Below are 55,078 nucleotides of genomic sequence, written 5' to 3'. Positions count from 1 at the left end.
CCGTCGAGGCCCCGAGCGCGGAGCTGGCCCACGGCATCGTCGCGAAGGTGACGGACCTGGCCAAGCAGGAGCTGCGCATCAGGCAGGCCCAGGTGTACGCGCCGCCGACCACGTACGTGACCGCCACCGTCGTGGTGCCGCCGACCTCGCCCGACGAGAAGAAGGGCAGCCGGATGCGTACCGCGGTGGTCATGGCGGCGCTGGGGTTCTTCATGAGCCTGATCGCCGCCTTCGCCGCGGAGAGCTTCGTCCGGCATCGCCGCGCCCGCCGCGCGCAGCGTGACGCACCGGCCAATCCAGGCCTCAGCGCGAGCAACGGGACGCCGTTGCTGACCGGACGACAAGGGTGAGCGCGACCGTCGCGCGCGGGCTGGACGCGACCGTCACCCAGCCGCGCCGCGCCGACGGCGCCACCATGGTCTGCCTGTTCGTGCTGACCCTGCTGGTCCTGCCGGCCCGCCTGGCGGTGGCCGGGCTCCCGCTGTCGCTCACCCCCGCCGAGATCGTGGCGCTGACGCTCGCCCTGGTGTGGCTCTGCGCCCAGATGATCAGCTCGTCGGGCGTGGCCAAGGGCAGCAACCCGGTCCGTACGTCGATCTTCGTGTACGGCATGGTGCTGCTCGCCGTCTACGGCTACACGACCCACGTCTACCTGCCCTCCGACGAGCTCAACCTGACCGATCACGCGCTCGTGCTCTACGTGGGCTACATCGGCCTGCTGCTGATGACGTGCGACGGCATCACCGATCGCGCCCGGCTGGACTTCGTGCTCAAGGCGGTCGTGATCGGCGGCGCGTTCGCGGCGGTCGTGGCCCTGATGCAGTTCAGGCTCGACTTCGACCTGACCGCGTACATGAAGGTCCCCGGGCTGCGGCACTCCTCCGTCGAGGAGGTGCCGACCGTGATCGCCCGCTCCGACCTGCGCAGGGTCGCGGGCACGCTCGGGCACCCGATCGAGTTCGGCGCGCTGTCGGCGATGCTGCTGCCCATCGCGGCCCATCTCGGCTTCCAGGCCCGCTCGCGTGGGCAGGCGGCGGGCCGGTGGTGGATCTGCGCCGCCCTCATCGCCGCCGGCCTGATGTTCTCGGTGTCGAGGACCGCCGTGCTCGGCCTGGCGGGCGCCGGGCTGATCCTGCTGATCGGCTGGTCCAACCGGCGCAGGGTCGTCACCATCGCCGCGTTCGCGGTGTTCCTCGGCTTCATGAAGGTGCTCGCGCCCGGCCTGATCGGCACGTTCTACAACCTGTTCGCCGGGGCGAGCGACGACAGCAGCATCAGGTTCCGCACGCACGACTGGCCCTTCGCGATGCGGGAGTTCGACAGGAGCCCGTTCTTCGGGCACGGGCTCGGCACCTGGTATCCCTTCAAGCACCAGGTGTTCGACAACCAATACCTGCTGTCGCTGGTCGAGACCGGGCTGCTGGGCACGCTGGCGTTCGTCGGCCTGCTCGTCTGCGCGATCGTCGTCGCGCTCAGGGTCCGCTACCTGAGCACCGACGCGAACGTCCGCAACCTGGCCCTGACCATCGCCGCCTGCCTGGTGATCCCGCTGCTCGGCGCGGCCACCTTCGACATGCTGTCCTTCCCCGGCATCACCAGCGTGATGTTCCTGCTGGTCGGCGCGGCCGGGGCGCTGCTGCGGTTCGAGCGGCGGGATCAGGCGGCCAGGCGGCTCCTGAGCTCCTTCCAGGATCCCGCCGACAGGTCACGCTCGCTGATGGCGCTGACCGGCAACGGCCAGGGCAGCGCGAGGTCCGGGTCGTCGTAGCGCACGGCCAGGTCCTCGGCCGGGTCGTGCTCCCTGTCGATGCGGTAGCAGACGTCGGCGTGCTCGGTCAGCGCCTGGTAACCGTGCAGGATCCCGGGCGGCACGTACAGGTGCGCGAACGACACGTCGTCCAGCCGGACCGCGACATGGGAGCCGAACGTCGGCGAGCCCGGCCGCGCGTCGACCAGGAAGTCCAGCACGGCGCCGTGCGCTGCGCGCACGAGCTTCGCCTCGCCGCGCCCGGCGCGGCCGTGCATGCCCCTGATCGTGCCCTGGCGCGAGCGCGACTGGCTGTCCTGGACGAACGCCGCGTGGTCCAGCCCGTGATCGGCCGCGATCGCGGCGTCGAAGGTCCTGGTGAAGAAGCCCCGGTCGTCGTGGTGCAGAGCCGGCACGAACAGCAGCGCGCCCTCGATCTCCAGCCGGTCGACCCTCATGTCCGTTCCTCTCATCCGGGTAGCGCCCGCAGCCGCCGCGAGGGCCTGAGCAGGGCCACGACCGACGCCCTTGCCGTACGGCGGCCCGCTGCCGCCCGTATCGACTCGCCGAGCAGCACGGCCAGGTAGAAGGCCGCGCTCGCCAGCCGTCCCCGCCGGCGGCGGAACAGCCGCACCCGGTTGACGGTGAGCAGCGCGGCCAGCATCGGGTTGACCTTCGCCTCGCCGCCGATGTGCTCGACGACCGCGGCGGATTCGTACCAGAGTGTCCAGCCGAGGTCGCCGGCCCGCAGCGCGTACTCGGTCTCCTCGCTGTACAGCAGGAAGGACTCGTCCCACGGGCCGACGTCGCGGACGGCCGCCGCCGAGATGAGCATGGCCGCGCCGGTGGCCCAGACGGCGGGTCCCGGGCGCTCGTAGCGGCCCGGGTCGGTGACCATCTCGCCCAGCGTGCCGAGCCGCGCGGTCAGCCGCCCGCCGATGAGCGCCTCGGCCAGCGCGCCGCGCACGGTGGGCGTGCGGCGCAGCGAGTGGTGCAGCACCCCTTCGGTGCTCACCAGCATGGGGACGGCGATGCCGGTACGCTCCCGGCCGAGCGCGTCCGCCAGGGCGGCGAGTGAGCCGGCACGGAGGCGGCAGTCGGGGTTCATCACGAAGACGGCGTCGAGCTCGTGGAGGTCGAGCGCGGCGATCCCGGCGTTGACCGCCGCGGCGTAACCGGCGTTCCTGCCCACCTGCACGGTCCTGACCGGCAGCCCAGTGGTTTGCCCAGTGGTTTGCCCAGTGATCTGCTCTGCGGCCTTCTCAGCGAGGCCGATCGAGTCGTCCTTCGAGGCGTTGTCCGCCACCACGACGGTGGTGAGCCGCACGCCCTGCGCGCCGACCGGCAACGAGGCCAGACAGCCGCCGAGGATCCGAGCGCTGTTGTAGGTCACGATCACGACCGCGATGCGGGAAGCGCCAGGCGTCACATGTTCGCCATCGCGAACCGAGGTTGGAGCGTTACACGTAACGAACGGCACGTATGGGTCGATAGGAGATCAGGGGCCGGGACGTCGCTGAGACGGAGACACACTTCATGCAGGATCTGCAGACCTTCGCTTTTCGCCGGGACGAGCTCTTCCCGCTGGCGGACAAATACGCCGAGCAGTTCCGTACGGCTTCGCCGTTCCGTCATGTGGTCATCGACGACTTCCTGCCGCCGGAGGCACTGGAGCCCATCCTTGAGGAGTTCCCCGAGCCCCGTGACGCCACCTGGCAGCGCTTCGACTCCGCGCGCGAGGTGAAGCTGGCGCTGGCCGACCCTGAGCGGATGGGGCCGACGACCAGGCACCTGCTGGCGGAGTTCAACGGCGGTGTGTTCGTCGAGTTCCTGGAGCGGCTGACCGGCATCACCCAGCTCGTCTCCGACCCGCACTTCGAGGGCGGCGGGCTGCACCAGATCAAGCCGGGCGGCTTCCTCAAGGTGCACGCCGACTTCAACAAGAGCCGCAGGCTCAACCTCGACCGCCGCCTCAACGGCCTGCTCTACCTGAACAAGGACTGGGAAGAGAGCTACGGCGGGCACCTGCAGCTCTGGAACAAGGACATGACCGAGTGCGAGGGCAAGATCCTCCCGCTCTTCAACCGTTTCGTGCTGTTCGCCACGACCGATGACGCCAACCACGGCCACCCTGACCCGCTCACCTGCCCCGAGGACAGAGCGCGGCGCTCGATGGCGCTCTACTACTACTCCAACGGCAGGCCGGACGACGAGGTCACCGACGACCACACCACCCTGTTCAAGCAGCGGCCGGGCGAGGAGTGGAAGAGCAACCTCCGCCAGGTCGCCAAGCGCTGGACCCCGCCCGCGCTGGCCGACCTCCTCGGCGGCCGGGGGTCCAAGGGCGAGTGAAGCGGCTTTCCCTGGGGTTGTGCGGCGGTGTGAGCCTGCTCGTGGTGCTGGGCGGCTGCGCGAGCGACGCCGGGCGGGAGCCGGTCGCCACCAAGGCGCAGGCGTCCGTCTCCGCTCCGCCGTCGAAGCCGGCCGAGAAGGCGTGGCCAGGACCGGACAACACCGGCGTTCCGGCAGGCACGAAGCTGCGCCCGTCGGGGTCCATGGTGGTGACCAAGAGCGGCACGGTCATCGACGGGCTCGAGGTCACCGGCGCGATCACGGTCGAGGCCGACGACGTGACCATCCGCAACACGCGGGTGCGCGGCACCAAGGGCTGGTGGGGGGTCCTCCAGCGCGAGGGCTTCACCGGGCTCAAGGTCGAGGACACCGAGATCTTCGGCAACGGCAAGCAGCGCACCCAGTTCGGCATCCTGAACCAGGGCAAGCTGATCACCGTGTCCCGGGTGGACATCCACACCATCTCCAACGGGATCCTGACCCAGCAGGGCCTGGTCGAGGACTCGTACGTGCACGATCCGAAGTACTACTCCGAAGACCACACCGACATGATCATGTCCACTGGGCCGCCGGCCGAGGGGACGGAGCTGGTCATCCGGCACAACACGGTGGTCAACACGCTGGACCAGACGGGCGCGATCGCGTTGTTCCAGGACTTCGGCGTGGTGAAGAACGTGACGGTCGAGGGCAATTTCCTGGCCGGCGGCGGCTGGGCGCTGTACGCGGGCGCCGGGGTCAAGGGCAAGTCGTCGAATATCAAGGTGATCGACAATGTCTTCAGCCGCAAGGTGTGGCCCAAAGGCGGTCATGCCGGACCGGTCTCGTATTGGGATCATGACGGGAAGGGAAATCTCTGGAGAGGCAATACCTGGGAAGATGGCGGCCCAGTATCGCCGGGATGACGATCATTATCCACTTTCTTGGTGATAATTGAGCAAGCTGGGTTTCCTGATGTTTTTGGGGAATGCGAGCCTTTTTTAGTAGAAAAAGCCCGCAGGCGGCCTTCGCGTGACTACTCTCCCTCAAGGGGGCTCGACGTGGTCACGTACGGAAGGAGTCGCCTGTGTCGCGGCATCGAAGGCGTAATAGGCGGACCGGCTGGTTATCGCTCGCCGGTGTGACGGCGGCTGCCGTGCTGGCGGGCGGATACTTCGTCGTCGTCACGGACGGGGCCGACGGGCGGGAGTCGCCGGTCGCGCTGACCGAGGTCGCCGCCTCCGCCACTCCGTCGGCGGCCGCAGGACGCGGATCCCGGGCGCGACCGACCCGCGAGGCGCATCCGTGGTGGTGGTTCTGGGACCGCAAGCCGACGAAGCGGCCGACGCCCAGGCCGACGCGGCGCCCGACCCACAAGCCGACGAAGAAGCCGACCGCCACGCCGACTGCGACCCCCACTCCGACCGCGACACCCACTCCGACAGCGACACCCACGGTGACGCCGACCGTCACCGTCACCCCGACGCCGACGCCGACGCCATCCGTGACACCGACCCGGACTGCGACGCCGACGCCCACCGTGACTCCTACGGGGACGCCGACGGTGACTCCTACGGGGACCCCGACGGTGACTCCTACGAGGACCCCGACCGCGACTCCCACGGGGACCCCGACGGTGACTCCTACGAGAACGCAGACCCCGACGCCGACCGTGACGCCCACGAAGACGCCTACCCCGACCCCTACGCCGTCCAAGACCGTCACGGTGCCACCGCCCTCAGGCGACTGGCCGGGTCCCGGCAACACGGGCGTTCCGGACGGCACCGAGCTGACGAAGAAGACCGGCTCGATCGTCATCAAGGAAGACGGCAAGGTCATCGACGGCTGGGACCTCACGGGCGACATCACGGTCGAGGCCAACAACGTGACCATCCGCAACACCCGGGTACGCGGCCAGTCCGACTACTGGGGCATCCTCCAGCGCGAGGGCTTCACCGGCCTCAAGGTCGAGGACAGCGAGATCTTCGGCAACGGCAAGGTGCGCACCCAGTTCGGCATCCTCAACCAGGGCAAGCTGATCACCGTGTCCCGCGTGGACATCCACACCATCTCCAACGGCATCCTCACCGAACAGGGTCTGGTCGAGGACTCCTACGTGCACGATCCGAAGTACTACTCCGGCGACCACACCGACATGATCATGTCCACGGACACCGCGGCGGCCGGCACCCAGCTCGTCATCAGGCACAACACCGTGATCAACACGCTCGACCAGACGGGTGCGATCGCGTTGTTCCAGGACTTCGGCGTGACCCGCAACGTCCTCGTGGAGGGCAACCTGCTGGCCGGCGGCGGCTGGACGATCTACGCGGGCGCGGGGAAGAAGGGCCTGTCCTCCAACATCAAGGTGATCGACAACGTCTTCAGCCGCCGCGTGTGGCCCAAGGGCGGAAGTGCCGGGCCGGTGTCCTACTGGGACGCCGACGGGCCGGGCAACGTCTGGAAGGGCAACACCTGGGAGGACGGCAGAAGCGCGGTCACCGCGGACTAGGCTCCGCGATCGGAGGTCACGTGCGTACCGCGATGACCGACTTCACCAGGCCGGCCAGCCGCTCGAAGCGGATCTGCGACTTGGGGAAGTAGTGCCGCATCTCGGTCACGCTGAGCAGCTCGACCTCCATGGCGATCATCCGGGCGGCGTCGCGGTCGGAGGTCGGCGTGTGGACGAGCGGCCAGCGGCGCAGGATCGACGTACGGGCGGCCAGCGGCAGGAACTGGAAGGCCGGGAACAGGAAGTGCGGCTCGACCGGGAAATAGCGGTAGGGCGTCTGCACCCAGTGCCGGTCGGCCAGCTCGTGCACGGTGTCGGCGAACTGGCCGCGCCGCAGGTGCCCGCCCACATGCTCGATGACCGCGTTCGAGAACACCAGGTCGTAGCGGCTGCTGCGGATCGAGGCCGGCAGGTCGCAGGCGTCGGCCACGTCGGCGCGCAGCCAGGACGGCAGGTCGGCCGGCGGCTGTTCGAGGTTGACGATGTGCACGTGCGCGGGCTGGACGGGGGCGCGCATCCAGGCGCCCGCCGTACCGCCCAGGTCGATAACGCTCATCTGGTCGAGGCCGGGGAACTGCCCGGCGAACCACTGCCACCTCCGCGCTCGTGCCTTGGCTCCCAGTGAATTGGGCGCGTCCACGAAACGACTGCGCAGGGCGTTAAGGCGGCTCATAAAGGGGCTCCTTCGGCCAGATAAGTAGCCCCATCGTCTCAGAATTCCGCCTAAGCGGCTAAGGCTGTGACTTTTCGTGACTTTCTTGCGACGCATACCAATTGACAGTTCGGCGCAACCCTTCGTCCAAACTCGTGGCAGGTTGCCAGCCCAGCTTGGCGGCGGCCGGTTCGATGTCGCCGACCTGCGGAATATCGTGGGTGCGATCCGGTACGGTGCCGAATTCGGGCGCTTCGCCGGCGCCGATGATGTGGTGGAGTTTCTCGACGACGTGCCGAGCCGAGGTCGAGACGCCGGTCCCGATATCGACGGCGTGACCTATCGCCTCGTCCGATTCGCCGGCGGAGACGAACGCGTCGACGACGTCGTCCACGTAGATCCAGTCCGCCAGCTTGCTGCCCTTCGTCAGGCTGGGGCGCTGGCCGCGTAACAGGCAGAGGGTCACGTACGGCACGAGCTTGCTGGTGTCGGGCTGGTCGGGCCCGTAGACCATGGAGGGGCGCAGCACGGTGACGGGCAGGCCCCAGAGCCGGTGGTAGAGGTCGGCGTAGCCGGTGGCGGCCCACTTGGCCATCGCGTAGGCGGACGATGGCGGCGCCTGGCCGTTTCCGGGGCGCGGCTCCTCGATGGAGCCGGTGAGCACGGTCTTGACGGCGAATTCCTTGGCGGCGGCCAGGACGTTGACCGTGCCGATGAGGTTGCTCTCCAGCGTGGGGCGGACGACTTCGTCACCACGCGAGCCGGTCACCTCACTGGCGAGGTGGAACAGCAGGCTCGGGCGTACGGACCGGAAAAGCCGGGTGGTGGCCTCGGCGTCGCTCAGGTCGGCCACGTGCCAGGTCTCGCCTGCGCGGGCCCGCTGCGGGCGGCGGCTGACGGCGTGCACCTGGGTCCCCAGCGTGGGTAAGCGCCTGATCAGGTGGGAGCCGATGAATCCGGCCGCACCTGTCACCAACGCCACGGTATCCGGCCAGAACGACATCGTGGGGTGACCTCCGCGGTAGATGGAGCCGTTCGAGCGAACGGCTCCATCTAATCATCCGCTAGCTGATCCGCCAGGTGTCGCCGCCCAGCAGCAGCTCGCTCAGGTCGGCGGGGCCCTTCTTCGCGACGGCCTCCTCCAGCTGCTCGGCCATCAGCACGTCGTAAGCCGGCCGGCTCACCTGACGGAAGATGCCGATCGGCACGTGCTCGAAGGCCGGCTCGTCCAGCCTGCTGAGCGCGAACGCCACCGACGGGTCGGGGTTGTGCGCGTCGTGCACGAGGATCTGCTCCTCGCTGACCGTGCCGGGGGCCACGACCTCGATGCTGCCGTTGGCGGCCCGCACAGCGACCTTCGAGGCGTTCGCGATCGGCTGCCCGTGCTCCAGGCGCAGCGTGATGTCGTCGCGGACCGCAGGGTCCTTGAGCTGCTCGAAGGCGTTGTCGTTGAAGATGTTGCAGTTTTGGTAGATCTCCACCAGCGAGGTGCCGCTGTGCGCGGTCGCCTCGCGCAGCACCGACTGCAGGTGCTTGCGGTCGGAGTCGATGGTCCTGGCCACGAACGACGCCTCGGCGCCGAGGGCCAGCGAGATCGGGTTGAACGGCTTGTCCAGCGAGCCCATCGGCGTCGACTTGGTGATCTTGCCGACCTCGGAGGTCGGCGAGTACTGGCCCTTGGTCAGACCGTAGATCCTGTTGTTGAACAGCAGGATGTTCAGGTTGACGTTGCGGCGCAGCGCGTGGATCAGGTGGTTGCCGCCGATCGACAGCGCGTCGCCGTCACCAGTGATCACCCACACCGACAGGTCGGGGCGGGAGGCGGCCAGCCCCGTCGCGATCGCGGGCGCGCGACCGTGGATGGAGTGGAAGCCGTAGGTGTTCAGGTAGTAGGGGAAGCGCGAGGAGCACCCGATGCCCGACACGAACACGATGTTCTCGCGCTTGAGCCCCAGCTCGGGCAGGAAGCTCTGCACCGCGGCCAGGATCGCGTAGTCACCGCAACCCGGGCACCAGCGCACCTCCTGGTCGGACTTGAAGTCCTTGAGGCTCTGCTTCACGTCCGTCTTGGGAACGAGCGACAGGCCTTTCCCGTTCACCAGCTCAGTCATTGTCGATCACGTCCTGGATGACTCCGGCCAGCTCCTCGGCCTTGAACGGGAGCCCGCGCACGCGGTTGTAGCTGATCACGTCGACGAGGTAGCGGGCCCGCAGCAGCAGGGCGAGCTGACCGAGGTTGATCTCGGGCAGCAGCACTCTGTCATAGCGCTTGAGCACCTCGCCGGTGTTGGCGGGCAGGGGGTTGAGGTGGCGCAGATGGGTCTGCGCGACCTTGCCGCCGCTCTTCCTGATGCGCCGGATGGCCGCGGCGATCGGGCCGTACGTCGATCCCCAGCCGATGACCAGCACCTTCGCGTCGCCGTCAGGATCGTCGACCTCGAGGTCCGGGACGTCGATGCCGTCGATCTTGGCGGCCCGGGTGCGCACCATGAAGTCATGGTTGTTCGGGTCGTAGGAGATGTTGCCGGTGCCGTCGGCCTTCTCGATGCCGCCGATGCGGTGCTCCAGCCCGGCGGTGCCCGGGATGGCCCACGGGCGGGCCAGCGTCTCGGTGTCACGCTTGTAGGGCAGGAACTCGTCGTCGTCGCCGTTGGGCGTCGTCGTGAACTCCTGTGAAATGTCCGGCAAGTCGGAAATCTCCGGCAGGCGCCACGGCTCCGAGCCGTTGGCCAGGTAGCCGTCCGAGAGCAGCATGACCGGGGTGCGGTATTTGACCGCGATCCTGGCCGCCTCGATGGCCGCGGCGAAACAGTCGCTCGGCGACATCGGGGCCACGATGGGCACCGGGGACTCGCCGTTGCGGCCGTACATGGCCATGAGCAGGTCGGTCTGCTCGGTCTTGGTCGGCATGCCGGTGCTCGGGCCGGCGCGCTGGACGTCCACGATGATCAAAGGCAGCTCGGTGGTGACCGCGAGGCCGACCGTCTCGGCCTTCAGTGCCACGCCGGGACCCGAGGTGGTGGTCACGCCGAGCGCTCCGCCGAACGCGGCCCCCAGCGCCGCGCCGACGCCCGCGATCTCGTCCTCCGCCTGGAAGGTGCGGATGCCGAACCGCTTGTGCTTCGACAGCTCGTGCAGGATGTCGCTGGCCGGGGTGATCGGATAGGACCCAAGGAACAGCGGCAGCTTCGACTGCACGCTGGCGGCGATCAGGCCGTAGGCGAGCGCCTGGTTCCCGGAGATGTTGCGATAGACGCCGGGAGTCAGCCGCGCGGGCTTGACCTCGTAGGAGACGGAGAAGGACTCGGTGGTCTCGCCGAAGTTCCAGCCCGCCTGGAAGGCCGCGATGTTGGCCTTGGCGATGTCGGGCTTCTTGGCGAACTTCTGCTCGAGGAACCGGATGGTGTGCTCGGTCGGCCGGTGGTAGAGCCACGACAGCAGGCCGAGAGCGAACATGTTCTTGGAGCGCTCGGCGTCCTTCTTGGACAGGTCGAAGCCTTCGAGCGCCTTGACGGTGAGCGACGTCAGCGGGACCGCGTGCACCCGCCACTCGCTCAGCGTGTCGTCCTCCAGCGGGTTGGCGGTGAAGCCGACCTTCTGCAGGTTGCGCTTGGTGAACTCGTCGATGTTCGCGATGATGTCCGCGCCCCTGGGCAGGTCGCCCAGGTTGGCCTTGAGCGCGGCCGGGTTCATGGCCACCAGCACGTTCGGCGCGTCGCCGGGCGTGAGAATGTCGTGGTCGGCGAAATGGAGCTGGAAGCTCGACACGCCGGGCAGGGTGCCTGCGGGTGCGCGGATCTCGGCTGGGAAGTTAGGGAGCGTCGACAGGTCGTTGCCGAACTCCGCCGTGCCCGCGGTGAAGCGGTCGCCGGTGAGCTGCATGCCATCGCCGGAGTCGCCGGCGAATCTGATGATCACGCGGTCGAGTTGCTGGACCTGCTTTGTCACAGCTCAGTCCTCCTCGACGCGCCAATGCGCGGTTGCTTCGGCGCGTTCTCTGTTTCCATGCTAGATCCTCGGAAGGTCACGCGTTTGCGTGCCGCAACATGCGGGTAAACAAGCGCGGTCGGAGTCAGGGTGAGGTGGAGGAACGACGACACAGCCCGGACGCGAGCCTGCAGAGGTCTACATGCAGGCGGGCGAACAGGACGGTTCGGGTCACGAGCGCCAACTATACGTCCCCCTAGTGCGTGCGCTACGTCAGGGGCTGCTTACCCCGCAGCTCGTTCCCTGACCTGTACAAGCGTCCGGCCTGCATCCCTGCCGAACCGTACAACTCAGGAACGGTGACGAAGCTGTAACCCTTCCCGCGCAACCTTTTGAGGATGTCCGGAACCGCCTCAACGGTCTCCCGATGGATGTCGTGCATGAGAATGATCGCACCTGGATGCGTCCCGTGTACCGCACGGTCCGCGATGTCCGCCGCCTTGCCGCCGTCCTGGTCCCTAGTGTCCACGTCCCAGTTGACCAAGGACAACCCCAGTTCACCCGCTACGTCGCGCAGGTCCTGGCTGACGGCTCCGTACGGAGGGCGTACCAGCTTGGGGGCCTGCCCGATGGCCGCGGCGATCACGTCCTCGGTCCGGCCGAGCGAGTCGGAGATCCTGCTGGTCGGCTGCTCCGACAGGCACCTGTGCGTCCAGCTGTGGTTCCCGATCAGGTGGCCCTCCGCGCTCATCCTGCGCAGCAGGGCGGGCTGCGCGGCGGCGCTGGTCCCGACCGCGAAGAAGGTGGCGCGGGCGCGCTCCTCGCGCAGGGCGTCCAGCAACTCGCCGGTGTAGGGCCCAGGGCCGTCGTCGAACGTCAGCGCCACGCACTTGGTCGCCGCGCAGTCCACCGTCCCGGCCCGGCTGCTGACGGCGTCGGGACCGGTTGTGGGCGCTGTCCTGGGCGTGGCGGGGACCGCGCGCCTGGCCGCCTCCTTCGCGCTCTCCTGCGCCCGCCGGCCCAGCCCGGACAGCAGCGGCGCGGCCCTTCCGGCCGGTACGGCCACCGCGACCCGGCCCAGCGAGCACGGCCCGAGCTGGCAGTCGTCGAACTCGACCACCAGGTCCCCGCCGCTGTTGAAGGCCATCGAGTCGAACTGGGCGCCGTCGGACGTCACGCTCTCGCGCTGCGGGCCGCGCTCCTTGAGCTGCTCCTTGACCAGCGTGGCGAGCCGGCGGACCGCGCCCTGCCCGGACAGCAATCCGGTGGAGTCGGCCACTTTGCCGTTGCGCGGGTCGAACCAGTACGTACGGGTGGAGTTGCCCCAGCTCGCGCCGAAGGACTCGCCGGTGCGCAGCCGTACCGCGATCGCCTGGGCGGAGGCGGCGGCGAGCTGCCAGTCCACGTTCAGCTCGGGGCGGGAGCCGGGCGCGCCGACGCCCGAGGTTTTGCGGAACTCCTTGAGCTGGCGCCGGGCCTGCGCGCTCAGCGCCTGGGTGAGCGCGGGGGCGGTGGGGAGCTCGGGGTAGTTGATGTGCACGTAGCGGCTGGCCGTGGAGTCTGTGGAGTCGCCTTCGGTCAGCGTCCTGGTGGACAGGCCGACGACGGTCGCCGGGTCGACGAAGTCGATCAGCGTCGGCTCTGCCGGGACCACGACGTCCCGCGCGGGGGAGGCGGCGGCCAGACCGCATCCTCCCGTCGAGAGGGCCAGCAGAGCGATTCCGGAGTAGAACCGCTTTTTATGCATGGATGTCAGAGTATGGGGGAGATCTTGCTATTTACCCCGATTTGGGGTGATAGGTCCAGAGGCTTTGACCGCGCTGGGTACGCCCGTCACGTCCACGACAGGACGCGTTTGCGCCAGGCGTACACGATGCCCAGGGCGATGAAGCCGAGGAAGACGAACATCTCGACCAGCGTCGTCAGGCCGTAGCCCGGCGCGTCGAAGACCGTGGCCCAGGGGAACAGGAAGACGGCGTCCACCGCGAACACCACGTACAGGTAGGTGAAGACGTAGTAGCGGACCTGCGACTGCGCCCAGCCGTCGCCGACCGGGTCGACCCCGCACTCGTACGTGGTCAGCTTCTCGGCGGTGGGCCTGCTCGGGCGGAGGAGGCGATTGGCGAACAGGGCTCCGGCCACGATGGCGACACCGATGGCGAGCAGCGCGGCGACGAGCACGTACGACCCGAAATAGCCGTCCATGACGGGATGGTAACCCAGGACGACCCGGCCGGGGGCTGTGCCTGGCCAGTGATCCTGATCCGCGCAAGAATGGGCGGCATGGCAGCAACGGATCTCCCGATGCCCACGGTGGGCCCTATCTCCAGGCTGGCGCCCAAGCCGATGCGCTTCGTCCTCAACTGGGGCAGGCGCTATTCCCTGTGGGTGTTCAACTTCGGGCTGGCCTGCTGCGCCATCGAGTTCATCGCGACCTCGACGAGCAGGCACGACTTCATCCGGTTCGGCGTGATCCCGTTCGCGAACGGCCCGCGGCAGGCCGACCTGATGATCGTGTCGGGGACGGTCACCGACAAGATGGCCCCCGCCGTGAAGCGCCTCTACGAGCAGATGCCCGACCCGAAATACGTGATCTCGTTCGGCGCCTGCTCCAACAGCGGCGGCCCCTACTGGGACTCCTACTGCGTGACCAACGGCGTGGACCAGATCGTCCCCGTCGACGTCTACGTGCCCGGCTGCCCGCCCAGGCCCGAGGCGCTGCTCTACGGGATCATGAAGCTGCAGGAGAAGATCGCGGGGGAGAATCTCGGCGACCGCTACCTCGGCTCCCGGCCGGGGGACGCGTGAACGGGCTCGCGGAGCGGTTCGGCGATCGCGCCCAGGTCTCGGAGTCCTACGGCGACACCACGATCGACGTGGGTGCCGCGGACTGGATCGAGCTGCTGACGTTCGTCAGAGACTCACTCGGCTACGTCTACTTCGACTGGCTGACCGGCGTGGAGGACCCGCCGGACGGCTTCCACGTCGTCGCTCACGTCTACAACCCGCCCGCCGGGCGGCGCCTGCTCCTCCGCACGCGTGTGCTCCGCGAGGACCCGCGCCTGGCCAGCGCCGTGGGCGTCTACCGGGGCGCGAACTGGCACGAGCGCGAGACGTACGAGATGTTCGGCGTGATCTTCGACGGTCACCCCTACCTGGTGCCGCTGCTCCTGCCGGACGGTTTCGAGGGTCATCCGCTGCGCAAGGACTTCATCCTGGCCGCGCGCGTGGCCAAGGTGTGGCCGGGCGCGAAGGAGCCCGGCGAGTCCGGGCACGGCGCGCCGAGCCGCCGCAAGACGCTTCCACCTGGAGTGCCAGCCGACTGGGGGCCGCCTGATGCTTGACGTGGTGCTGAGCTTCGCCGTCATCCTCATCGTGTTCCTGGTGCTGCCGCTGATCGTGGGCCAGACCGAGCACAAGGTCATGGCCCACATGCAGTCGCGGCTCGGCCCCATGTACGCCGGCGGCTTCCACGGCTGGGCGCAGCTCATCGCCGACGGGGTGAAGTTCGCGCAGAAGGAGGACATCATCCCGGCCGCGGCGGACCGCCGCATCTTCATGATCGCGCCGGGCGTGGCGCTCGTCCCGTACCTGGTCGTGCTCATCGCCATCCCGCTCGACCGCGGCCTGGTGGCCGTGGATCTCAGCCTCGGCCTGTTCTTCGTCCTCGCCGTCATGGGCATCGGGGTGCTCGGCTCGATCATGGCCGGCTGGGCGTCGGCCAACAAATACTCCGTGCTCGGCGGCATGCGCTCGGCCGCTCAGCTCATGTCGTACGAGCTGCCGCTGGTGCTGGCGGCCGCGTCGGTCGCGATGGCCGCGGGCACGCTGTCGCTTCCCGGGATCGTCGAGGCGTGGCAGTGGTGGTGGCTGCCCTGGCAGGCGATCGGCGGCGTGGTCTTCTTCCTGGCGGGGCTGGCCGAGCTGCGCCGTCCGCCCTTCGACATGCCGATCGCCGAGTCCGAGATCATCATGGGCCCGATGACCGAATACACCGGCATGCGTTTCGCCCTGTTCATGCTCGCCGAGTACGCCGGGATCGTGGTCCTGTCCTTCCTGACCACCGTGCTGTTCCTGGGCGGCTGGCACGGCCCGTTCCTGCCCGGCTGGCTGTGGACGCTGGTCAAGGTGTTCCTGCTGGCGTTCGTGGTGATCTGGCTGCGGGTGACCTATCCCCGGCTGCGCGAGGACCAGCTCCAGAAGCTCGCCTGGGCCGTTCTCGTCCCGCTGGCCCTCGTTCAGCTCGCGCTCACCGGAGTGGTCAGAGTCCTCACCTGAGTGCATGCTCGGTGAAGGGCGGCGCGGAAACTTTACGCCGCCCTTATTCGTCATAACCGGGCAGGGGCCCATTGGGGGATATGACGCATGAAAGAACTCCTTCCCGTCGCGGGTGCGGCGAAAGGCAGCCGGTGTCCCAAAACCCTGCTGACCTCCGCCGGTGACGGAATGCTCACCGCGACCGACCAGGTTTCCGGCCATTCCGTACATGTACGGCCTATGTGCCTTTATCAGTACAACCATGACGTCGTCGCGGACCAGGAACGCAAGTCGCACTCCGTCAAGGGCGTCGCGGCGCTGGACGCCGACGGCCTGGTCCTCCTCGACCTGCCCGGCGACTGGCACACGCCCCACCTGCAAGACTTCAGCCGGCGGGCCGGTCTCCCGCTGGTGGACGCTCGCGAAAAGCCCTCGGCGAAGGTCCGCACGGTGCTCGCCGGCCGCGCTCCCGGCTGGCAGCGGCTGCGCGGTCTGCCGCTGCCGTCCCTGTCCAAATGGCGCAAAACGATGGCCGTGTGCGCGGGAGTCGCCGGCCTGGGCCTCATGGTGTATATGGGCACATGGGGAATGTGGGGCGCGTGGCGCGGCCTGTCGACTTTAGGCCGCTTTCTCGTGGACATATTCGAGGCCAAATGGCTGATGGTGGCCTTCAGCCCGGCCTTGCTGGTCATCCGGCCGGCGCTCACCCGGATGCATCGCCGGCGGGTGCGGCGCGGCACGGTCCTCGGCCCGCCCGGCGGCCCCTACCTGAACCCGCGATCGTACAACAAGCTTTACGTGACCGCGGGGAACGCGGACATAGCCAAGCTCTGGATGGGCGAGAGGCCGGGGCAGGCCTTCAGCCTCCTCATCTACCGGTACGAGGACCTGACCGGGCTCTTCGTGCTCGACCGGTTCGGCAAGGCGCTCCATCACCTGCCGGGCCGCTGGTCGGCGGAGGACGCACACCGGTTCGCCGAACGGCACGGGCTGATGCTGGCGGCGCACAGGGTGGGGCGCGAGGAGTACCTCGACCTCGCCAAGGCGGCCAGAGAAGCCACGCCCTGACGGGCTGTCGTCGGCGGCGTGCGGTCCCTGGGGGCCGCCATTCGATGACGTGCGCCGAAGTGCATCGTCAGCGGCGTTCACCGAAGTGCGTCCTGATGGGTGGCGTGCGCCGAAGTGCGTCCTGATGGGTGGCGTCAGGGGTGCGCGCCCAGCTGGGCGTGTCGGCCTAATGGATGATGGCCAGCATCGTGTCCGAGGCCGAGGGCCGTTCGTCCGGGCTCTTGTTGAGGCACGACCCCACGATCGCCCGCAATCCGGGCGGCAGCGGCGACAGGTCCGGGTGGACCGTCAGCACCCGGTTGAAGACCGCAGGCACCGTGTCCTCCCCGAAGGCGGGCCGCCCGGTGGCCGCGAACATGATCGTGACCGCCCAGCTGAACACGTCGGAGGCCGGCCCCACCGCTTCCCCCGTCAACTGCTCGGGCGACATGTACGGCGGTGTCCCCACCATCTTCCCGGACGTCACGGTCACCTGATCGAGCGCCCTGGCGATCCCGAAGTCGATCACGCGCGGCCCGTCGTTCCCGATCAGCACGTTGCTCGGCTTGAAGTCGCGATGAACGACCCCCGCCTTGTGGATGGCCGCCAGCGCACCGGCTGTGGACAACGCCAGCCGCGTCAGGCCGTCCTCGTCGCGCGGCCCGTGCTTGCGTACGAGCTGCTCCAGCGACGGCCCCTCCACGTATTCGCTCACGATGTACGCGTGCTGCCCGCTGATGTTGACGTCGAGGACCCGGGCTGTGGAAAACGTCGCGACTCGCCGAGCCGCCTCCACCTCCCGCGCGAACCTGGCCCGCGCCACGTCATCGACCAGATCGTGCAGCACCTTCACGGCGACCCGCACCCCGTTGGGCGCCATCGCCAGGTAGACCGCCCCCTGCCCGCCGCGCCCGAGCGGCTGGAGCACCCGGTAATGCCCGATCCACTCCGGCTCCCCGGGCCGCCGCGCCTGATCGCTCTCCCCGGGCCGCCGATGAGCCGGCTCCGCGGGCCGCCGATGGGGCGTGGGCGACGTGGTGCGCTGGTGCAGGTCCACCACAGGCTGCCGGATGGGCGCCGGCCGGTAGACAGGCGCTCTGAGACGCGCGCGCACCATGAAGGGCACCAGGATCCCCGAGTGGATGACCCCGCCGATCCAGCTGATCAGGAGGCCCAGGGACACCACTGCGGACAGGGGACCAGGAATGTCCTCGAAGTCGTCGTAGGCGAGGGCCGCGATCACGAAGGACCCGATGGCGACCAGGTAGCAGGAGGCGGCGAAGACGTGCCAGATGCTGCGCAGCCAGAAAGCCGCGAACCCGATCGTGAACGGGGTCGCCAGGCCGCACGTGAACAGGGGCAGGCAGGCCCACACGACGGCGGCCGCCCACGCCCCGCCACTGGGACGGACCGGATGGCTGTGCTGCATGGCGAGAGACTATCGCCATGCAGTCGTTCATATCGGGCATGCGCACAGCTTGTGGATAACCTCCCGCCAACCTGTGGATGACTGTGGAAAAACTGGGGACAACGCTCTGGCTCATTCACGTGCGGGGCCAAGTGCGTCATGATGTTGAACCATGGCGCGGATACCGGGAGTCGGACTGGCAAAAGGGCTGTCCATCACTCTTCGTCACATGCTGCGCAAATCGGTGACGCAGCAGTATCCCGAGGTCAAGCCCGCCCTCCCGCCGCGGAGCCGCGGCGTTATCGCCCTAGTTGAGGAAAACTGCACCTCTTGCATGCTCTGTGCCCGAGAGTGTCCCGACTGGTGTATTTACATCGACTCCCACAAGGAGACGCTCCCCGCGCCCGAGGGCGGCCGTCCGCGTCAGCGCAACGTCCTCGACCGCTTCGCGATCGACTTCGCCCTGTGCATGTACTGCGGGATCTGCATCGAGGTGTGCCCGTTCGACGCGCTCTTCTGGTCTCCGGAGTTCGAGTACGCGGAAGGCGACATCCGTAACCTCCTTCACGAGAAGGACAAGCTGGCCGCCTGGACCCAGACGGTGCCGCCCCCTCCGGCCCACGACCCCGGCGCCGAGCCCCCGAAGGAGCTCACCGCCGCCCCGCGCCGCCCCGCCGCCGCCCGTACGGGGGACGCAGCCCGTACGGCTAGAGCGGGCAAACCCACGCCGGCCGCGCGCCCCGACACCAAGCCCAGCACCCCCACCCCGGAGACGCCGTCGGCCGGCACCCCCACGACGGGATCGCCTTCGGCCGGTACCCCCTCCACCCCGGAACCGCCTCCGGCCGGTACCACCTCCGCCCCGGAACTGCCTTCGACCGGCACTTCCACCCCGGAACTGCCTTCGACCGGTACCTCCACCCCGGAACCGCCTTCGGCCGGTACCTCCACCACCGATACTCCCGCGGCCGGTATGCCCGCGACGGACGCTCGCCCAGGGGAGACGCCCGCCGACGGCATTCCCTCCGGCGAGACACCCGCCGTGGCGGAGTCTCCTGCGGGGGAGCCGCCCGCAGCGCAGGCCGACCCCAGCGCGCCGTCGAAGCGCCGCACGATGTCGAACGTACGCGGCATCCGCCCCCCGGGCGTCCTCCCCTCCCGCCCCCAGCCCGCTGCTTCACCAGAGGGCCAGGGGGAAACCGGCTCCCCAACAGGCGATGACACCGGCTCGGGGACGGAATCCGGCCCCTCGACAGCCGACGAGACGGGCACCGGCCCTGCGGCCGACGGCAGCGGAAGCACCGGCTCCTCAACAGGAACCGGAACGGATGCCGGCCCTGCGATCGAGGCCGGAAGGGACGCCGACTCCTCAGCAGAGGGCAGGACGGACACCTCGGCTCCCGATGCGACGGACACCTCGGCTCCGGATGCGACGGGCGCCGGATCCCCCTCAGAAGCCGACAGCGACGCCGGACCTTCCACAGGGGCGGAGCAACCCGGGGGACCGGCTTCATCCACAGGGCAGCCGCCCGAACAAAACTTGTCCACAGCCACGGGCGAACCGCAACCGGAGCCCGGGCCGGAGGAGCAGACTTCTTCCGCGAGCCCTCGCCGGCGCAAGATGGCCGATCCACGGTCCATCAGGCCACCGGGGCGGCTCGATCCTGACGAGCCGAGGGAGTCCGAGGAGGAGTCGTGATCGAAGCGGTGCCCTCCTACCTGTCACCCACCGGGCAAGAGATCGTCTTCTTGCTGCTGGGCGCGGTAGCGGTTGGCTCGGCGCTGCTCGTCGTCACGACCAGGCAACTGGTCCACGCCGCCCTCTGGCTCGTGGTGAGCTTCGGCGCGCTGGCCGGCGGCTATCTCGTGCTGACCGCCGAGTTCGTGGCCTGGGTCCAGGTCCTGATCTACGTGGGTGCGGTCGTGGTGCTGATGCTGTTCGGCATCATGCTGACCCGTGCGCCCATCGGCCGCTCCGCCGACCTCGACAGCGGCAACAGGCTGGTCGCCGCGGTGGTGGCGGTGGCGACGGCGGCCGTCCTGGTCACGGTGGTGATCGACGGCTTCCGTACGGCCTACACCCCGCTCAAACCAGGCCAAGGAAGCGCCGAAGCGCTGGGCGCCAGCGTGTTCGCCACGTGGGTGCTGCCGTTCGAGGCGCTGTCGGTGCTGCTGCTCGCCGCCCTGATCGGCGCCATCGTGCTGTCCCGTACGGACATCCCCGGCGGCCCGCCCCCCGACCCGAGCTCCCAGCCCAACGGCGCCCCATCACCCGACCAGGCCGGATCCAGCTCGCCACCCGACCACACCGGGGGTAGGTAGTGCACATCGTCTACCCGGCGGTCGTCTCCGCGCTCCTCTTCTCCGTCGGCGTCTACGGCGTGCTCGCCCGGCGCAACACGATCCTCGTGCTGATGTCGGTCGAGTTGATGCTCAACGCCGTCAATCTCAACCTGGTGGCGTTCGACGTGTGGCTGGGCGATCGGCTGCACAGCGGCCAGGTGCTCACCCTCTTCGTCATCGTCATCGCGGCCGCCGAAGTGGGGCTGGGCCTGGCGATCGTGCTGGCCCTCTACCGCAACCGCCGCACGGTCGACCTCGACCACCTACGCGACCTCGCCGAGCCCGGGGAGCCCGGCGACGAACAGGCCGCTGAGGCAGCGGCAGAAGCGCCCGGCGACCAGGACCCCGGCGACCTCGCGCTGATCCCAGCGGCCCCGCCACGCAGCCAAGCCGCCCACACCCCCGCCGACCCCGCCGATCACCCACCGAACGCAAGCCAAGCAGGCCAGCCGGGCGAAAAGGGCCAGGCTGAGACCGAGGATGGCCGCGCGGGCGAGCAGCCCGTCAAGCGAGGTGGCCCACGATGACGACGTTCCCCCTGCTGGCCGTGCTCCTCCCGGTCCTCGCCGCCTTCGCGGGCCTCCTGCTCTCACGCTGGCCCCACCGTCGGCGCCCCGCCCCGCGCACCACGGCGAACGAGCGCGCCAACACGCAGGCCAACACGCAGGCCAAGAAGCAGGCCAACACCCGAGCCGCCTGGCTCGCGATCATCCCCACCGCCGCCGCGGCCGTCCTCGCCACCTGGCTGGCCTGGGACCCAGGGTTCGCCTACCTCAACGGCGTCACCACGTCCCCGCCCACCGGCCGGACCTACGGCACGATCGTCACCGGCGGCATCCCGATCTCGCTCACCCTTCAGGCCGACAACCTGTCGAGCGTCCTCGGCGTCCTGGTGACCGCGGTGGCCCTGGCCGTACAGGTCTACTCGGTCGGCTACCTCAAGGACGACCCGCGCTACCCCTCCTACAGCGCGTTCATCAGCCTGTTCACCAGCGCCATGCTCCTGGTCGTCTATGCGGGCGACCTCCTGGTCCTCTACGTGGGCTGGGAGATCATGGGCCTCTGCTCCTACCTCCTCATCGGCCACTGGTGGGAAGACCGGGGCAACTCCCGCGCGGCGATCAAGGCGTTCCTCGTCACCCGTCTGGGCGACGTCGGTTTCCTGTTCGGCATCTTCGTGCTCGGCGCGGCGGCCGGCAGCTTCCGCATCGCCGACGTGCTGAGCAAGGTGCCCGAGATGTCCGCGGCCACCGTGGTGACCGCCACGATGCTGCTGCTGGCCGGGGTGGCGGGCAAGAGCGCACAGGTCCCGCTGCACACCTGGCTCCCCGACGCGATGGCGGGCCCGACGCCGATCAGCGCGCTGATCCACGCCGCCACCATGGTCGCGGCCGGCATCTTCATCGTGGCCAGGCTCTTCCCGGCCTTCCTCGCCGCCCGGCCCACGCTCGACGTGCTCGCCGTCCTGGCCGCGCTCGGCATGCTGGGCGCCGCGCTGGCCGCGCTCGCCCAGGACGACCTGAAACGCGTGCTCGCCTACTCCACGGTCAGCCAGCTCGCCTACATGGCGGGCGGCCTGGCGGCGGGCTCCGACACGGCGGCCATCTTCCACCTGCTGACCCACGGCGCGTTCAAGGCCCTGCTGTTCCTGTGCGCGGGCGCGGTGATCCACCACGTGGGCTCCAACCTGATGACTCAGATGGGCGGTCTGCGGCGGGAGCTGCCGGTGACGTTCGTGGCGATGACGATCGGGTTCGCCGCCTTGATGGGCATCCCGCCGGCCAGCGGGTTCTTCAGCAAGGACGGCATCCTGCTGGCCATGGACGACACGCTGTCCAGCGGCACGCTGACCGACGCCGCCGCCCTCCTCCTGTACGGCTGCGCGCTCGCGACCGTCGCCGTCACCGGCGCGTACGCCGCCAGAGCCTGGCTGCGCACCTTCTTCGGCGAGGCCAGGGTCGTGGCGCTGCCGGAGCCGGAGCCCGGCACCGCACACGTCGTGGACGTCACCGAGGCCCCCAGGACGATGCTCATCCCCGTCATCCTCCTCGCGGTCCCGGCCCTGCTGCTGGGCTTCGCCGGCGAGCTGCACCTGGACGTCGGCGTGGCGGCCATCAGCATCGTGCCCGCCGTGCTCGGCGCAGGAGCGGTCTACGCGTTCTGGCGCCTCGACCCCGTCGCCGACCCGGCCCGCCTGCTGGGCCCGCTGCGGGGGCCGTGCGAGCGCGCGTTCTCCGTGGACGCCCTGTACGCCGCGCTGTTCGTCCGCCCGGTCCTGGCACTGGCCAGGCTCGTCGTCAGGACGGACGACGTGGTCGTGGACGGAGCGGTGCGCGGCTCGGGCCGATCGGCGCGCGGACTGTCCGGTGTGCTGCGACTCGCCCAGAACGGCAACGTTCAGCTCTACGTGAGCGGCGTGCTGGCCGGTGTCCTGTTGATCGCGGTCGGAGCGGTGGTGTTCGCATGATGGGCTGGGTTCCCGTCGCGCTGCTGGCTGTGCCGTTGGCCGGCGCCTTCTTGCTGCTCGTGTTCCCGCAGGCGCTGCGCCCGCGGTTGCGTACGTACGGGATGGTCCTTTCCGGCCTGACGCTGGTGCTGGCCCTGCTGATGGTGGCGGCCTTCGACTACGGCGGCGCGGCGCGGCCGCAGTTCGAGGTGGACCTGCCGTGGATTCCGGGGCTGGGGCTCCGGTTCCATCTCGGGGTCGACGGGATCTCGCTGCCGCTGGTCGCGCTGACGGCGCTGCTGACGTTCCTGTGCTTCGTCTATCTGGGCTGGGGCGGCGGCAGAGGTCCGGGGCAGCTCCTGCGGGCGCGGCCGAGGGCCCTCGTGTTCACGCTGCTGGTGCTCGAAGTCGGCATGATCGGTACGTTCCTCGCCCTCGACCTGCTGCTCTTCTTCGTGTTCTTCGAGCTCGTCCTCGTCCCGATGTACTTCCTGATCGGCGTCTGGGGCGGCGAGGGGCGGCGGGCGGCGTCGGTCAAGTTCATCCTCTACACGCTGCTCGGCTCGGTCGTGATGCTCCTCGGCCTGCTGCTCATCTGGGCGCAGACCGGGACGCTCGACATCGAGGCGCTGAGCGCGTCCCACGGCGCCGGAATGTCCAGATCGGTGCAGATCCTGGCGTTCGTGGCGATCGGCATCGGGCTGGCGGTGAAAACGCCCATGTGGCCACTCCACACGTGGCTGCCCGACGCCCACACCGAGGCGCCGACCGTGGGTTCCGTGCTGCTCGCCGGCGTACTGCTGAAAATGGGCACATACGGCTTCGCGCGGATCGGCATCCCCGTCCTTCCCGAGGGGGCGACGGCGGTGGCGCCCTGGCTGGGCGCGTTCGCCGTGGTCGGCATCATCTACGGCGCCCTGGCCTGCCTCGCCCAGCGCGACCTCAAACGCATGATCGCCTACTCGTCGGTCGGGCATATGGGCTTCGTTCTGCTGGGTTTCGCCACGCTGACCCCCGTCGGCATCAACGGCGCCCTCTTCGCGAACGTCGCCCACGGCCTCATCACCGGCCTGCTGTTCTTCCTGGCCGGCGCGATCAAGGAGCGCTACCACACCGCTGACATGCCCTCCATCGGCGGCGGCCTGCTCGGGACGCTGCCGCGGCTGGGCTCGGTGCTGACGTTCGCGGCCATCGCCTCGCTGGGGCTGCCGGGGCTGGCCGGGTTCTGGGGCGAGATGCTGGCGTTGTTCGGGGCGTTCCAACCGGCGAACGGGCTCCCGCGCGGTCTCTTCCTCACGTACATGGTGATCGGCGGCCTCGGCGCGGTCCTCACGGCGGCCTATTTCGTGGTCATGCTGTCCCGCGTCACCCACGGCCGGCCCGCGGTCCGTGCGGCCCGCGCGCGCACTCCGGACGAACGCCCCGTCGTGCCGCTCGGCGCACCCGAGACGCGCTCGGCGACGGCCACCCTGGACCCGGTGGGCTCGAATCCGGAGCCGTACGACAGGTTCTCCGAGCCTCCAGGCTTCTCCGAGGAGCATTCAGGCGACGGCCCCGAGACGGCCCCGGACGACATCAGAGGCTACGAACTGCTGGCCTGGACGCCGCTCGTGCTCCTCACCCTGCTCTTCGGTCTCTGGCCCGGTCTCCTCCTGTCGCTCACCACGCCACCCGTCCAGACCCTGCTGGGAGCCGTCTCATGATCCAGCAGATCGACTATTTCGTGATCGCGCCACCTTTGGCGCTCGCGCTGGTGGCCGGGCTGGTGCTGCTGCTCGACGTGTTCCTGCCCGCCCGTCCGCGGACGAAGACCACGCTGGGGCTCGTCACGCTGGCCGGCGTCCTGGTCTCCCTGGGCCTCGTCATCGTCCAGGCCGTCGGGGCCGGCACACCGCGATCCACCTTCTGCGTGCCTCCCAACCTCGCGGGGCCTGGCGGCCAGGCGGGGCTGTGCTCGTTCGTGGTCGATGAGTTCACGCTGGTGTTCGCGGGCGTGGTGCTCGTGGCGGCCGTGGTGGTCGTCCTGATGTCGATGACGCAGCTCGACGGCGGCGGCATCCCGGTGGGCGAGTGGTACTTCCTCCTGCTCTGCACCCTCGTCGGCGCGGTCACCCTGCCCGCCTCCCGCGACCTCATCATGCTGGTGGTCGCGCTGGAGCTGGTCTCGCTGCCGGTCTTCGCGCTCACCGCGATGAAGCGCTACGACGGGCGCGGGTCCGAGGCGGCGGTGAAGCTGTTCGTGGTGTCGGTCGTCTCGACGGCCGTCATGCTGTTCGGCGTCTCACTCCTGTACGGCATCGCGGGCACCGTCTACCTGTCCCGGCTGGCGGCCGTCTTCAGCGGCCAGATCGAGGCGCCCGGCGCGATCGCGGACCCGATGCTGGCGACCGACCAGGGGCTGCCCGCCGTCGTCTCGGTCGGGGTCGTCCTCGTGGTGGCGGGGTTCGCCTTCAAGGTCGCCGCCGTGCCGTTCCATTCCTGGGCGGCCGACGTCTACCAGGGCGCGCCCGTCCCCGTGGCCGCGCTGCTGTCGGTGATCTCCAAGGCGGCCGGGTTCGCCGGGCTGATCCTCGTCCTGGTCGCCGCCCTATCCGGACAGGCCGCCACCTGGGCTCCGATCGTCGGCATCATCGCCGCGCTGACCATGACGGTCGGCAACCTGCTGGCGATGCGGCAACGCTCCGCCGTACGCCTGCTGGCCTGGTCCTCCGTCGCGCAGTCCGGCTACATCCTGGCCCCCCTGGCGGTCGCCACGTCCCCGCAGCCCGAGAGCACCGCGGTCGGCGCCGCCACCGCCTACCTGGTGATCTACGCGGCGATGAACCTGGGCGCGTTCGCCGTGGTCATGCTCGTCTCCAGGACCGCCGCCCGCAACGAGCTCGACGACTACCGGGGGCTGGCGTTCCGGAGCCCGGTGGCGGGCATCGCGCTGGCGTTCTGCCTGGTCTGCCTGGCCGGGCTCCCTCCAGGCCTGGCGGGCCTCTTCGCCAAGGTCTTCGTCTTCCGCGAGATCGTCGGAGGCGGCGCCGGCTGGCTGGCGCTGATCATGGCCGTCAACACCGTGATCGGCCTCTACTACTACGCCGCCTGGACGGCCCGCCTCTTCACCCCGGCCGCGACCAAGCTGCCGGCCCCGCACCGCCCGTTCCCGGCGACCTGGCTGGCCATCGGCCTCGCCCTGGCGGTGGCCGTCCTGTTCTCGATCGCTCCCCAGCTCGTCCTGAACGCGACCTCGTTGTCAGCCTTCGGCTGACGGCCGGGAAGCCGCGCGGGCGCGCGGACGCGCGGGCAGGCAGCCCTCTGAGACCCACGATGCCTCCTGAACGCGCGCGAAAAGTCGCACTCCGCCCTCAGCTGAGCACGGCGGGGAACGAAGGACCGGGTCATCATCGTTGGACCAGGTGAACCCAGACCCCGGAGGGGGGAACCTTGCACCACAACGGTCTGCGCACCGCCGTACTGCTCGGCGGCCTGTCAGCGCTGATAATCGCGGTGGGCGCGTGGTTGGGCGGCGGCACCGGTGTGCGGATCGCGTTCCTGCTCGCCCTGGTGAGCAGCGGTGTCGCCTACTTCTTCTCCGACCGCATCGCCCTGTCGGCCATGCGCGCCAGGCCCGTCAGCGAGGTCGAGCAGCCCACGCTCTACCGGATCGTGCGAGAGCTCTCCACCGAGGCGCGCCAGCCGATGCCCCGGCTCTACATCTCGCCGACGGTGCAGCCGAACGCGTTCGCGACCGGCAGGAGCCCGCGCCAGGCGGCGGTGTGCGTGACGTACGGCCTGACCAAGCTGCTCGACGAGGCCGAGCTGCGCGGGGTGATCGGACACGAGCTGTCACACGTCTACAACCGCGACATCCTGGTCTCCTCGGTGGCCGGCGCGCTGGCCACGATGATCACCTGGGTCAGCTATGTGGCCGTCTTCTTCGGCGGCTCCGACGACGACGAGGGGCCGGGCTTCCTGGGGGCGCTGCTGATGATGCTGCTCGGGCCGGTGGCGGCGGGCATGGTGCAGATGGCGATCTCCCGCACGCGAGAGTTCCAGGCCGACGAAGCGGGTGCCAGGCTCACCGGCGACCCGCTCGCCCTGGCGTCGGCCCTCCGCAAGATCGAGATGGGCGCCCGCCGGCTTCCGCTCCCTGAGAACAGCCGCCTGACCTCGGCCTCCCACATGATGATCGCGAACCCGTTCAGCGGCTCCGGCTTCGGCCGCCTCTTCTCGACCCACCCGCCCACCTCCGAGCGGGTCGCCCGCCTCGAGCGCATGGCCGGCTACCGTCGCTGACCCCTTCGCCCTGGGCGAGACGGCCTCGGCAGCAGCCATACGGCGGGAGCAAACCCGCTCAGAGCGCCTCAAGCCCTCCGAGAGCCCCGATAGAACCTCTTAGCCCTCTTGCGCCCCCGAACCCACCATTCGGGCTCTACAGCTGCACATGGCATGACGGGGGGTTACTCGAACTCTCCGCCCGCAACGACCTTCCGCAGAATCACCGCGAGATCTTCCGGGAAGAAGGCCTCCTGGGTGCTCTCCAGCTCCTCGACGCTCCACCATCGGTGCGCGGTCGTCGTGTCCTTCTCGATCTGCTCCATGTGCTCGAACGACACCGCCGCGTTGGCGCCGACCCAGAGCGCGAAGAACGTCTGATCCTGGGTGATGGCGTACTCGGCCCAGCAGAATTCGATCGTGCTGATTCCGTACGGTCCGGTGAAGTCGTCCGCACTCGCCCGTATGCCGACCTCTTCGTGCAGTTCGCGCGCCGCGGCCTCCTGCAGCGTCTCGCCGTCCTCCATGGCTCCGCCGATGGTGAACCAGAACGGCTGCTCCGGCCGCGCGGGATCGAAACCGTAAAGCAGGAGCACCCGGTCCTGGTCGTCAATCGGCAGGGCACGGGCAGTGACACGGTGTAGGGGGATCTTCGTCATGACTAACGAGCTTACGGTCGAACCTGGAGAAAGAGAGCGCGCGCCCTTCGCCCGCGAGCGCCTCTCCTGGGATCGTCGACGGCCGGCCCGGGACACAGGAGCAGCCGCGTCGCCGCGCTCACCCGTGCGCCCCGGATACGCCTTCCGCACCCAGCCCCAAGCCGAACCCCTGGCACCACCGGGACCGCCCCTGAATCCTGGACAGATCCCCAGAACCCGGATGTGAATCCCGCCCCACCGATTATCGGTAGTTCACGAACTGCAGTGCGATGTCCAGGTCTTTGCCCTTGAGAAGAGTGATGACGTCCTGCAGGTCATCCTTCTTCTTGGAGCTGACCCGAAGCTCTTCGCCCTGAATCTGTGCCTTGATGCCCTTCGGCCCCTCGTCACGGATCAGCTTCGAGATCTTCTTGGCGTTCTCCTGGTCGATGCCCTCCTTCAGGCTGACCAGCATGCGATATTCCTTGCCCGACAGCTTGGGCTCTCCCGCATCGAGGATCTTCAGCGAGAGACCCCGCTTGACCACCTTGTCCTTGAACACATCGAGTGCGGCCGTCGCGCGCTCCTCGCTGTTGGCCTTGATCTCGATGTTGGTCTGCCCGGACCAGCTGATGCTCGCCCCGGTGCCCTTGAAGTCGAAGCGGTGTCCGACCTCCTTCACCGTCTGATTGAGAGCGTTGTCGACTTCCTGATGGTCGATCTTGCTGACGATGTCGAAAGATGAATCGGCCAAAACACCCATCCTCTCGGCTGTGAAGCACTGTCCGGATCCCACCGCCCTCGCTGTACGCGAACGCGTGGACCCAGCGAACGAGCCTAGCCAGCATCGGCGCGCAGTGCAGGACCCCGACCCCTTGCTCACCCCAGAGCGTCGAAGGAACATGTTTGCGGCATATCGCAGTTTCCGATCGAAATAATAGGGATCATGCGCATAATCGGGGCCGGCTTCGGCCGTACCGGAACGCTGTCCACCAAGTCCGCCCTGGAACGCCTGGGCTTCGGCCCATGCCACCACATGACCGAAGTAGTACAACGCCGAGGCCAGGTACACCGCTGGCTGGCCCTGGCAGAAGGCCGCAAGACGGACTGGAACTCCCTCTTATCCGGCTACTCCTCCTGCGTCGACTGGCCCGCCGCCGCGTACTGGCGCGAACTCGCCGACCACTACCCCGACGCCAAGGTCATCCTCACCGTCCGCGACCCGGAACGCTGGCTGGCCAGCATGAACGCCACCATCTTCAAGCAGGCGAAGCGCGGCGCCACACTCTCCGGTCGCACCATCCACCGCATCTCCACCCTCGCAGGCACAGACTTCGCCGCCCTGGTCAAGATGACCGGCCTGGTGGTACGCGACGGCGTCTTCGCCGGCCAGATGCACCCCGACCACGCCCTCAAGGCCTTCACCACCCACATAGAGAACGTCAAAGCCACGATCCCCCCGGACCGCCTCCTGGTCTTCGACGTCAAGCAAGGCTGGCAGCCCCTGTGCGCCTTCCTGGACGTCCCAGCCCCCGCTGAGCCGTTCCCGAGAGTCAACGACGCCGCCACGTTCCAGCAGCACGCACGAGCCGCCGGACGACTCCTGTTTCGGCGAAGCCGCTAACCCGGATCCGGCACGGGACAAACCGGTGTCACGTACACCTCGGAAGTCCGCTATTCTTCTGTCTGTCGCCGCGAGAGCGGATGGCACGGCAGGTTGCCCGAGTGGCCAAAGGGAGCGGTCTGTAAAACCGTCGGCTCAGCCTACGCAAGTTCGAACCTTGCACCTGCCACACGCAGTAAGAGCAGTTCAGAGGCCCTCCGGGGCCTCTTCTGCGTTTCAGGGGCTGTGCAGCCAGATGCCGCCGTGAGCGGGCTGTTGTCGCTGGTCCACCAATATGCGTGCAATGATCTTGAGCGTGTTTCCCCAGTTCGGACGCCAGTTCCGGCCAATACGCGGCCAAGAACAAGAGCTCTGGTGGTGGGCCGGGGCCCTGGGTGCGGTCGGTAGGTGGTCATGCGGCGAGGACATCACCAAGCCGCTGGTTGGCGATGTCCTGGTGGCCGTCGACGCACTTGGCGTAGACCCTCAGGAGGACATCGACACCGTGGCCCGCTCGTTCGGCCACGTCCGGGGCTGAGACGCCCGCGTTGAGCCAGAGGGATACGGCTGCGTGCCGGAGATCGTATGGGCGCTTGGCGAGCGGTGAGGCGACCTGTGCGGGTGTGAAGGCCAGGAGGCGGGTGTCCTGCCAGACCTCCGTGTAGGCAGTGGAGGCGACGACACCGCCCCGTTCGCTGCGGAAGAAGCGACCATCCTTGGCGGTCCCGTACTCCGCGATGTGCTCGCGGATGATCGCGACGAGCTCGGGAGGGATGGGCACCGGGCGGACGTCTTGTCTGCCCCGATGCTTGAGGCCGCGTACTTCGTGCGCGTCCCCAGTGTCGGTCCACTGGGTTGTTGACCTCTGGCCGGGACACGTCGATCGTGAGCCGTCCCCAGCCTGACGCAGGCAGGTGACAGTCCTGGAGTCGCAGGCCGACTGCTTCGGCCGGGCGTAGGGCGGCGTAGTACATGCAGGCGAAGAGAGCCATCAGCCGCTGGCCCCTGCCGGCGCCGTCCTACGTAGGTCACCGCAGTCAGCAGCTCCTGAGCCTGGCGAGGGTTCACCACGACGCGGGCATCTACCGTCTCGGTCGTCTTGGGCGGCTTCCACTTGACCTTGTGCAGCGGATTTGCCGAAAAGCTCCGCCAACTCCACCGCGTACTCCAGGAGGGCGTGGAAGACGGCGCGCTTGCGGGCGATCGTCGTGGAGGCCGCAGCCCTGCCGTCAAGCGCCGGGGGTACGGCGGCGCGCCGCCGTACCCCCGGCCCTCCGCCCGCCCGCCGTCCGGGCGTGCGGCCTGGGGGCCGGTCTCGGACGGCGGGCGGGACACCGGGCCGGGCACCGCACGCCGGCCCCGCCGTACTGACCGAACGCTCCGACCGGGGTTGCCACGCCGCCGCACAACTGCAGCCCTTACGATCGCCACGGCATGGCTGGCCACTATGCATGGTCGGGGGCTCACCGAGCAGGGTTGTTGCAGTCCGTTCTCGAGTCGAGGCAGTCAAAGGCACGAGCGCCAACTCAGTGATGGGCGGACCCGGCTGTCCCCCTACCGAAGTAACGGCTGCTGCCCCTAGCCTGTCCCCGAAAAGGATCATTGTCCAGGCAGGGGCGAAAGGGACAAGCAATGGGCGGCGTATCGCCGATGGATTACGCCTGGTTCATCGAGGAGTATCAAACGGACAGCGACCTGATCGGCGTGACGTTCGTGCGAGGCCTGTCTCCTGAGGAAGCATTGCACCGGATCGGCGCCACTCCCGGTGACACCTCCCGAGAAGTGGGCATTGCCGCCTACGCGGGAGACGGAGGAGCAGTGCTGATTGACTACCATTGCCAGCCGCTCCCAGAGACCCTCTCCCAGGGTACGGAGATGGCAAGGGTCATTACAGGCATCACCATGGACGAGCACTTCGTCTACTCCGTCGATGGAGTGGTGGTCACGGAATTCGAGCCGTTCTTCCCCGGCGATCGGAACGGCAGCGATCCTGACCGCCTGCTGGCTCATATGCGAGAGCTGCGCATGCCGCTGGACGGAGAGGCCGACTCGCGGACTTCCATTGCTCTCGCCCTTGCGCTGGCTGCACGGGCCACTGGGGTCGCCCTGACACCGATTCACTACGGGGCGGAGCCCATCGTCGGGTCGATCGACTGAAGGTTCCGACCCAGTGACCTGCCGTGCAATATGCGGGTAATGATCATGGATCTCATCGTGACGAGAGATCGTTCTGCCGCAGGTAGAAGGCCATCCCTCAAGCACAACGGTCACGAGCTGTAAAACCGTCGGCTCAGCCTACGCAAGTTCGAACCTTGCACCTGCCACACCAGCGGGAAGAGGCCCGTCACCAGCGGAAACGCGGTGACGGGCCTCTTGCTTTGTATCCGGCTGTCTATGGCGATCACCGGCCGTCTACGGTTGACCGTTCCCAATGTGTTCCCAACGGATCATAACTCTGGTGAGGGCCTGGCAACCTAAGGAGAGCAGGTCCTGGTCGCGGATGGCGGGTGCTGGGCACGAACCGGAGGCATCATCGACAGCGGGTGTTCGCAGCCCGTCGTCGGGTAAGCCGCTTATGGGCGCCGTGTCATGTTCATTCGCCAGCGTATGAGTTGGACGCTGACGCCGAAGTGCTCGGCTGCCGCTTCTTCTGATAAGCCCTGGCTGGCGATGGACAAGGCGTTCTCCTCCGGAACTAGCAAGACGCCGGCCAGCCAAGCCGTCCACGCTCGTTCCGATGAACACAGAACATGTAGAGGACATGGTTCGACCTGATGGCCTCGGTCACACCGCGGCGGGCGCGTACGTGCCTGGTCGTGCTCGAACCCGCCGAGAGCATGGGTCAGGGCTGAGCTTTGACCATGATGCGCCGACGGTTGACCGCGATCGGGGTCGAGGGCTACACCTCGGTCCGTCCGGCGCGGATCGAGGTGCGCGACGTCAACGTCCTGGGAGGGGCCAATGGCGCGGGTAAGAGCAACCTCGTCCTCAGGCTCATCTCGCACATCGATCTGCTGGGCTACGCCCACACGCCGAACCCGGCCATGAACGTCGGCCTTCCCTCACCCAGCTCAACCCGATGCTGGCGAACCTGCCGCCCGAGGATGTGAGGCTGACCGACGCCTTGCAGCGGGCCGTACCGGTTTCCAAGAACGGACAGATCCCACGGGGCTGAGCCACCAGTGACTTGCATGGAGAGCGGTGGCGCGAAGCCGTCGCTCTCCATGGCGGGGGCATTCGCGGAGGGTGTTTCAGGCGTCGTTCACTTCACGGCCAGGTTGAAATATCCGCCTGCGGAAATGATGGAGACCCCGGACTTCGCCACGGTCGGCACCGTGCTCTGCCCTTGCTTGTCGTACCACCAGCCGATGACCTCCCCGTTGTCCTTCAGGGCAAGGCTGTGCTGAGAACCGGCACTGATCGCCACGACGTGGTCATCGACTTCGATGGGCATGTCGAGCTGGTGATAATTGTTGTTGCCCCATCCAATGACCCTGCCGTTCTTGAGGGCGAGGGTGAAAGTCGAGCCGGCGGCGATCGCCGTCACACCGGCCATGGCTTCTTCCGGGACGTTGCATTCCCCGAAGTTGTTGGGGCCCCAGCAAAGGACCTCGCCGTTCTTCAGCGCCAGGCTGAAGTACATTCCAGCGGAAATGGCGTCGACGCCCGATTCCGCCGCGCTCGGGACCCGGGTCTCTCCATGGGAGCCGTAGCCCCACGCGATGACCTTGCCATCCTTGAGCGCAAGGCTGTGCAGGTAGCCGGCGGACACGGCGCTGACGCCGGATTCCGTCCCGGGCGGCGGCGCGAGAAAGCTTCCCGGCTCGGTGAACTCGCCCCAGGACCACACCTTGCCGTTCTTGACGGCCAGACTGTGATCGTTTCCGGCGGAGATCGCCGTCACACCTCCCCGGCGCAGTTCGATCGGCACGAACAACTTGTCCATTGAGTCGTTGCCCCAGGCGATGGGCACGCCGTCCTTGAGTGCGAGAGCGTGACTGAGCCCACCGGAGACCGCGGTCACACCTGACTGGACGGAAGCGGGAGGTGTGGACTGACCGTAGTAATTGCTTCCCCAGGCGACCACTTGTCCGGTGGGCTCGGGTTCAGCGGACGCGGCCGCAGCGGATCCGTTCACGGTCGTGGTCAGAGCGATGCACAAGGCAGCACTTACCGTGAGTAACCGCGTGTTCTGTTGGCGTAAGGTCATGGTGAACATGACAGACGATCATGACGTCATCAAGAAGAATTGTCAAAAGTGCTCATCGTCCGATTTAATTCCGCCTTCCGGCATCAGGTGAAGAATGCTCCTGATTGCACTATATATGACAATATCGCCATTTATGGCGAATAGGTCGTGTTAGGTGCAAGACGTGCTTTGGGTGCGGCTCGTCATATCCAACCCGGCTCATGGCCCGCCGGCCAGTGAGGATCACAGGCATGGAGAAGTGGCGGGACTGCGAAAGCCAGATGAGCCTGCTAATGGATGAGGGCTCTCCCGCCAACTAAGTAGCGCAAAGCAGCGTCCCACATACCGTTCGTGTTCACGTGGAGCTGGAGGGGACTCCATGCCCAGCAAATCCAGATCAGGCAACCAGGGTGCAGCATGGGGCTGCCTCGCAGTAATCGCCCTTGTTGTCGTCGGCTGCAACGCCCTCTTGGACGCCGAAACCGGAACCCGTTGAGGACATCGAAGACCGCTACGACGACGATAAAGACGGCGACGGCGTCATCAAGTCCCGCGATCGCGACGACCACGACCCCGATAGGGGGAGGCGTTCGCCGTCACGCGGGTTCGGTGCGGCCCCGCCGCCCCGGTGGGCGGAGGGGCCATGACCTGCCGGGAATCGATCTATCCGAGCACCGGGTAGTTCGCGCGGAACACGTTGTGCGGGTCACGGGTCCGCTTGATCTCCCGCAGCCGCGCGAGCGCGCTGCCGGAGAAGGACGTCGCCGCCGTGTCACCCGGGGACAGCAGGGTGTACGGCTTGCGGCCGCTGATGGAGGCCCCCAGGTCGGCCACGACCTCGGTCTGCTTGGCGCGCGTCGCATCGGCCGCGTGCGGCAGGCCGAGGCCCACCAGGCTGAGCAGGTACGGCTCGGCCACCGTGCCGCTCGCACCGGACTCGCCGCGCGGCTCGGCGAGTGCCCCGCCCAGGTGCCTGATCTGTACGTTGATGAGCGGTTCGAGCGGCTTGGCCAGCAGGAGCTCCACCGCGTCCGCGTCCAGGCCGGTGAGCAGCTCGGCACGAGTGATGGATGGGGCCGGATCGGTGGGCTCGGCGGCGATGGCGCCCAGGTCGGCAACCGGGACGACGCCGCGGCTGTCGAAGATCGCGCCCTCGATCTTGTCGATGCACGCCAGCAGGTCCTCCCCCTGGGCCGCCGCACCCAGGTAGGCCAGATCCAGCGTCACCATCGGCGGTGCGCCGGGCGGCTGGAGCCGGTTGATCCAGACGCTGAGTTCACGCGGCGCCTCGGCGGTGATCTCCAGGAACGCGTCGTACACCTCTCTGGTCCGGTGCTCCGGCCAGATCACGCGCCCGCCGTACAGGACCGGTGCGGGATACAGTTCGAGTTCGAGGGCGGTCACCATCGCGAAGTCCCCGCCACCGCCGCGCAGCGCCCAGAACAGCTCGGGATCGGACTCGGCGGTCACCCGGCCTGGCTCGCCGTCGGCGTCCACGATGTCGATGGCCCGCACGCTGTCGGAGGCGAAGCCGTGCTTGCGGCTGAACCAGCCGACCCCGCCGCCCAGGGTGTAGCCGGTCACGCTGACCCCCGGCGCGCTGCCGGCCAGGCCGGTCAGACCCAGCGGACCGGCCGCCGCCAGCAGCTGCCCCCACTTGGCCCCCGCGCCCACCCGGGCCACGCGCTCCTGCGGGCGGACCTCCACCTGGTTCAGCAGGCCGGTACGCAGCAGGATCAGGCCTTCCACATCACCCGAGGCGCCATGTCCGCTCGGCTGCGCGGTCACCGTCAGACCCGCCCGCCGCGCGTAACGTACGAGCGCCGCTACATCAGCGGCATCCGCGGCCTCCGCCACGGCCGCCACCGGCTGCCTGACGGTCAGGTTCCAGGCGGTGGCCGCCTGTTCGAAGCCGTCGTCATCGGGCAGGAGCACGCGCCCCTTGAGGACACTGCGCAGATCGTTGATCGTCATTGTCGTCTCCCTTTTCGAGTTCTCAGAAAAATGCGAAGGCACTTCGGGGATGTCAGGCGGGCTGCGCGGCGGCCTCCTGGGCCTTGCCGGTCTCGCGGAGGATCAGCAGGCCATTGACCGCGATCAGTGCCGCGGTCAGGCCGTGGATGGCGAACGCGGCGGCCATGGAGCCGTGGTGGGCCAGGACGTTGACCATGTCGCCGAACGGGGCGACGGCCACCATCAGCAGGACCCAGCCCAGGGCGCGGCGGTGGCCCGTCACCAGCAGGGCGCCCATGGCCAGGCCCATCGCGAGCTCGCGGCTGCCCTTCACGATGGGGAAGCCGCTGTCGTCAGAGGGCCAGTTCGGCAGGCCAGGGAAGGTCGCTCCGAGGGGCAGGACGAAGGACAACCCGAGGTAGAGGGTGAACAGGATCACGGCGATGGCCAGGACGGTGTTGACGTTCTTCAGCGACATGGTTCTTCTCCTTATGACGTTCAGGCTGGTCAGGGTTCAGCCGCATGACGTTCAGGCTGGGCAGGGCTCAGCCGCATGGCGTTCAGGCTGGGCAGGGTTCAGCCGCGGGCACGGCGGATGTGGCGGGCGTAGCGGGGGCGGCCGATGACGTGCCAGATGACGCGGACCGGGGCGGGCAGGCCGCCGAGGACGATGGCGCGCTCGGCCGGGTTCGCGTCTTCCAGGACGGCGCCGAAGAGCGTGAGCAGGGTGAGCTTGGGAGTGTTGGTCACCATGTGGTCGCCCAGGGAGGCCCACTCCTGTTCGGTGACGTGCTCGGCGGCGAGCGGGAGGAGGGTGGTCTCCTCGTCGTCGAGGTGTTCCAGCAGGACCGCGCGGTGCTCGGTGAGGGCGGCCACCAGGGTGTCGCGTTCGTCGGCGCCCGCGGTGGCCTCCCAAGCGGGGACCGCGGCGTCCAGCCTGGTCAGCGTGGCCGCGACGCGCTCGTGCTGGGCCTCCATGCGCAGGACGATGTCGGCCCCCAGGTCCACCCGGGAAAGGAGCGGCGGCCACAACAGCTCGTCCTCGCCCTCGTGATGGTTGTGCAGGCCCGTGCGGTAGATGCGGAAGTGGTCGGCGATCACCTTGGCGCGAGCGGTGTCACCCGGGGCGACCGCCGCGACGAGCTCCACCAGCAGCCGTGACTCGCGGCGGAAGGCTCGGTGGACGATCTCCATGTCCTGGGTGTTGACGCTCATCTGTCCCTGCCCTTTCATCGGTTGCGACGTGTTCAGGCTGCTCCCGGGTGTTTGGAGGGGATTTGGAGCCGACTTGGAACCGTCAACGTAAGATGTGCGGGTCATGGTCTTGATCCGGGTGCTGGGCGCGTTCACGGCCGAGGTGAACGGTGAGTCCGTGCACCTCGGCGGGCCGCGGCAGCGGGGCGTGCTGGCGTTGCTGGTGGCGGCGCGTGGGCAGGTCGTGCCGGTCGATCGGATGATCGAGGATCTGTGGCGCGGGGAGCCGCCCGCGCGGGCGCTGATGTCCTTGCAGGCGTACGTGTCCAACCTGCGCCGGCTGCTGGAGCCCGGGCGCCCGCCGCGCACGCCGGCCCGGCTGCTGATGAGCGCGGCGCCCGGTTATGCGCTGCGGCTGCCGCCGGAGTCGGTGGACGCGTGGCGGTTCGAGGACCTGCTCGACCAGGCCCGTACGGACATCGACCCGCGCGTCGCCCAGGCTCGGCTCGCCGGGGCGCTGGGGCTGTGGCAGGGGCCGGCGTTCGCCGAGGTCGCCGACGAGCCGTGGGCCGCCGCCGAGACGGCCCGGCTGAACGAGCTGCGCCTGGTCGCCACCGAGCTGCACGTCACGGCGGGTCTGCGCATCGGCGACCCCGCCGCGGTGGTTCCCGAGGCCGAGCGGCTCACCCGCGACGAGCCCCTCCGCGAGGAGGGCTGGCGGCTGCACGCCCTGGCACTGTGGAGCAGCGGCCGCCAAGCCGACGCGCTGGCGACGCTCCGCCGCGCCCGCGGCATCTTCGCCGAGGAGCTCGGGCTCGACCCCGGCCCGGACCTGAGGGCGCTGGAGGAGGCGATTCTCACCCAGCGCACGGACGTCATGCGCGCGTCCGTGCCGCCGCCACCGCCGGCCGCACCGCCGCCGCGGCCGGCTCCGATCGTCGAGGCGCCGTTCGTCGGACGCGCGGCACAGCTGTCGGCACTGGTCACGGCCGCCGCCGAGGCCGCCGCCGACGGCGCTCGCATCGCCCTTGTCACCGGCGAGGCCGGGCTCGGCAAGTCGACGCTCCTGGAACACCTCGGCAGGCGGCTCGAACGTGACGGGTGGCTGGTCGCCGTCGGCCGCTGCCCCGAGGTCGACAGCGCGCCGCCCGCCTGGGCCTGGACGGAGGCGCTGAGAGCCGTCGCCGCGACCACGTCCCCGGGCGAGTTCGCGGACGACCTCGCGCCGCTGCTCACCGACACCGGGCCGGCGGACGACGACGCCACCGCGGGACGGTTCCGGCTGCGTCAGGCCGTGTGGAAGTGGCTCGCGGCGGTCGCCACGAAACGCTCGGTCGCCGTCGTGCTGGACGACCTGCACTGGGCGGACGCCGCCACGCTGGAGCTGCTCGGTGGCGGCCTCGGCCTGCGGGCCCCGATCCTGGTCGTCGCCGCGTACCGCGCGGACGAGAGCGGGCATCTCACCGAGACGCTGGCCTCCCTCGCTCGCGCCACGCCCCTCCGCCTGGCGCTGCCGGGGCTGGACGACGCGGCCGTCGCGGAGCTCGTACGGACCGAGTGCGAGACCGACGCGGAGACCATCGCGGGGATCGCCGAGCGCACCGGCGGCAACCCGTTCTACGTGCGCGAAAGCGCCCGGCTGCTGAACGGCGAAGGCGCGCTGGTCGCACTCTCCGAGGTCCCCGAAGGCGTACGGGACGTCCTCCGCCGCCGGTTCGCCCGCCTGCCGGAAGGAGGCGTGTCCATCCTCCGGCTGGCCGCGGTCGCAGGCCGGGAAAGCTCGGTGGACGTCCTGGTCAAGGCCGCCGACACCGACGAGGACGGCGTGATGGACGCGCTGGACGCGGGCGTCATCGCCGGGCTCCTCGACGAGCCAGGCCCAGGCCTCATCCGCTTCGTCCACGCCCTCGTCAGGGACACGCTCGTCACCGACCTCAGCCGATTGCGCACAGCCCGCATGCACGCCCGGATCGCCGCCGCTCTCGAAGGCACCGGCGACATCGCGGCGCTGGCCCACCACTACGCGCGCGCCGGCTCACCGAAGGCCGTCGGCTACTGCGTCCAGGCCGCCGAGCTCGCCGAGATTCGCTACGCCCACGACGTGGCGGCCGACCTCCTCACCGACGCCGTCGCCAACTCGACCGGACCGGACGAACGGGTCGAATTGCTCGGCAGGCTGCTGCGCGCGCAGATCCGGGCGGGAGCCGTCGCAGCCGCCCGCGAGACACGCCGTGAGGCCGTGGAGTACGCAGAGTCCCTGGGCCGCGACGACCTGATGATCGCCGCGTTCACCGCGTGGACAGAGCCGACCGCCTGGCAGGTTCGTACGTACGGCACGGTAGACCGGCCCGTCGTCGACCGCCTGAGCCGGCTGCTGAAGCGTGACGACCTGCCCCCTTCGGTGCGGTCCCGGCTCCTGACGGCGTACGCGGACGAACTGGTCGGCGAGGACGACCCGACCGTTCTGGAGGCAGCGCATGAGGCACTCGCCCTGGCCACCGAACCCCGGCTGCGGGCCGCGGCACTCCAGATCCTGACCCGAGTCCACGGCGACGCCGAGCTCTGCCGGGAGCTCGTGGAGATCGGCACCGAGCACGACCTGCCGGTCTACCGCGTCACCGGGCTGCTCAACCATGCCAGCGGCGCCGCCGACGCCAACGACCGGGTGACCATGCATCAGGTGATCACCGAGGCCCTGGACCTCGCGCGCACCTACCGCATGCGCGAGGCGATCGCCGTCGCCGAGATCACGCTCGCTTCCCTGGCGCTCATCGAAGGCCGGTTCGCCGACGCCGAACTTCTCTACATCAAGGCCGACGAGGGCATGCGGGGCGCCGGATCGGTGCACGCCGCGGGCTTTTTCCACCTCGCCCTGGCCACGATCTGGCTGAACGACGGCACGCTCGGTGCGCACCTGGACGAGGTGCGCGCCCTGCACGCCGCGCTCGGCCCCATGACCTCCGACCTGCTCACGCTCGCCCTCCACGCCAACGGCCTGGACGCCGAAGCCCGCGAGGTCCGCGCGTCACCCAGCCCGATCCGTCCCGACTTCTTCTTCACCTTTTTCACCACGTTGCGCGCGATGGCCATCGTCGCCCTGAACGACCGCGAGGCGGCCGAGGAGATCTACGCGACGCTGCTTCCGCACCGCGACGGCCCCCCGGCGGGCGCCACGAGCCTGGCGCTGCGCCCGGTCGCCCACACCCTCGGCGAGCTGGCCGTCCTCCTCGGCCGCGACCACGAGGCCGCCGCCCACTTCACCCGGGCCGCCACCATCGCCGACCAATGGAACGCACCCCACTGGGCCGCCGAGGCCCGGTCCCGAACGACCACCTAGCCTCCGCGTACGGCGGCGCCTGCAGTCGCTGCCGCGGTTCGTTGTCACGCGCGGCGGCGAATACTGCTTCATGCCAGGGCTGACCGCGCTGCGCTGGCTCGGCGACCTCACCGGCTGAGCCCGGCCACGCCACAGCGGTCACGTCGCCCTGTATGGGGCTGATCCGCCGAAACTAGACTCCACGGACGCCGACAACCAGCCAGAGAGGCGCCCCGTGCACAACCACGAACCCGCCGGCTACCACTGCCCGTTCTGTCACCTCACCCCGGACCGGGAACCCGACGTGGTCTACCGCGACGAGCGCGTCTTCGCGCTGATCTGCCCGCGCTGGTGGCCGCGGAACGCGGGACATCTCCTGATCATCCCCGTCGCCCATCACGAGAACCTCTACGACCTCCCCACCGCCGACGGTCACGCGATCTTCGATGCCACCCGGATACTCGCCCGCGCCCTGCGTACCGCCTACGACTGCGCGGGCGTCTCCACCCGCCAGCACAACGAGCCCGCGGGCAACCAGGATGTCTGGCACTTCCACCAGCACCTCTTCCCCCGCTACCCCGGCGACGACCTCTACGGCACGCGCCCGCAGCCCGACTGGCTCCCCGCCGAGCGCCGCCGCGCCTACGCGGAGCGGCTGCGCGCCGCACTCAACCCCTAGCCTGAGCGCTGCGACTTGCAGGTGAAACCCGCAGGTGGGACCGTGAGGCGTGGTCACAGCAGCCGATCAGGAGACACGTCGGGACGTCGCCTGGGCGACTGCGCGGGAGTTCGCGCACGCGGCGGCCGAGCCGGTGCCGCCCGTGCGGGTGGCGCTCGACAGGGCGGCGGGCCTGGTGCTCGCCGACGATCTCGTCGCGGCGACGCCGCTGCCGGCCTTCGACACGGCCGCGATGGACGGGTTCGCCGTGGCGGGCGCCGGTCCGTGGACGCTCGTCGGCAGCGTCCGGCCCGGACGGCCGTGGGCGGGTGAGCGGCTGGAGGCGGGTCGCGCCGTGGAGATCTCGACAGGGGCCGCCGTTCCCTCCGGGGCATGGGCGGTGCTTCCGGTCGAGTCGGCCGTCGCCGGTGACGGCCGGGTGGCCGGTCCCGATCTGCCGCGCGGGAAGCACATCCGGTACGCCGGCGAGGACACGCCCGCCGGTGCGCGACTGGCGCCGGCCGGCACCCCGGCAGGCCCCGCGCTCCTGGGCCTGGCCGCCTCCTGCGGATATGACGAGCTGCTGGTACGCCCGACGCCGGCGGTTCGGGCGATCGTCACAGGAGACGAGCTGGCCCAGCACGGCCTGCCCGGTCCCGGCCGGGTTCGCGACGCACTCGGCCCGCTGCTGCTGCCACTGGTGGCCGATCTCGGCGGACGGCTGGACGGTCTCGTCCATGTGCCTGACCAGCCCGTTTCCGCGCTGGCCGAGGCGGTGGAAGCGGCGGCCGGCGCCGATGTCGTCGTGGTCACCGGGTCGACGTCGGTCGGGACCACCGACGGGTTGCGCCGTCTGCTCGCCGAGCGCGACGCCCGCTGGATCGTCGACGCGGTCGCCTGCCGGCCGGGTCACCCGCAGTTGCTCGCCCGGCCGCGCGGCGGCCCGTATGTCGTGGGGCTGCCCGGCAATCCGTTCGCCGCGCTGGTCGCCGCGTACACGCTGCTCGGGCCGCTCCTCGCCGGGCTGTCCGGCCGCGCGCTCGGCAACCTGCCCCAGGCTCCGCTGATCACGGAGGTGCAGGCCGCCGGCCGTACCCGTATCGTCCCGGTCGTCTGGGACGGCCCCGGCGTGCGGGCTCTGGGCGGCGACCGTCCGGCGTTCCTCGACGGCGCGGCCCTCGGGGACGCTCTGGCGGCGATCCCGCCCGGTGCCGAGCCCGGTCAACCGGTGCCGCTTCTCATGCTGCGCCGCTGAACACCTGCCGCCGGTGTCTGGAGAGCTCCAGCGGGGCTTACTGCTTGCGGGTGCTGTAGGAGTGGGCGCCGGCCCCGGCCAGCGCGCCGCCCTCGACGATGAGATATTCCTCGCGAATCGGGCTGCCCTCCAGCCACGCCTCCAGGATCTCACGGGTGCCGGCGGCGTAGCGGGCCTGCGCGGACAGCGATGAGCCGGAGATGTGCGGGGTCATGCCGTGGTGCGGCATGGTGCGCCAGGGGTGGTCGGCGGGGGCGGGCTGGGGATACCAGACGTCGCCGGCGTACCCGGCCAGTTGCCCGCTCTCCAGGGCGCGGACGATCGCGTCGCGGTCGGCGATGCGGGCGCGCGCGGTGTTGATCAGATACGCGCCGCGCTTCATGGACGCGATCAGCTCGTCGCCGAACAGGCCCTCGGTCTCCGGGTGCAGCGGCGCGTTGACGGTGACCACGTCGCAGTGGGGCACCATGGCGGCGGCGTCGGGATGGAAGGTGAGCCCGAGCTCCTCCTCGACCTCGCGCGGCAGGCGGTGCCGGTCGGTGTAGTGCAGGTGCACGTCGAACGGCTTGAGGCGGCGCAGCACGGCGGTGCCGATGCGGCCGGCGGCGACGGTGCCGACGTGCATGCCCTCCAGGTCGTAGGAGCGGGCGACGCGGTCGGCGATGTTCCAGCCGCCGTCGAGCACGGTCTGGTGGGCGGGCAGGTAGTCGCGTACCAGGGAGAGGATCATCATCACCACGTGCTCGGCGACGCTGATGCTGTTGCAGTAGGTGACCTCGGCGACGGTGACGCCGCGGGCGATGGCGGCGTCGAGGTCGACGTGGTCGGAGCCGATGCCGGCGGTGACGGCCAGCTTCAGCTTGGGGGCGCGGGCGATGCGCTCGGCGGTCAGGTACGCGGGCCAGAACGGCTGCGAGATGACCACGTCCGCGTCGGCCAGCTCGCGGTCGAACTCCGAATCGTCGCCGTCCTTGTCGGAGGTGACCACCAGCGTGTGACCGCGTTCCTCCAGGAAGCGGCGCAGCCCCAGCTCGCCGGAGACGCTGCCGAGCAGCTGACCCGGGGTGAAGTCGACGCCCTTCGGGCTGGGCAGCGTCTGTCCGCCCGGGTAGCCGGCCAGCTCGGGCAGGCCGTCGCGGGCGTAGGTGGTCGGGTAGCCGTCGATCGGGTCGTCATAGAGCACGCACAACACCTTGGCCATGGTTCCGGCTCCTCGTCGGTCGGGGGTGTTCTCACTGTCCGCCGAGATGTCTCCGCAGGTCAAAGCGTTTGTGTCTATCGGGTGATAGGCGCCGTCTATGCCAGGTGCTCACGGGCGAGCCGGTCGAACACCTCACGCAGATCGAGATCCCTGGCGATGTCCAGCACGGCCCTGGCCAGCACCGACTCGGGGCCCGTACCGGCGACCACCAGGCCGACGCGGGGTTCGCGCGCGGGCCGCTCCAGCCGGACCACCCGCATGCCCGCCGGCACGCCGAACATGTGCAGCCAGGCGTGCGCGATCACGCTGGACCAGCGGTGCGTCGCCACGTGCGCGAACAGGGCGGAGACGGTGTCGGTCTCGATCGCCGGTACGGCCACCGCCCCGGCCTGGCGGAAGTTGGCGTCCAGGATGCGGCGGTTGCGCATCTCGGGGGCGAGCAGGCACAGCGGCAGCGCGGCGACCTCGGCCCAGCGCGCCACCCGCCGGTCGGCCAGCTCGCCGTCGGAGGGGGTGAGCAGCAGGTAGCGCTCCTCGTACAGCGGGCTGGTGCGCACCTCGCCGTAATCCTCCTCCTCGTCGTCGAGGTACGTCATCGCCATGTCGATCTCGAAGTCGGCCAGCCTGCGCGCGATCTCGCGGGACGACAACGACGTCAGCAGCACCCGTACGTGCGGATACCGCTCGCAGAACGGCGTGGTCAGCAGGGATGCGGCGGTCAGCGCGGTCGGGATCGCCCCCATCCGCAGCCTCCCCGACAACCCCTCCCGCATCCGGGACAGGTCCTGGCGCAGCGCGTCGGCGTCGGCGAGGATGCGGTGCGCCCACAGCACCACCCGCTCGCCCTCGGGCGTGAGCCCGGCGAAGCGCTGCCCGCGCCGCACCAGCGGCACGTCCAGCTCGCGCTCCAGCTTGCGGATGGCCGCGGACAGCGACGGCTGGGAGACGTGACAGGCCGCGGCGGCGCGGGCGAAATGCCGCTCCCTGGCCAGGGCGACCAGATATTCCAACTGGCGCAACAGCACGCCACAGGATGTCGCGTACGTACCTCTTCCGTCCACCCTCCGAGAGCCCGGTGGTCGGCTTCGTGGTCACGGCCCTGCTCTGCACCCTGCTCGGCGAAGGAACCCGACGCGCGGCAGGAGGAGATGCGGCGTAGGGACGCTTCAAGGCCCGTAGGGTGTGGTGCCGGTGCGGGTGAGTGCCGGCTGCAGGAACCATGTCCAGGCGACCGGGGTGCCGAACAGGTAGTCGATCACCAGGGCGGTGGCGCTGGTCATGGAGACGACCAGGGCCAGCGCGGCGAAGCCGAGCCCGGTCGTCTGTGCCCACTCGGCCGGGCCCGGTCGCGGCTGGGCCTCAGACGTTGAAGATGCTCACCCCGCCAGGGCCGACCAGCAGCCCGACCACGATGAGGACGATCCCCCACAGAATGTCGCGGCGGGCCAGGAGCACATAGATGCCGGCGATGACGAGAACGACTGCGATGATCCACAGGAGAGTAGCCATGACGTCGCGACTGCCCTGAGCTTCTGGCGGGAAACGAGTGAAGCGCCCGCATGGCCATAACGCTTGGATCACGGCTGAGCGGTCATGGCGTGACCTTCAGCACGAGCACGCAGGCGTCGTCGCGGCGGGTGCCCGCTTCCCTCAGCAGCGTGGCCGCCATCACCGCGGGCGAGCGTGCGGTCAGTCCTGGGAAGGTCGTGATGTCCCACCGGCTGGACAGCCCGTCGGAGTGCATCACGACCATGCTGTGCGGTGGCGCGACGTAGGCGTACTCGCGCACCGTCCTGCTGTAATGGCCGGCGATGCCCGGCAACGAGATCAGGCCCTGGCGGCCTTCGGGGTGGACGATCCAGGCCGCGATGTTGCCGATCCCGGCGAAGACCACCCGCCCGCTCGCGCGATCGAGCCGGGTCACGGCCACGGCGGCGCCCCTGCTCGCGCGCAGCGCGTGATGCAGGCGCTCCAGCAGCGACGTCAGCGGCAGATCGCCGTGCTCCTGGAAGACCTTCACCGCGCGGCGGGAGGCCTCCGCCGCCGGCTCGCCGTGGCCGAGGCCGTCGCACACCATCGCCACCGCCGCCTCGGGGGTGTCGAAGCAGGCGAACGCGTCGCCGCAGACACTCTCCTCGCCGATGGGCCTGATCAGGCCGCTCACGTGCGAGGCCGGCAGCGGCCGGCCGTCGGCGGTGAAGTGCATGCAGATCACCGTTCCGCGGCCGGGGACGGAGTAGACGTCGTGCGCCGTGGCCATCCGGGTGATGCCGCCCAGCCCGATCCCCAGCGTGCCCACGGTGGAGTAGCCGTCCCGCCAGGCACGGCCGAGATCGCTGATTCCCGGCCCTTTGTCCAGGGCGAGTACTTCGACGACCGCTACCGCCTGCGGGTGCGGCCGGATCAGCATCATGCCCTCCACCGCGTGCTTGACCAGGTTGGAGGCCGCCTCGCTCACGGCGATGGCCATCCGCTCGCGGGTGGTCTCGCTGAATCCCATGCCGCTCGCGAGAAGGGTCGCGGCCCGTCGGGCGGCCCCGATCGCGCTGGCGTCCTCGACCCGGAACCACGCCTCGTTGCCTGAGCGGATCATCTGGCCCACTTGACCACCGTCACCCGCGTGCCCTCGCCGGACCCCGAATCGAGATCGAACTCGTCCACCAGCCGGCGTGAACCGCTCAAACCGAGGCCGAGGCCGCCTCCCGTGCTCCACCCGTCGGTGAGGGCCTGCGCCTGATCCGGGATTCCGGGGCCCTCGTCGCTGAAGAGCAACCGCAGACCCCGGCGGGCCCCGCGGCTGACCTCCTCGATCCGGACCCGGCCGCCTCCGCCGTACACGACGGTGTTGCGGGCCAGCTCACTGGCGGCGGTCACCAGCTTGGTCTGATCCACCACCGACAGGCCGATCTCCTGGGCCGCGGTGCGCACGCGCTGACGGACCGTCACCACATCGCTGTTGCCGGAGACCGGCAGCTCGATGACATCGCTCACGTGGACACCGGGGCCACCCCGGCGTCATGGCGGTCTTCGAGCAGCGCGACGCCCTTCTCGAGATTGAGGGCGGTACGCACGCCGCCGAGCGACAGGCCGAGCTCGACGAGGGTGATGGCGACGGCAGGGCGCATGCCCACGACGATCGTCTCGGCGTCCAGCACGCGGGAGATCGACGCGATGGTGGCCAGCATCCGGCCGATGAAGGAGTCGACGATCTCCACGGCGGTGATGTCGATGATCACTCCGCGGGCGGAGGACTTGACGACCGCGTCGGCCAGGTCCTCCTGCAACGCCAGGACGCCCTGGTCCTCCAGGTCGATCTGGATGGAGACGATGAGGACGTCGCCGAGCTTGAGGATGGGCACGCGCTCCATCAGGCTCTCTCCGTCCCCACCACGACTCGCGTGCCCGCTGTTCGCGTGATCTGTACGCCACTGCGCCGCAGCGTGTGCGCCAGCGCGTCGGCCAGCGAGGACTTGGTGACGATGTCGCCGAACTCGATGCCCAGCGCGACGATCGTCTGGGCGATCTGCGGCCGGATGCCCGAGATCACGCATTCGGCGCCCATCAGCCGTGCCGCCATCACCGTCTTGAGCAGATGCTGGGCCACCTCGGTGTCCACCGCAGGCACGCCGGTGATGTCGATCACCGCATGCTCGGCCCCCGTCTCGACCAGCCCTTCCAGCAGCTTCTCCATGACCACCTGCGTGCGGGCGGAGTCCAGCGTGCCCACCAGCGGCACCGCCAGAATGCCCTCCCACAGCTTCACCACAGGAGTGGACAGGTCCAGCAGTTGCTCCGCCTGGTCGACGATGATCTTCTCGCGGGCGCTGACGTAGGTCTCGAACGTGTACAGGCCCAGGTCGTCGACGAACTTGGAGAACCAGATGTAGCCGCGCAGGGTGGCGCCATCAGCGGCCTCGATGATCTCGTAGACCGCTTCCTTGAGGCTGAACACCACGGTCGCGGTGTCGGACGGGTTGACCCCCTCGCGGGCCTGGCCGCGGGACAGCTCCGCGAGCAGGCCGCGCAGATCGCTGACGTCGCCGTCCTTCTCCAGTGAGCGGCACAGAGCCGGGTAGATCTCCCGGAGCCGTCCGGCCAGCAGGGCGCGATCGGCGTGACCGCCGACGGTGACCGAGGCCAGATCGATCCAGCGCTTGAGAATCGGCTCGCTCTGCTCCTGCAGAAGCACCTCGATGCGCAGCCGGTCGGCGTCGCCGTGAAGGGTCAACGTGTGCTCCCGTGGGGCGTAGGCGATATTTCGTGGCAGGACGTCCGCGCAGGCTATCCCCCTTCGGCGCACCCGTCTCTAGGGCGGGGGCTGAGATGGGAAGGTCGCGGGCAGGTGAACGGCTGGTCAGGCAGCTGCACGGGTGACCGGTTGGCGGTCCGCGGTGGTGAGGGCCTGGCGCAGCCCGGTCAGCGGGGCGCGCAGGATGCGGGAGACGTGCATCTGGGAGATGCCGAACTCGTCGGCGATCTCAGCCTGGGTGAGGTTGCCGTGGAAGCGCAGCAGCAGGATGTGCCTCTCCCGCTCGGGCAGCGCGTCCTCGTCCGCCGGCACGTTCAGCCGCGCCGCGAGCTCGGCCACCGTGGGACGGCGGCGCAGCAGCCATTGGTGCGTCTCCACGAGCCGCTCGCGCAGTCGCGTCCGGCGCCTTTCGGAGATGGCGGGGTCGACCATGGCCATAAGGAGCTGTTCGGTGGTCATGTCGGCGAACGTGATGTCCTGGACGGTCATGATGTGTCCTGTTCCCGGCTGTGCGGGCCGCCCCATCCAAGACCAGGGTCCAGGGAGAAGCCGCCTCGTACGTGTTACGAGACGAAGCCCTCTGCTGGACCTCTCCTGGGCACTTGCCGCAGATCGCCCGCCTACTCGGACCGGGAGGTAACGATGCGATCACGCCCGAGGACGGCCAGGGTGCGCCGCATGCGGAGCCGTACCCGGGACGTGCCGTTGTGCCGGGTGATGGCGAACTCATCACACAGACGGCGCATCACCCAAAGCCCATAGCCGCGCGGACCCTCAGGCGGGAGCTCAACCAGACAGGCGTCCGAGGTGAGCCGGCCCGCGAAGTCGGCGATGTCGACGGTGAGGAAGTCGTCGTCGGCCCAGATCCGCACCCAGCCGTGGCCGTCGGCATGGTCCAGCACGTTGGTGACCGCCTCGTTCACCGCCAGCGCCAGATCGGCCCCGCGCTCGGAGCTCAGTCCCGCCCGCCGCCCGTGCCGGAACACCAGATCGCGCAGCCCCATCAGATCGCGGCTGATCGGCCAGGCAGTGATCCCGTCGCCGGCCTTGTCGGGGAGAGACGTGGACATCGGCCCCTCCTACCCGAAATCACGCACTGTGGACCCATAGTGGCAGTGCGGATACGGCAACCGCAGGCCAAGGGGACGTTCAAGGAGACGATGGCGTCCCTATGGGCCGGGCCTGCCGAGGCCGATCGCGGGCAGGATGGCCTGCTCGACGATGGCCGCCAGGTCGTCGTCGCTGGGGGGAACGGCGGCGTCGATCATGCGCTTGGTGACCAGGGCCTCGCCGATGTCGGCCACGACCGGGGTGAGCAGCTCGGCGGGGAAGTGGCCGCGTTCGGCGTAGTGGCGCAGGATGGTGCTGGTGAACGTGCCGCCGCGCTCGGCGAAGACCCGCTCGAACAGGGCCTCGGAGATCTGCGGGGTGCGCTGAGGGTCGGTGAGGATGGCCGCGACGGCGCGGCCGGCCGGGCTGAGCATCCAGTCCACCATGAGCCGGAGGGCGCGGATCAGGTCGCCGCGCAGGTCGTCGGCGCCCGGCGTGGGCTCCTCGACCGGATGCAGGTGGTGCAGCGCGTCGAGCAGCACCTCGACGGGGTCGGACCAGCGGCGGTAGAGCGTGGTGCGGGGGGTCGCCGCGCGCTTGCCGATGCCGTCCATGGTCAGCCGCGCCACCCCGACCAGCGCCACCTCTTCCAGGACCGCCGTGTGGATGGCGTTGATGAGCTCCTCGCCCCGCCGCCGGGTCCGCGCGCTGTGATCGCCCATCCTCACTCCCGCTTGCTTAGCTACACGGATGTAGCTTACCGTGGGTCTATTAGCTACAGTTCCTGTATCTAATTTCCTTAGGAGAGCCATGTCCTTATCCCCGCCTGCCCCTGTCCGCTCCAAGGGCGCCGTGCCGCTCACTCATCGCGCCCTCGCGCCCGACCTCGCGCGCGGCCTCATGCTGCTGCTCATCGCCGTCGCCCACGCGCACATGTACCTGTCCGGCCACCAGACCGGCTTCCGCGGCTACGCCCTCGACGGCGGCCCCGCCGACCGGCTGGTCGCCGGGGTCCAGATCCTGCTGGTGGACGGGCGGGCCCTGCCCATGTTCGCCGCCCTGTTCGGCTACGGCCTCGCCCAGCTGGCCAACCGGCAGCTCACCGCGGGCAAGAGCTGGCCGGAGACGCGGCGGGTGCTGCGCCGCCGGAGCCTGTGGCTGCTGGCGTTCGGGTTCTGCCACGCGCTGCTGCTGTTCTTCGGCGACATCCTGGGCGCGTACGGGCTGGTGGGGCTCGTCCTCATCGGGTTCGTCCGGCGCCAGGACCGAGCCCTGCTGTGGGCCGCCGGCGTCGGGCTGGTCCTGCACGTCGTCATCCTCGCCGGGTTCGGCCTGCTCACCGTCTCCGCTCCCAAGGGCGAAACCCCCGCCGGCCTGGCCGACCCGATCGATGCGCTGGTGATGAGGCTGATCGGCTGGTCGGGGATGACGCCCACCTACTTCGCGGTCAGCGTGGTGTCAGCGTTCCTGCTCGGCATCTGGGCGGCCCGCCGGCGGCTGCTCGAAGAGCCGGACGCTCATCGGCCGCTGCTCTCCCGGGTCGCGATCGTGGGCGTGGGCGCGGCGGTCGCCGGCGGGCTGCCGTTGATGCTCGTGGACACGCGGGCCTGGGCGCCCTCGACGGCGGTCTCCGTGGCCGCGTACGTGCTGCACAGCCTGACCGGCATCGCCGGCGGCCTCGGGTACGCGGCCATCGTCGGGCTCGCCGTGAGCCGGATGCGGCGCGGGATCCCGGGACCGGTGGTCTCCGCCCTGGTCGCGTGCGGGCAGTGGTCGCTGACCAGCTACCTGCTGCAGTCGGTGATCTTCGTGGCGCTGTTCTCGCCGTACGCGGGCGGTCTCGGCGCCAAGGTCGGAGACGCCGCCGCCTCGGGAATCGCCGTGGCCGTCTGGCTGACCACCGTGGCGCTGGCCACGGCCTTCCGCGGACGACGGGGACCGGCCGAGACCGCGCTGCGGCGGCTGACGTACGGCTCATGAGAGCACGCGGCATGAGCCCGGTTTGACGTGGTCACGCCCGCCGACCCGGGACGTCGGCAGGCGTGTCCGAGGCGCCTCGACTCAGTCGATGACGGCCGTGGCCTCGACCTCGACCAGCAGGTCGGGTTCTCCCAGCGCCGCAACGCCCAGCAGCGTGATCGGTTTGACCGGGTCGATCCCCAGCTTGGCCGCCGCCCGGGCGACCCCCTCGCCCAGCAGCGGCATCTTGTCGGGGGTCCAGCCGACGACGTAGATGGTCAGCTTGGCCACGTCATCGAATGATCCGCCGACCCCGGCCAGGGCGGTGCCGATATTGAGGTAGGCCTGCTCCACCTGAGCGGCCAGATCGCCCTCACCGACGGGCCGGCCCTGGGCGTCGCGGGCCACCTGGCCCGCCAGGAACACCAGCTTCGATCCGGTGGCGATCGATAGCTGGCGGTAGACGTCGGGTTTCGGCAGCCCGTCGGGGTTGACCAGCGTCACGGTCATGTCCGCTCCTTCAGAATGGTCGGCACTCACAGATAACATAGCAATGCTATGTATTGTGGTGCCATGGTGAGGATGAAGGACCCGGCGGTCCGCTCCCTGCTGATCGACCGAGCCGCGCAGATGCTCGCCGCTCGGCAGCCGGTCACGCTGCGCTCACTGGTAGCCGGAACCGGGGCGTCCACCATGGCCGTCTACACCTACTTCGGCGGCATGGACGGCCTGTGGACGGCGATGCGGCAGGAAGGCTTCACCCGCCTGGCCGCCCGCCTCGCCGCGGTCTCGCCCTCGAAGGATCCCGTACGAGATCTGGCCGCTCTCGGCGCCGCATACCTGTCCAACGCCATGGCCAGTCCCGATCTCTACCGGGTCATGTTCGACGCCGGGTTCGAGCTCGAGGATGCCGCGGCCGCGGATGACACGCTGCACTGTCTGGTCCGGGCCGTCGAACGGGCCACGGCCGCCGGCCGCTTCCGCGCCGACATCGACCCGCTGGAGCTGGCCACGCAGAGCTGGACCATCGGACATGGACTGGCGTCACTGGTCGTCACCGGCCCCCTGCCCCGTCAATCGTTGGCCCATGGCGTACCGCTGCTGACCGCCCTGTTCACCAGCGCGGGCGACACCCCCGAACAATGCCGCCGGTCGGTCGAACGCGGCTGGCGCCCGTTGGGAGCGGCACAGCCGCGCCGGCCGGGGCCCTGATCCGTCCGATTACGTTATGTCGTCGGGGCCTGTGCTCCGGTGGCGGCGCGCGCGGTCCAGGCGCCGGCCGCGCAGATGAGCGCGAGCCCGAACAGCGCGTACCGTGCCGCGTCGAGCATCGAGGCGCCGCCCAGGTTGACCAGGAGCCCGGCCACCGCCGTGCCGAACGCGATCGACAGGCTCGTCACGGTGGCGATCGCCGCGGCCGCCTGCCCGCCCTCCTCCGGATCCCGGGTGCTGGACATCGCGGCCACCGACAGGTGCGGGTAGGCCAGGCCGATGCCCGCACCGGCCGTGAACAGCACCGGCACCCAGACCAGCACCAGCCAGCCCGGCGTGTCCGCGCGCTGCAGCAGCCCCTGGACGAGGAGACCGGCGGCGAGCAGCACCGGGCCGAGCACCCGCAGCCGCCGCACCGCATGCTCCGCCGTCACCGACGAGCTGCCGATCTGGGTCACCGACCAGCCGAGCGAGATGGCCGCGGCGAAGAACCCGGCCGCGAGCGGCGGCAGCCCGGCCAGCCGCTGGCCGAACAGCGGCAGGAACGACTCGGCCGCGACGCCGCAGGCCAGCAGGCCCAGCGTCAGGTAGATCCACTTCAGCGACGAACCCCGCCGGTACGTCGTACGCGGGAAGACCCGCAGCCCGCTGCGCCGCTCATGGGCCACGAACCCGGCCATCAGCAGCACCGCCGCCGCGATGCCGGCCACCTTCGCGAGCGTGCCCGGCAGCACCCCCGCCACGCTCACCGCCCCGGCCGCCGCCGTGAGCAGCAGCAGCGACCCGACCGGGATCGGCACCCGCGCGCCCGCGCGCTCCCTGTGTTCGATGCGCGGCAGGACGCGGGGGACGAGCACGCCGCAGCCGGCCCCGATCACCGCCATCGCCGCGAACGCCAGCCGCCACGACCCGAACTGGGCGAACAGGCCGCCGAGCGCCGGACCGGCGAAGTTGCCGACGCCGTACATCGCCGACATCAGCGCGGTGCCGCGCGTCCAGAGCCGGGGCGGCAGCGCCGAGCGGATGACGGCGAACCCGAGCCCGGACAGCAGCCCGGCGCCGAGCCCCTGCACGCCACGGGAGACCAGCAGCACCGCCATCGCCGGGCTCAGCGCGCAGGCCAGCGAGCCCGCCGTGAACGTGCCGAAGCCGATCAGGTAGGCGCCGGCGTTCCCCCAGCGGGACAGGAACCGGCCGGTCAGCATCGTCGCGATCACCATGGCGACCAGGTAGACCGTCATGTTCCAGGCGTAGAAGCCGGCGCCGCCGAGCTCGGCCACCGCGGTCGGCAGCAGGCTCGCCGCCAGGTAGATGTTGATCGCGCCGGCCAGCACGCCGCCGGCCAGCACGATCGCCGCGCCGAGATGGTCTCGGCCCAGCAGCTCCCGCCAGGCGGGCGGGGCTTCGGCGGAGGCCGGCCGCGGGACGAATGTCTCGGTGGCGGGCGGCGCGCCACCGGCCTGTTCGTGGTCGTGAGAACTCATGTCTTCAAGGCTGTCGTTGAACCGCTCCCGGAGACTTTTCCGTTGATGGCGCAGGGCCGATGGACGGAAAGTCTCAAGCCCGGGGTCCAGCGGCCCGACGGCGCCGAGCGCGGATCAGTAGCCCGCCGGCGCCGGCCAGTGGCGCTCGACCCCGGTCTTGTCGAGCTCCCCGGTGAACTCCTCCAGCAGGGTCCGCCGCTCCCTGACCTCCTGCGGTTCGACGCCCCGGCGCAGGCAGTACGCCGCCAGATGGCCCGCGACCTCACCCACGTTCCATTCCACCGGATGCAGGCGAAAGCACCCGTTGGAGATGTGCGTGGTCCCGAGGTTCTTCCCGGCGGGCAGCAGATTGCGCATCCTGACCGGCAGCATCGCGCCGAGCGGGATCTCGAAGGGCACGCTGGCGATGTCGATGTAGTTGTCGCCCCCGGTCGACGGGTGCAGGTCGATGCGGTACGCGCCGACCCCGACGGAGTCATGGTGCCGCAGCGGGCCGCGGTCGCCGGCGATGGCCCTGGAGACGTGGTGCTCGGTGACGGTGGTGACCGCCCGGATGCGCCTCGATTCCCTGACATATGCGGACTTGGCCAGCCCGTCGGCGGTGCCGGCCACGTCGTGGCGGAGCCGGAGCCCGGGGAAGCCGGTGCCGCCGTCGGGACGGGGCGCCTCGGTCTGGAGCCAGTACAGCAGCGACAGCGACAGCTGCTTGGCCTCCCTGTGCGCCAGCGCCGCGCTCTCGGCGTCCACCTCGATGATCGGGCGCAGCCAGTAGTCGTTCAGCGGCCAGTTCACCAAGGTGATGTCGGAAGCGGCGAAACCGGGCTCGAACAGGTCGCGGGCGAGGATCCTGCGGAACATCCACAGGTCCTTGTCCCCGGACTGGGCGCTCTGGTCGGCCAGCACCCCGCGGGGGTCGCCGGGCGGGTTGGGGTCGAACCAGCGGGCCTCCGGCTCCAGGGTGCGCGGGTCCGGCGCGCTGAAGCCGAGCAGCGGCCCCGGCCAGAAGTCCGGCCGGTAGTCGCGCCAGAATCCGTAGTCCGCGGGCCGGTCGATGACGTGGTTCTCGCCCTCGTGGTGGGAGACGGCGAAGCAGTAGGTGATGCCCTGCATGTTCAGGGGCTGGTGCTCGTCCGGCGCGTGCGGCTCGTCGTGCTCGCTCCTGGCCTCGGCGCCCGTGACGTACTCCGTCTTCGCCAGCGGGAGTAGCTCGCCGGTCTCCGTCGCGTCGAGGACGTAGGCGGCGGCGATGGTGTGCGCGTCGCCGGAGCGGGTGTCCAGCAGCGTGACGGCTCTGACCCGGTCGCCGTCCACCTCGACGTCGACGGGGCGGTGTTCGAGGAGGAGGCGCAGCCGTCCGGCGGCCACGTGGGGTGCCAGCATGGCCTGGAGGACTGCCAGGGAGACGCGTGGTTCGTGGCACAACTTACTGACATATCCGGCACCGGGGTTCAGCTCGCGCCAGCGCCGTGCGCCGCCGGTCATGGGGTACCAGTGCCGGTAGTAGTCGCGGATGGAGCCGCGTACGTCGCGATAGGTCGCGGTGGCTCCGTAGCTCTCGATCCACGGGTGCTCGTCGGGGGGCACGGCCTGAGCGGTGAGCTGGCCGCCGATCCAGTCGGTCTCCTCGGTGAGTACGACGTCGTGACCCGCCCGGCAGGCGGCCAGGGCTGCGGCGACGCCGCCGAGCCCACCGCCGACGATGAGGATGTCGGTCATGGGTGGTGCCTTTCGAGGGTCGGCAAAGCGGAGGGACGCTATTTGGGAGAGGCCGCGGTTTCGCCCGGCTCCAGCGCGCAGGTCATGAGCTGCTGTCTGGGGGCCGTACGGTCTCCCGCGATGAGTTTCGTGAGCAGGCGGACGGCCGCGGCCCCCATCTCCCGGCGCGGTATGGCGAAGCCGGTGAGACCTGCCGCGCGGTCGCCGGGGTCGCCGAGCGTGGCCAGGGAGAGGTCGTCGGGAAAGCGGAAGCCCGCCTGCTCGGCAGCGGAAAGCAGGGCGCGGTGGGCGGCGTCGGTGTCGGTGGCCTCCGTGACGATCGCCGTGACGCCCTGGTCGCGCCAGGTGCGCAACCGGTCGGGGGTCAGGTCGGCGCCGTCGGTACGCACCACCGTGGCCGCCAGCCCGCATTCGTCCATGCCGCTCCTGAAGCCCGTCTCCCTGTCGACGGAGGTGATCGCCTCGTCGGCTTCG

The 55,078-nt window shown here is 69.6% G+C and carries 56 protein-coding genes, 1 tRNA gene and 2 pseudogenes (2 of these 59 only partly in view); 25 read left to right on the top strand and 34 right to left on the bottom strand.

What is annotated here, in order from left to right:
• Together ABEA43_RS32540 and ABEA43_RS32535 are read left to right on the top strand one after the other, a co-directional pair.
• Positions 1-350: the 3' portion of a YveK family protein gene (locus ABEA43_RS32540; protein WP_345567834.1), read on the top strand. 382 nt of this gene lie to the left of the window's left edge; the window shows 350 of its 732 coding nt (coding positions 383-732); its start codon lies off the left edge, out of view; the stop codon is at positions 348-350.
• A complete protein-coding gene (locus ABEA43_RS32535; RefSeq protein ID WP_345567832.1) occupies positions 347-1,768 on the top strand; it encodes an O-antigen ligase family protein in 1,422 nt (473 codons plus the stop codon). The genes ABEA43_RS32540 and ABEA43_RS32535 overlap by 4 nt, the downstream gene beginning before the upstream one ends.
• Here the strand turns inward: ABEA43_RS32535 and ABEA43_RS32530 are convergent.
• Together ABEA43_RS32530 and ABEA43_RS32525 are read right to left on the bottom strand one after the other, a co-directional pair.
• Positions 1,657-2,205: a dTDP-4-dehydrorhamnose 3,5-epimerase family protein gene (locus ABEA43_RS32530; protein WP_345567831.1), complete on the bottom strand. Its 549-nt coding sequence runs from the start codon at positions 2,203-2,205 to the stop codon at positions 1,657-1,659. The two genes, ABEA43_RS32535 and ABEA43_RS32530, sit on opposite strands and share 112 nt — an antisense overlap.
• Positions 2,206-2,216: 11 nt before the next feature.
• Positions 2,217-3,176: a glycosyltransferase family 2 protein gene (locus tag ABEA43_RS32525; RefSeq protein ID WP_345567829.1), complete on the bottom strand. Its 960-nt coding sequence runs from the start codon at positions 3,174-3,176 to the stop codon at positions 2,217-2,219.
• Positions 3,177-3,283: 107 nt separating this feature from the next.
• On the opposite strand from ABEA43_RS32525, the gene ABEA43_RS32520 reads away from it, so the two are divergent.
• Together ABEA43_RS32520 and ABEA43_RS32515 are read left to right on the top strand one after the other, a co-directional pair.
• Positions 3,284-4,099 (top strand): 2OG-Fe(II) oxygenase, encoded by an 816-nt coding sequence (locus ABEA43_RS32520; protein WP_345567827.1) that lies wholly within the window; start codon positions 3,284-3,286, stop codon positions 4,097-4,099.
• Entirely contained in the window at positions 4,096-5,001 is a 906-nt protein-coding gene (locus ABEA43_RS32515; protein ID WP_345567826.1) for a right-handed parallel beta-helix repeat-containing protein, read from the top strand. The genes ABEA43_RS32520 and ABEA43_RS32515 overlap by 4 nt, the downstream gene beginning before the upstream one ends.
• 139 nt (positions 5,002-5,140) lie before the next feature.
• Here ABEA43_RS32515 and ABEA43_RS32510 read toward each other — a convergent pair whose 3' ends face one another.
• Positions 5,141-5,791, bottom strand: coding sequence for a hypothetical protein (locus tag ABEA43_RS32510; protein ID WP_345567825.1), 651 nt, complete (start codon positions 5,789-5,791; stop codon positions 5,141-5,143).
• Positions 5,792-5,801: 10 nt separating this feature from the next.
• On the opposite strand from ABEA43_RS32510, the gene ABEA43_RS32505 reads away from it, so the two are divergent.
• Positions 5,802-6,587, top strand: coding sequence for a right-handed parallel beta-helix repeat-containing protein (locus tag ABEA43_RS32505; protein WP_345567823.1), 786 nt, complete (start codon positions 5,802-5,804; stop codon positions 6,585-6,587).
• A 16-nt stretch (positions 6,588-6,603) separates the two neighbouring features.
• On the opposite strand, the gene ABEA43_RS32500 is transcribed toward ABEA43_RS32505, so the two are convergent.
• From ABEA43_RS32500 to ABEA43_RS32475, 7 genes are all read right to left on the bottom strand, one after another.
• Positions 6,604-7,260, bottom strand: a complete 657-nt coding sequence (locus ABEA43_RS32500; protein WP_345567821.1) for a class I SAM-dependent methyltransferase — start codon at positions 7,258-7,260, stop codon at positions 6,604-6,606.
• Between the two features lie 58 nt (positions 7,261-7,318).
• Complete coding sequence (locus ABEA43_RS32495; protein WP_345567820.1) at positions 7,319-8,212, bottom strand: NAD-dependent epimerase/dehydratase family protein; 894 nt, start codon at positions 8,210-8,212, stop codon at positions 7,319-7,321.
• A 91-nt stretch (positions 8,213-8,303) separates the two neighbouring features.
• Positions 8,304-9,350 (bottom strand): 2-oxoacid:ferredoxin oxidoreductase subunit beta, encoded by a 1,047-nt coding sequence (locus ABEA43_RS32490; RefSeq protein ID WP_345567818.1) that lies wholly within the window; start codon positions 9,348-9,350, stop codon positions 8,304-8,306.
• The gene (locus ABEA43_RS32485) at positions 9,343-11,187 is read right to left on the bottom strand and encodes a 2-oxoacid:acceptor oxidoreductase subunit alpha (RefSeq protein WP_345567816.1); all 1,845 of its coding nucleotides are present in this window, start codon (positions 11,185-11,187) and stop codon (positions 9,343-9,345) included. Before ABEA43_RS32485 ends, ABEA43_RS32490 begins: the two co-directional genes overlap by 8 nt.
• Positions 11,188-11,311: 124 nt before the next feature.
• Complete coding sequence (locus ABEA43_RS68255) at positions 11,312-11,401, bottom strand: putative leader peptide (RefSeq protein WP_379507142.1); 90 nt, start codon at positions 11,399-11,401, stop codon at positions 11,312-11,314.
• Between the two features lie 33 nt (positions 11,402-11,434).
• Complete coding sequence (locus ABEA43_RS32480; protein WP_345567815.1) at positions 11,435-12,913, bottom strand: polysaccharide deacetylase family protein; 1,479 nt, start codon at positions 12,911-12,913, stop codon at positions 11,435-11,437.
• Positions 12,914-12,999: 86 nt separating this feature from the next.
• Positions 13,000-13,371 carry an NADH-quinone oxidoreductase subunit A gene (locus ABEA43_RS32475; RefSeq protein ID WP_345567814.1) on the bottom strand — a complete coding sequence of 124 codons (372 nt, stop codon included), beginning with the start codon at positions 13,369-13,371 and terminating at the stop codon, positions 13,000-13,002.
• 78 nt (positions 13,372-13,449) lie between these two features.
• On the opposite strand from ABEA43_RS32475, the gene ABEA43_RS32470 reads away from it, so the two are divergent.
• From ABEA43_RS32470 to ABEA43_RS32455, 4 genes are all read left to right on the top strand, one after another.
• Positions 13,450-13,974 (top strand): NADH-quinone oxidoreductase subunit B, encoded by a 525-nt coding sequence (locus ABEA43_RS32470; RefSeq protein ID WP_425570391.1) that lies wholly within the window; start codon positions 13,450-13,452, stop codon positions 13,972-13,974.
• Positions 13,971-14,510, top strand: a complete 540-nt coding sequence (locus tag ABEA43_RS32465) for an NADH-quinone oxidoreductase subunit C (protein WP_345567812.1) — start codon at positions 13,971-13,973, stop codon at positions 14,508-14,510. Before ABEA43_RS32470 ends, ABEA43_RS32465 begins: the two co-directional genes overlap by 4 nt.
• Positions 14,503-15,444 (top strand): NADH-quinone oxidoreductase subunit NuoH, encoded by a 942-nt coding sequence (gene nuoH / locus ABEA43_RS32460; RefSeq protein ID WP_345567810.1) that lies wholly within the window; start codon positions 14,503-14,505, stop codon positions 15,442-15,444. The genes ABEA43_RS32465 and nuoH overlap by 8 nt, the downstream gene beginning before the upstream one ends.
• An 87-nt stretch (positions 15,445-15,531) precedes the next feature.
• Positions 15,532-16,491 carry a hypothetical protein gene (locus ABEA43_RS32455; protein ID WP_345567808.1) on the top strand — a complete coding sequence of 320 codons (960 nt, stop codon included), beginning with the start codon at positions 15,532-15,534 and terminating at the stop codon, positions 16,489-16,491.
• A gap of 166 nt (positions 16,492-16,657) precedes the next feature.
• Here ABEA43_RS32455 and ABEA43_RS32450 read toward each other — a convergent pair whose 3' ends face one another.
• Positions 16,658-17,899, bottom strand: a complete 1,242-nt coding sequence (locus tag ABEA43_RS32450) for a serine/threonine-protein kinase (protein WP_345567807.1) — start codon at positions 17,897-17,899, stop codon at positions 16,658-16,660.
• 151 nt (positions 17,900-18,050) lie between these two features.
• On the opposite strand from ABEA43_RS32450, the pseudogene ABEA43_RS32445 reads away from it, so the two are divergent.
• A pseudogene (locus tag ABEA43_RS32445) lies at positions 18,051-18,365 on the top strand (4Fe-4S ferredoxin); the annotation flags it as partial.
• Here the strand turns inward: ABEA43_RS32445 and ABEA43_RS32440 are convergent.
• Positions 18,302-18,430 (bottom strand): hypothetical protein, encoded by a 129-nt coding sequence (locus tag ABEA43_RS32440; RefSeq protein ID WP_345568092.1) that lies wholly within the window; start codon positions 18,428-18,430, stop codon positions 18,302-18,304. The pseudogene ABEA43_RS32445 and the gene ABEA43_RS32440 sit on opposite strands and share 64 nt — an antisense overlap.
• A 12-nt stretch (positions 18,431-18,442) precedes the next feature.
• Positions 18,443-19,012: a hypothetical protein gene (locus tag ABEA43_RS32435; protein WP_345568090.1), complete on the bottom strand. Its 570-nt coding sequence runs from the start codon at positions 19,010-19,012 to the stop codon at positions 18,443-18,445.
• Between the two features lie 561 nt (positions 19,013-19,573).
• Here ABEA43_RS32435 and ABEA43_RS32430 point away from each other — a divergent pair.
• The 6 genes from ABEA43_RS32430 to htpX all read left to right on the top strand — a co-directional run bounded on the left by ABEA43_RS32430 (position 19,574) and on the right by htpX (position 26,948).
• Positions 19,574-20,200 carry an NADH-quinone oxidoreductase subunit J family protein gene (locus tag ABEA43_RS32430; protein ID WP_345567805.1) on the top strand — a complete coding sequence of 209 codons (627 nt, stop codon included), beginning with the start codon at positions 19,574-19,576 and terminating at the stop codon, positions 20,198-20,200.
• On the top strand, positions 20,200-20,748 hold the full coding sequence (nuoK, locus tag ABEA43_RS68250) for an NADH-quinone oxidoreductase subunit NuoK (RefSeq protein ID WP_425570390.1): 549 nt from the start codon (positions 20,200-20,202) through the stop codon (positions 20,746-20,748). Before ABEA43_RS32430 ends, nuoK begins: the two co-directional genes overlap by 1 nt.
• Entirely contained in the window at positions 20,745-22,688 is a 1,944-nt protein-coding gene (locus ABEA43_RS32420) for an NADH-quinone oxidoreductase subunit 5 family protein (RefSeq protein ID WP_345567803.1), read from the top strand. Before nuoK ends, ABEA43_RS32420 begins: the two co-directional genes overlap by 4 nt.
• Positions 22,688-24,370 (top strand): complex I subunit 4 family protein, encoded by a 1,683-nt coding sequence (locus tag ABEA43_RS32415; RefSeq protein WP_345568071.1) that lies wholly within the window; start codon positions 22,688-22,690, stop codon positions 24,368-24,370. The genes ABEA43_RS32420 and ABEA43_RS32415 overlap by 1 nt, the downstream gene beginning before the upstream one ends.
• The gene (locus ABEA43_RS32410; RefSeq protein ID WP_345567801.1) at positions 24,367-25,920 is read left to right on the top strand and encodes an NADH-quinone oxidoreductase subunit N; all 1,554 of its coding nucleotides are present in this window, start codon (positions 24,367-24,369) and stop codon (positions 25,918-25,920) included. The genes ABEA43_RS32415 and ABEA43_RS32410 overlap by 4 nt, the downstream gene beginning before the upstream one ends.
• A 176-nt stretch (positions 25,921-26,096) precedes the next feature.
• The gene (gene htpX / locus ABEA43_RS32405) at positions 26,097-26,948 is read left to right on the top strand and encodes a zinc metalloprotease HtpX (RefSeq protein ID WP_345567800.1); all 852 of its coding nucleotides are present in this window, start codon (positions 26,097-26,099) and stop codon (positions 26,946-26,948) included.
• Between the two features lie 164 nt (positions 26,949-27,112).
• On the opposite strand, the gene ABEA43_RS32400 is transcribed toward htpX, so the two are convergent.
• Complete coding sequence (locus tag ABEA43_RS32400; RefSeq protein ID WP_345567798.1) at positions 27,113-27,586, bottom strand: NUDIX hydrolase; 474 nt, start codon at positions 27,584-27,586, stop codon at positions 27,113-27,115.
• A 241-nt stretch (positions 27,587-27,827) separates the two neighbouring features.
• The gene (locus ABEA43_RS32395; protein WP_345567796.1) at positions 27,828-28,328 is read right to left on the bottom strand and encodes a YajQ family cyclic di-GMP-binding protein; all 501 of its coding nucleotides are present in this window, start codon (positions 28,326-28,328) and stop codon (positions 27,828-27,830) included.
• Positions 28,329-28,511: 183 nt separating this feature from the next.
• Between ABEA43_RS32395 and ABEA43_RS32390 the strand changes: the two genes are divergently transcribed.
• On the top strand, positions 28,512-29,189 hold the full coding sequence (locus tag ABEA43_RS32390) for a sulfotransferase family protein (protein ID WP_345567795.1): 678 nt from the start codon (positions 28,512-28,514) through the stop codon (positions 29,187-29,189).
• Between the two features lie 87 nt (positions 29,190-29,276).
• Positions 29,277-29,358: transfer RNA gene (locus ABEA43_RS32385), tRNA-Tyr, on the top strand.
• A gap of 222 nt (positions 29,359-29,580) precedes the next feature.
• On the opposite strand, the gene ABEA43_RS32380 is transcribed toward ABEA43_RS32385, so the two are convergent.
• Complete coding sequence (locus ABEA43_RS32380) at positions 29,581-29,949, bottom strand: hypothetical protein (protein WP_345567794.1); 369 nt, start codon at positions 29,947-29,949, stop codon at positions 29,581-29,583.
• 851 nt (positions 29,950-30,800) lie between these two features.
• On the opposite strand from ABEA43_RS32380, the gene ABEA43_RS32375 reads away from it, so the two are divergent.
• Positions 30,801-31,325 (top strand): DUF6461 domain-containing protein, encoded by a 525-nt coding sequence (locus ABEA43_RS32375; RefSeq protein WP_345567793.1) that lies wholly within the window; start codon positions 30,801-30,803, stop codon positions 31,323-31,325.
• A gap of 719 nt (positions 31,326-32,044) precedes the next feature.
• Entirely contained in the window at positions 32,045-32,278 is a 234-nt protein-coding gene (locus tag ABEA43_RS32370; protein ID WP_345567791.1) for a hypothetical protein, read from the top strand.
• 152 nt (positions 32,279-32,430) lie between these two features.
• Here ABEA43_RS32370 and ABEA43_RS32365 read toward each other — a convergent pair whose 3' ends face one another.
• From ABEA43_RS32365 to ABEA43_RS32350, 4 genes are all read right to left on the bottom strand, one after another.
• Positions 32,431-33,387 (bottom strand): RCC1 domain-containing protein, encoded by a 957-nt coding sequence (locus ABEA43_RS32365; RefSeq protein WP_345567789.1) that lies wholly within the window; start codon positions 33,385-33,387, stop codon positions 32,431-32,433.
• A gap of 633 nt (positions 33,388-34,020) precedes the next feature.
• Positions 34,021-35,331, bottom strand: coding sequence for an FAD-binding oxidoreductase (locus ABEA43_RS32360; protein ID WP_345567788.1), 1,311 nt, complete (start codon positions 35,329-35,331; stop codon positions 34,021-34,023).
• 52 nt (positions 35,332-35,383) lie between these two features.
• On the bottom strand, positions 35,384-35,788 hold the full coding sequence (locus tag ABEA43_RS32355) for a DUF4267 domain-containing protein (protein ID WP_345567786.1): 405 nt from the start codon (positions 35,786-35,788) through the stop codon (positions 35,384-35,386).
• A 98-nt stretch (positions 35,789-35,886) separates the two neighbouring features.
• Positions 35,887-36,525, bottom strand: coding sequence for a hemerythrin domain-containing protein (locus ABEA43_RS32350; protein ID WP_345567784.1), 639 nt, complete (start codon positions 36,523-36,525; stop codon positions 35,887-35,889).
• 103 nt (positions 36,526-36,628) lie between these two features.
• Between ABEA43_RS32350 and ABEA43_RS32345 the strand changes: the two genes are divergently transcribed.
• From ABEA43_RS32345 to ABEA43_RS32335, 3 genes are all read left to right on the top strand, one after another.
• Complete coding sequence (locus ABEA43_RS32345; RefSeq protein WP_345567782.1) at positions 36,629-39,841, top strand: ATP-binding protein; 3,213 nt, start codon at positions 36,629-36,631, stop codon at positions 39,839-39,841.
• 214 nt (positions 39,842-40,055) lie between these two features.
• Positions 40,056-40,499 (top strand): HIT family protein, encoded by a 444-nt coding sequence (locus ABEA43_RS32340; RefSeq protein WP_345567780.1) that lies wholly within the window; start codon positions 40,056-40,058, stop codon positions 40,497-40,499.
• A gap of 49 nt (positions 40,500-40,548) precedes the next feature.
• Complete coding sequence (locus ABEA43_RS32335; RefSeq protein WP_345567778.1) at positions 40,549-41,733, top strand: molybdopterin molybdotransferase MoeA; 1,185 nt, start codon at positions 40,549-40,551, stop codon at positions 41,731-41,733.
• A 37-nt stretch (positions 41,734-41,770) separates the two neighbouring features.
• Here the strand turns inward: ABEA43_RS32335 and ABEA43_RS32330 are convergent, their stop codons facing one another.
• The 10 genes and pseudogenes from ABEA43_RS32330 to ABEA43_RS32285 form a co-directional block, all read right to left on the bottom strand.
• Positions 41,771-42,934: an NAD-dependent formate dehydrogenase gene (locus tag ABEA43_RS32330; RefSeq protein ID WP_345567777.1), complete on the bottom strand. Its 1,164-nt coding sequence runs from the start codon at positions 42,932-42,934 to the stop codon at positions 41,771-41,773.
• Positions 42,935-43,029: 95 nt separating this feature from the next.
• Positions 43,030-43,959: a LysR family transcriptional regulator gene (locus ABEA43_RS32325; protein WP_345567776.1), complete on the bottom strand. Its 930-nt coding sequence runs from the start codon at positions 43,957-43,959 to the stop codon at positions 43,030-43,032.
• Between the two features lie 334 nt (positions 43,960-44,293).
• The gene (locus ABEA43_RS32320; RefSeq protein ID WP_345567774.1) at positions 44,294-44,443 is read right to left on the bottom strand and encodes a GPGG-motif small membrane protein; all 150 of its coding nucleotides are present in this window, start codon (positions 44,441-44,443) and stop codon (positions 44,294-44,296) included.
• Between the two features lie 82 nt (positions 44,444-44,525).
• A complete protein-coding gene (locus tag ABEA43_RS32315) occupies positions 44,526-45,527 on the bottom strand; it encodes a SpoIIE family protein phosphatase (RefSeq protein ID WP_345567773.1) in 1,002 nt (333 codons plus the stop codon).
• Entirely contained in the window at positions 45,524-45,925 is a 402-nt protein-coding gene (locus ABEA43_RS32310; RefSeq protein ID WP_345567772.1) for an ATP-binding protein, read from the bottom strand. The genes ABEA43_RS32315 and ABEA43_RS32310 overlap by 4 nt, the downstream gene beginning before the upstream one ends.
• Complete coding sequence (locus ABEA43_RS32305; protein WP_345567771.1) at positions 45,922-46,302, bottom strand: STAS domain-containing protein; 381 nt, start codon at positions 46,300-46,302, stop codon at positions 45,922-45,924. Before ABEA43_RS32305 ends, ABEA43_RS32310 begins: the two co-directional genes overlap by 4 nt.
• Positions 46,302-47,162 (bottom strand): STAS domain-containing protein, encoded by an 861-nt coding sequence (locus ABEA43_RS32300; RefSeq protein WP_345567770.1) that lies wholly within the window; start codon positions 47,160-47,162, stop codon positions 46,302-46,304. Before ABEA43_RS32300 ends, ABEA43_RS32305 begins: the two co-directional genes overlap by 1 nt.
• 126 nt (positions 47,163-47,288) lie before the next feature.
• Positions 47,289-47,480 (bottom strand): annotated as a pseudogene (locus tag ABEA43_RS32295) (sigma-70 family RNA polymerase sigma factor); the annotation flags it as partial.
• 323 nt (positions 47,481-47,803) lie between these two features.
• A complete protein-coding gene (locus tag ABEA43_RS32290) occupies positions 47,804-48,253 on the bottom strand; it encodes an ATP-binding protein (RefSeq protein ID WP_345567769.1) in 450 nt (149 codons plus the stop codon).
• A gap of 99 nt (positions 48,254-48,352) precedes the next feature.
• Positions 48,353-48,955, bottom strand: a complete 603-nt coding sequence (locus tag ABEA43_RS32285; protein WP_345567767.1) for a TetR/AcrR family transcriptional regulator — start codon at positions 48,953-48,955, stop codon at positions 48,353-48,355.
• Positions 48,956-49,043: 88 nt separating this feature from the next.
• On the opposite strand from ABEA43_RS32285, the gene ABEA43_RS32280 reads away from it, so the two are divergent.
• The gene (locus tag ABEA43_RS32280) at positions 49,044-50,213 is read left to right on the top strand and encodes a DUF418 domain-containing protein (RefSeq protein WP_345567765.1); all 1,170 of its coding nucleotides are present in this window, start codon (positions 49,044-49,046) and stop codon (positions 50,211-50,213) included.
• Positions 50,214-50,294: 81 nt separating this feature from the next.
• Here the strand turns inward: ABEA43_RS32280 and ABEA43_RS32275 are convergent, their stop codons facing one another.
• A complete protein-coding gene (locus ABEA43_RS32275) occupies positions 50,295-50,702 on the bottom strand; it encodes a RidA family protein (RefSeq protein ID WP_345567764.1) in 408 nt (135 codons plus the stop codon).
• 63 nt (positions 50,703-50,765) lie between these two features.
• On the opposite strand from ABEA43_RS32275, the gene ABEA43_RS32270 reads away from it, so the two are divergent.
• The gene (locus tag ABEA43_RS32270) at positions 50,766-51,404 is read left to right on the top strand and encodes a TetR/AcrR family transcriptional regulator (protein ID WP_345567763.1); all 639 of its coding nucleotides are present in this window, start codon (positions 50,766-50,768) and stop codon (positions 51,402-51,404) included.
• A 14-nt stretch (positions 51,405-51,418) separates the two neighbouring features.
• On the opposite strand, the gene ABEA43_RS32265 is transcribed toward ABEA43_RS32270, so the two are convergent.
• The 3 genes from ABEA43_RS32265 to ABEA43_RS32255 form a co-directional block, all read right to left on the bottom strand.
• Complete coding sequence (locus ABEA43_RS32265) at positions 51,419-52,888, bottom strand: MFS transporter (RefSeq protein ID WP_345567762.1); 1,470 nt, start codon at positions 52,886-52,888, stop codon at positions 51,419-51,421.
• A gap of 114 nt (positions 52,889-53,002) precedes the next feature.
• Positions 53,003-54,604, bottom strand: a complete 1,602-nt coding sequence (locus tag ABEA43_RS32260) for an FAD-dependent oxidoreductase (RefSeq protein WP_345567760.1) — start codon at positions 54,602-54,604, stop codon at positions 53,003-53,005.
• 38 nt (positions 54,605-54,642) lie between these two features.
• Positions 54,643-55,078: the final stretch of a LacI family DNA-binding transcriptional regulator gene (locus tag ABEA43_RS32255; RefSeq protein ID WP_345567759.1), read on the bottom strand. The gene runs 581 nt beyond the window's last position; the window shows 436 of its 1,017 coding nt (coding positions 582-1,017); its start codon lies beyond the right edge, outside the window; the stop codon is at positions 54,643-54,645.

It is taken from the genome of Nonomuraea rosea (genome assembly GCF_039539705.1).
GTDB classification, from domain to species: domain Bacteria; phylum Actinomycetota; class Actinomycetes; order Streptosporangiales; family Streptosporangiaceae; genus Nonomuraea; species Nonomuraea rosea.
This window is presented reverse-complemented; position numbering and strand designations above follow the sequence as displayed.

What these genes read in the sequence shown, in the direction of transcription:
- nuoH (WP_345567810.1), top strand. Translation starts at nt 14,503, where the DNA reads ATGCTTGACGTGGTGCTGAGCTTCGCCGTCATCCTCATCGTGTTCCTG.
- ABEA43_RS32440 (WP_345568092.1), bottom strand. Translation starts at nt 18,430, where the DNA reads ATGTCGCCTTCCGCGTACTCGAACTCCGGAGACCAGAAGAGCGCGTCG.
- ABEA43_RS32415 (WP_345568071.1), top strand. Translation starts at nt 22,688, where the DNA reads ATGGGCTGGGTTCCCGTCGCGCTGCTGGCTGTGCCGTTGGCCGGCGCC.
- ABEA43_RS32455 (WP_345567808.1), top strand. Translation starts at nt 15,532, where the DNA reads ATGAAAGAACTCCTTCCCGTCGCGGGTGCGGCGAAAGGCAGCCGGTGT.
- ABEA43_RS32290 (WP_345567769.1), bottom strand. Translation starts at nt 48,253, where the DNA reads ATGTCCACGTCTCTCCCCGACAAGGCCGGCGACGGGATCACTGCCTGG.
- ABEA43_RS32320 (WP_345567774.1), bottom strand. Translation starts at nt 44,443, where the DNA reads ATGGCTACTCTCCTGTGGATCATCGCAGTCGTTCTCGTCATCGCCGGC.
- ABEA43_RS32365 (WP_345567789.1), bottom strand. Translation starts at nt 33,387, where the DNA reads ATGTTCACCATGACCTTACGCCAACAGAACACGCGGTTACTCACGGTA.
- ABEA43_RS32520 (WP_345567827.1), top strand. Translation starts at nt 3,284, where the DNA reads ATGCAGGATCTGCAGACCTTCGCTTTTCGCCGGGACGAGCTCTTCCCG.
- ABEA43_RS32330 (WP_345567777.1), bottom strand. Translation starts at nt 42,934, where the DNA reads ATGGCCAAGGTGTTGTGCGTGCTCTATGACGACCCGATCGACGGCTAC.
- ABEA43_RS32355 (WP_345567786.1), bottom strand. Translation starts at nt 35,788, where the DNA reads ATGTCGCTGAAGAACGTCAACACCGTCCTGGCCATCGCCGTGATCCTG.
- ABEA43_RS32315 (WP_345567773.1), bottom strand. Translation starts at nt 45,527, where the DNA reads ATGATCCGCTCAGGCAACGAGGCGTGGTTCCGGGTCGAGGACGCCAGC.
- ABEA43_RS32305 (WP_345567771.1), bottom strand. Translation starts at nt 46,302, where the DNA reads ATGGAGCGCGTGCCCATCCTCAAGCTCGGCGACGTCCTCATCGTCTCC.
- ABEA43_RS32500 (WP_345567821.1), bottom strand. Translation starts at nt 7,260, where the DNA reads ATGAGCCGCCTTAACGCCCTGCGCAGTCGTTTCGTGGACGCGCCCAAT.
- ABEA43_RS32395 (WP_345567796.1), bottom strand. Translation starts at nt 28,328, where the DNA reads ATGGGTGTTTTGGCCGATTCATCTTTCGACATCGTCAGCAAGATCGAC.
- ABEA43_RS32475 (WP_345567814.1), bottom strand. Translation starts at nt 13,371, where the DNA reads ATGGACGGCTATTTCGGGTCGTACGTGCTCGTCGCCGCGCTGCTCGCC.
- ABEA43_RS32420 (WP_345567803.1), top strand. Translation starts at nt 20,745, where the DNA reads ATGACGACGTTCCCCCTGCTGGCCGTGCTCCTCCCGGTCCTCGCCGCC.
- ABEA43_RS32490 (WP_345567818.1), bottom strand. Translation starts at nt 9,350, where the DNA reads ATGACTGAGCTGGTGAACGGGAAAGGCCTGTCGCTCGTTCCCAAGACG.
- ABEA43_RS32530 (WP_345567831.1), bottom strand. Translation starts at nt 2,205, where the DNA reads ATGAGGGTCGACCGGCTGGAGATCGAGGGCGCGCTGCTGTTCGTGCCG.
- ABEA43_RS32375 (WP_345567793.1), top strand. Translation starts at nt 30,801, where the DNA reads ATGGGCGGCGTATCGCCGATGGATTACGCCTGGTTCATCGAGGAGTAT.
- ABEA43_RS32480 (WP_345567815.1), bottom strand. Translation starts at nt 12,913, where the DNA reads ATGCATAAAAAGCGGTTCTACTCCGGAATCGCTCTGCTGGCCCTCTCG.
- ABEA43_RS32470 (WP_425570391.1), top strand. Translation starts at nt 13,450, where the DNA reads ATGGCAGCAACGGATCTCCCGATGCCCACGGTGGGCCCTATCTCCAGG.
- ABEA43_RS32450 (WP_345567807.1), bottom strand. Translation starts at nt 17,899, where the DNA reads ATGCAGCACAGCCATCCGGTCCGTCCCAGTGGCGGGGCGTGGGCGGCC.
- ABEA43_RS32410 (WP_345567801.1), top strand. Translation starts at nt 24,367, where the DNA reads ATGATCCAGCAGATCGACTATTTCGTGATCGCGCCACCTTTGGCGCTC.
- ABEA43_RS32390 (WP_345567795.1), top strand. Translation starts at nt 28,512, where the DNA reads ATGCGCATAATCGGGGCCGGCTTCGGCCGTACCGGAACGCTGTCCACC.
- ABEA43_RS32435 (WP_345568090.1), bottom strand. Translation starts at nt 19,012, where the DNA reads ATGCCGCGTACGTTCGACATCGTGCGGCGCTTCGACGGCGCGCTGGGG.
- ABEA43_RS32345 (WP_345567782.1), top strand. Translation starts at nt 36,629, where the DNA reads ATGGTCTTGATCCGGGTGCTGGGCGCGTTCACGGCCGAGGTGAACGGT.
- ABEA43_RS32275 (WP_345567764.1), bottom strand. Translation starts at nt 50,702, where the DNA reads ATGACCGTGACGCTGGTCAACCCCGACGGGCTGCCGAAACCCGACGTC.
- ABEA43_RS32350 (WP_345567784.1), bottom strand. Translation starts at nt 36,525, where the DNA reads ATGAGCGTCAACACCCAGGACATGGAGATCGTCCACCGAGCCTTCCGC.
- ABEA43_RS32260 (WP_345567760.1), bottom strand. Translation starts at nt 54,604, where the DNA reads ATGACCGACATCCTCATCGTCGGCGGTGGGCTCGGCGGCGTCGCCGCA.
- ABEA43_RS32280 (WP_345567765.1), top strand. Translation starts at nt 49,044, where the DNA reads ATGTCCTTATCCCCGCCTGCCCCTGTCCGCTCCAAGGGCGCCGTGCCG.
- ABEA43_RS32400 (WP_345567798.1), bottom strand. Translation starts at nt 27,586, where the DNA reads ATGACGAAGATCCCCCTACACCGTGTCACTGCCCGTGCCCTGCCGATT.
- ABEA43_RS32285 (WP_345567767.1), bottom strand. Translation starts at nt 48,955, where the DNA reads ATGGGCGATCACAGCGCGCGGACCCGGCGGCGGGGCGAGGAGCTCATC.
- ABEA43_RS32360 (WP_345567788.1), bottom strand. Translation starts at nt 35,331, where the DNA reads ATGACGATCAACGATCTGCGCAGTGTCCTCAAGGGGCGCGTGCTCCTG.
- ABEA43_RS32265 (WP_345567762.1), bottom strand. Translation starts at nt 52,888, where the DNA reads ATGAGTTCTCACGACCACGAACAGGCCGGTGGCGCGCCGCCCGCCACC.
- ABEA43_RS32270 (WP_345567763.1), top strand. Translation starts at nt 50,766, where the DNA reads ATGGTGAGGATGAAGGACCCGGCGGTCCGCTCCCTGCTGATCGACCGA.